The following is a 57,671-nucleotide window of genomic DNA, read 5'->3' on the forward strand; positions in this document are numbered from 1 at the left end:
CAAAACAGTTCAGGCAAGAAGAACAAAAGTAAAAGTAAGGGTAAACCTGCCGTCGGTCAGATCTTCAAACAAATGGCCCAGGGCTTGCTGAACAGCAAATACATTGGCTGGGGTGCGTTTGCCAGGCGGCTAAGGGGACGTAAAGGGCCGGCAGTCGCCATAAAGGCTACTGCAAGAAAACTTGCCGCTCAATATTGGCGCCTGATCGTCAAGGGAAACGAGTTCGTTGAAAGAGGTATGGAGGCCTATCAAACGATCCTTATCCAGCAGAAAAAGAAGCGCTTAGAAAAGTTAGCCCTCGAATTAGATATGAAACTTGTACCTGCTTAATTAAGTATGTCATGGGTAGCCTGTCGAAGGGCGCGCGCAGAGGCCTGCACACCATGCTTCGACGGGGCTGCATGACATCCTTGTTTTGTCGTCAATTCATAAGCTATTACTTAAAAAGAGCATCAGGCATCTCTTTTATTTCGCAGGTTTTCAGAATTTTACCTTACTTGTTTTAATGCTATATTTACGATAATCTAATCCTATTACATCTCATGAAAAGCCTGTTATTTATACACTTGTTATTTTTAACGCTTACCTTAAGCGCACAAACGAAAAAGAAACCTGTTAACAAAGACCTAATCTTTAAACCCTTAGTTGCTGCCCCTGCACCTAAAGCCACCGCAGTAATTAAAGGGAACGTTAAAAACTTTAGCGATAAATATTGGGAGTTAGCCGTAACTGGCGATTTGACCAATTATTCTATAACAGTACCTGTTGATCAAGATGGTAATTTTAGCAGAACAATTAGTATTGACGATGAAACGGAGGATATTTACCTGTATCTTAACGATGACGCGATTACGATATGCGCCCAAAAAAACGATACCATACTGGTAAACTGGGACAATAAGGATTTTAAAAATACTTTTCGTATTTCGTCTCCACAACCACGCGCCAATGCCAGGTTACAGGCCAAAATTTCTGTTTATAACCTTTGCCGGAAAGAATTGATGGATCTGACGGCATCTATGTATACCGATAAATTTTCTGATTCGGTGAAGTATGAAAAGATAAACAATTTGTATAACAAGGAAATGATGATAGCGGCCGTAAATCTTAATGAGACTGGGAATCAGAAATTGATCACTGATGTATATTATGAATATGTTAGCTTGCTAAATAATCAACGATTATTGCCTAAGTATGATCTGCATATTAAAGATACCAGCGCTATGGGTAAAAAACTCAACAAGGAATTTGGCCCAGGTACTTACCGCACAGAATCGCAATATGCTTATCAAAACAGCAATGCCTATAAAGAATTTATTTTTAATTACATCCGCTTTAGCAATGCTTTAATCAACGTTAGAGGTAACAAATTGCTGGCTTGGATGCCTACATGGAATGAGTATTACCTTGGGATGGCCAATCTTCGTATACCAGAGATCCGCGATTGGTTTGTAACCAAAGAAATAGAGCTGGCATTTGGACATTACCCATTTAATGATGCAAATGGTGTTTATAACGACTTTATAACCAAAGTTACAACCCCACGATATGCTGATAGCCTTAAACAATTCTATGCGGCTATAAAGCAGTTAAAGCCCGGCAGTCCCGCGCCTGATTTTAGTTTAAAGAATGATAAAGGCGAAATGGTATCCTTGAAAAGTTTGCGGGGAAAGGTAGTTTACATTGACTTTTGGGGTGTAGGATGCGGTCCCTGCGTATATGAAATAAAAAACACCACCGAACCCCTGCATGGAAAGTATAAAGATAAGAATGTGGTTTTTTTAAATATCTGTGTCGATTCTGATGAGAAAACCTGGAAAAATAGTCTGGATTCGTTAAAGGTAAGTGGCACAAACCTTATTGCCGAAGGCTGGACACGAAACCCTGTTTGTCAAAAATATAATATAACGGGTATTCCGCATTATGTCACTATTGGTACAGATGGTAAGATAGTGAATAATAATAGCGCAAGGCCATCAGATGGCAGGTTGCTTACTGAAGAGTTGGATAAGGCTTTGAAGTAACAATTAATCAGTGCCAAAACAGAAAAGGGGATTAATCATCCCCTTTTCTGTTTTAAATGCTTGTGGTATTATTATACTGCTGAACCAGGTTTCTGATCCGTTTAAAGCTGAACTTGTTTTCTGAGGTGTATTGGGCATAAACAGCATTATTATCGCTGATTAGTGTGGTAAACTCCCCCTCACGCTGTTTTCTTGATTTGGACATAAACACGTCGTCGGTTTTTAAGGGACGAGCTATATCCGAGCCTTTACTAACATACCATTTGGTAATTTGGGTAACGGTATTATTTACATAAATTTCAGTAACTTCTTCGTACAGGTTTATTTTCCCGGTTTCCAGAACAAGCAGGAATTCGGGCTTGCTTTTACCTTCTTTGATAACGGACCGGTACAAAGTATTCTTTTTGCTGATATAGTATTCTTTTATAGTTTCATGTTTGATTTTTACAAGTGGGCTATTCTCAGTTGTTTTATAATTGCCATCGCCACAGGTTATTAACGGGATCTTGATGGTACAGGGTATTGAATCGCCTTGGGTTGTAATAACATAATCCTGGCCTTGAGCCTTTACGCCTAATGTAAATAAGGCAGCAACTATGCAGATAGCGGCTTTTTTCAATAGGGATTTCATAGTGCTGTGTGGTTAATGTAAAAGCAAAGTTATTACATGTTTAACCGCATAGTGTTATATGAATGCCATAATTTAATCAAACGATTAACATTTTTTGACGGTGGAATTAGAAGAGGATTTTAGAAGAAAGTTGTTGAAAAGAAATGAAAAAAGAACCTGGGCACGTGCGATTCCCTCCCCACGGGCTACTGTGTGGACACATCTTTTAATTGTATTCCTGAAACAGTAGCCAACCTTCGTAAACGTTGTAGAATTTAGCCAGGCCTTTTTTGTAAAACGATCGGGCCTGGTTTTCTTTGCGAAGTATACCCTTTCCACCCGCCTATTCTGGCAATTATCCAGGTTGCCCATTTCAGGGTATTTGTTTTTTCCGGATTTTTTAACTTTTCGGTATCCCCTTCCAGTTTTTTACCAATCATTTGTAAACACTTTTGTTCCTGATGATCAAATACTTGATCTATACTTTGCTCATTATCATCTAAGTAAGCGAGCATCATTTGCAATATCCGAAGACTGGCCATCATGGCCAGCAAAGTGAGTTTATGAATGGCCCATCCTTGCTCCAGTTGCGATCTTTCGATTCTGAAACCATCTGTTTTAAGTAAACGGTGTATCTGTTCAATATGCCACCGTTCTTTATACCAACAGATGATCTGTAAGGCTTGTTCCGGGTTTGTTACTTCGTGGGTAGTTAATATCCGCCAGCAGATGCCTTTATCCTTATTCTGCTCCGTAGCCTCCACTATATATACTTGCTGAGCGCCTGGCAATTGTTCATCCCTGCATGAAACGGGCTTTAAAAGTTCTACCTTAGTCCACTTTAGCCCCATTTGAACAATACGTTTGCGATTGCCCTTTCTGATATCACCAGCTATGGCAAGTTCATAATCATACAGCACAGGTAGTGCATTAAGATGCGTGCTTAACTTTAACTTTCCGGCGATCTGACGGTCGTGGTTAGAACGTATCACCAGGTGCACTTTATCTTTTTCAGCTACCCCAAACAGATCGTAAATATCGCTTTCCCGGTCTGCAACAATAGTTATCGCAGCCGCCTGTTTTAATAAAGCTTTACTCTGTTGGGCCGCTGCTATCCATTTATAAGACTCCTTTTTTTCAATAGCAAGATGTTGATAATCCCGTTCAAGTTTTCCGGGTGCGTTCACCGCCCTTTCCCACGCTTTTATATAGGAATATCCCAGTGCATGACTACTAACGGCGTCAACTACTAAACTGGTATGCAACATAAAACCAAGGATATCATTCCTGGAAGTTGTGCCTAATCCGCTTTCGGGTTTTATTCGCCCTTGTTTAGATGAAAAGTTAAACTCTGAGGTATCTTGTATACATAATAAATGTCGGCCCGGGCTTAATACCCGGCAGCGCTCAACTATACTTTTTTCTATAGCCGTTTCGCTGAAACTCTCGTTGTTAAACAATCGATAGAAGCTTTTTTGTTCAGCTTCGCTTTCTGTGATCTGACGCAAGCTACTATTGCGCCCTGTAGTTAGCTTTCTTAATGCATCTGCAGCGCGCCGTTCTATTCGCTTGTCGCCAAATGCCCCTTTAAAATCAGGATTCGAATTGATGGGCTCTTCCATCTTGCTAAAGTCGCACTTTTATAACTTACTTGTGTCCACACAGTAGCCCCACGGGAGGGGTTTATTGGTGATGCATATCGTATAAACCCCTCCCTGCATTTGTGCGCAAGCCGGCCGCACCCCTCCCGTGGGGCTACTGTGTGTACACATCTTTTTGATGCACTAATAATTAGAAAAAGCCGCTCCAGAGGAGCAAAATGTCGGTAGAAACAATAAAATTCTACCTCTTTTTAGTGCCGTAGGTACTAAACTAACCTAATTCAGGTCTATTGATGTGTCATTATTTGACCTGCAAAGATCAATAGTGACGTACCTACGGCACGTAAACCTCTTTTGATCCTATTTCTACCGACATGAAACCCCTTCGGGGTTTTATCAAAAAGATGTGTACACACAGTAGCCCGTGGGGAGGGAACTTATAGCTTCTGAATAATTGGGGAATATAGGGCTATCGATCTTTATTGATCAAATTTCAATTTCAACAGATCTTCCGGTACATCCACCGCATAGGTTTCCAGTTCGGTTTCGGCAACTTTAATGCGGTAACCATTCTCAATCCAGCGCAGTTGCTCCAGGCTTTCGGCTTTTTCTAAGGATGATACGGGCAATTTGGTGATCTGCTTTAATACGTCGGCCCGGTAGCCATATATGCCAATGTGTTTAAAGAAAGTGTAAAATTCCAGCCAGTTCTCAAGTTCTTGTCCGCGGATATGTGGTAGGGCTGAACGGGAAAAATAAACCGCCTCAGATAGTTTGTTGACCACTACCTTGGGTGAGTTGTTATTAAATAGCTCTTCTTCGGTTTTAATTCTTTTGATGAGGGTAGCCAGTTGGGTATCCTTATCAGTAAAACAGGCGGTGAGCTTGGTGATCTGTTCCGGATCGATAAAAGGCTCATCGCCCTGAATGTTGATGATCACTTCATACTCCGGGTGCAGCAAAGCAACCTCGGCACAACGGTCGGTGCCGCTTTGGTGTGTATCTGCTGTCATTACGGCAACGCCGCCAAAAGCCTTTACGTGGTTAAATATGCGGTCGTCATCGGTAGCTACCACCACTTCACTCAGGTTGCTGCACTTTTTGGCCTGCTCATATACCCGCTGTATCATGCTTTTGCCGGCAATATCAACTAATGGTTTACCCGGGAAACGGGAAGAAGCGTAGCGGGCGGGGATAATACCTAATACTTTCATTTGTTAGGTTATAGGTTTTACGTAATACGTTGTACGTTTTGCCTGATGATTATTTTAATATTTGAACTTCTAAGAACGTATTACGTATAACTTTAAACGTACAACGTCTCTAAAACAGCCCGTTAATTTCGCGTTCGATCAATTGCACAATGGTAGCCATATCTTCGGTGTTATTGGCAAAGTCAAGGTTATCTTTATCCAATATCAATAGCTTGCCCAGCTTGTAGTTTTTTATCCACTTGTCGTACTTCTCGTTCAGCTTGGACAGATAATCCAAACGAATGCCTATTTCATATTCGCGTCCGCGACGTTGTATGTTACTGACCAGGGTAGGCACCGAAGCTTTGAGGTAAACCAGCAGGTCGGGTGGCTTTATGTATTCGGTAATATTGTCAAAAATGGATTGGTAGTTTTCGTAATCGCGACTGGTCATGAGGCCCATATCATGCAGGTTTTCGGCAAAAATATAAGCATCCTCATAAATGGTACGATCCTGCAAAATGTTGCGACCACTTTTTTGTATGTCAACAATCTGACGGTAACGGCTGTTCAGGAAATAGATCTGGAGGTTAAAGCTCCAGCGTTTCATATCGCTGTAAAAATCTTCCAGATAAGGGTTGTTATCAACGGCTTCAAACAGCGGTTCCCATCCATAGTTCCGGGCCAGCATTTCGGTGAGGGTAGTTTTGCCCGCTCCTATGTTTCCTACAATAGCTATGTGCATACAATGTTAATTTGTTCGAATCAGAATTTCCCTAATTTACAGAATTTGTCTGAATCAGGATTTCCCTAATTTACAGAATCATCAGGATTTTTTACCAGTCAATTCTGTAAATCCTAAAATTCTGTCAATTCTGATTCTGACAATGAACCAATTAAAATTTCCTGAAACCTATAATTTCCCTTACCTCACGTATAGTTTTTGAAGCGCTTTCGCGGGCTTTGTCGGCACCGTGCTGGGCTACTTTACTCAGGTAGGCTGCATCGTTGGCAATAGCGTTAATACGATCGCGGATAGGGGCTGTAGCAATGATCATATCTTCGGCCAGTTGCTTTTTCAGGTCGCCGTAACGGATGATGCAGGTATTGTACAGGTTATCAAAATGAGCCAGGGTATCTGCCGATGAAACTACTTTCATTAGGTCGAACAAATTCTGGATCTCCTGTGGTTTGGCCTGATTTTCTGTGGTCGGGCCACCATCGGTCACCGCGCGCATTACTTTTTTGCGGATGGCTTCCGGCGTATCGCTTAGAAAAATGGCATTGCCTTCCCCCTCTGATTTTCCCATTTTTCCCTTGCCGTCGAGTCCTGGGATTTTCACCAGGTTGTTGCTGTAACTAAAGGCATATGGCTCGGGGAAGTAATCGTGATTATAGAGTCTGTTAAAACGGTTACCAAAAGTGCGGGCCATTTCCAGGTGTTGCTCCTGGTCTTTACCAACAGGTACTTTGGTCGCTTTATGAATAATAATATCGGCAGCCATTAACACCGGGTAAGTAAGCAGACCGGCGTTTACGTTATCTGGATTGGCACGCACCTTATCTTTAAAGGAGGTGGCGCGTTCCAGCTCGCCAAGGTAGGCGTTCATATTGAGATATAAGTATAATTCGGCAATCTCGGGCACGTCTGATTGTACGTAGATAGTTGCTTTATCCGGATCGATGCCAGCAGCCAGGTACTCCACCAAAACCTGTTTTACGTTGGTATGCAGATCGGCAGGGGTTGGGTGCGTAGTTAATGAGTGAAGATCGGCGATGAAAAAAAAGCAGTTATATTCCGACTGCATTTTTATAAAATTTTGCAGCGCTCCGTAGTAATTTCCTAAGTGCAGATTTCCGGTTGAACGGATGCCACTAACAACAGTTTCCATAGGTTGCGAAAGTAAGGAATTTTTCTATTTTTGATGATGATGAAAATGATATTGAAAAAAGTGCATATCTACCTATATGTGCTCAGTGTGGCATTATCTTATTTTATATTCTGGCCGTTTTTTTATTATTGTTCGCGAAAACCAGAGCGTTACAGGAACATGAACCGGCTGCGAAGGTTCTGGGGCTTAATCAGTTCGGCTGCGGTTGGCTTCTTTTATCGCTTTGAATTTGAAGAGCCTGTTGACTGGAGTAAAACCTATATTGTGTGTGCCAATCATACCTCCAATTTGGATATTGCGGCCATGTGTGTACTGGTCAATAATAATTGCTGCTTCATGGGTAAACAGGAGCTGGAAGACGGACTGGTAACTGGCTTGTTCTTCCGTTCGGTTGATATTGCGGTGAACAGGGATAGTAAAATGTCATCATTCCGGGCATTTAAAAAGGCCGCCGAAAAATTGCAGAGCGGCATAACCATGATCATTTTTCCCGAAGGCAAAATAGCCGACGATTACCCACCGCAGTTACAGGAGTTTAAAAATGGGCCTTTCAGGCTGGCTATCGAGTTGAAAATACCAATTATCGCGGTAACCTCACCCAATACCTGGCAAATGCTTTGGGATACCGGACTTCAACATGGCAGTAAGCCAGGTGTTTGTGATTTTTATGTGCATAAACCTATTGATACAACTAAGCTGACGGTTGACGATGCCGACATGTTACGCGACAGGGTTTATGACTTGATGAAACAGAAACTTAACGAGCTACAACAGTTAGTAATGGTTTAGTCTGTGTCGATTGAGTATTTTTTCTAATTTTGGTCGCCATGAAATTAATAATAAAAAGAATACATACACAGTTTTACAAGACCAGTGTTACATTCTTTTTTATCCTTTGTTTCCCAATTCTGTACCTGCTTAGTAAAAGCCCAAAGCTTTATAAATACATCAATAAATTCAGGCAGATAATTGCTCTGATAAGCTCGGCATGCTCAGGTATATTTTATCGGGCCACCTATGAGGCGCCTATTGACTGGAACAAAACTTATGTCATATGTCCTAACCATACTTCAAACCTTGACGTGTTGGCTATCAGCACCAATTTACATAATAATCATTGTTTTATGGCCAAAGAAGAACTGAAAGCTTATTTTGTGCTAAACTTTTTTTTTAAAACAATAGATATTACGGTTAACCGCGAAAGCAAAATATCATCATTCAGAGCATTTAAAGTGGCAGCCGAAAGGTTAAAGAATGGTGTAAGTGTAGTGATCTTTCCCGAAGGTACTATTCCTGATAATCATCCGCCTGCCTTGCACCCATTTAAGAATGGCCCTTTCAGATTGGCTATTGAAATGAAGGTGCCAATTATCCCCATTACATCGCTAGATACCTGGAAAGTACTGTGGGATACGGGTAAAGAATTTGGCAGCAGACCCGGAATTTGTGATATATTTGTACATAAACCCATTGAAACGGCCCATTTAACTTTAGATGATGCCGATGCGCTGCGCGATGAGGTTTACGCTATTATTAAACAAAAATTGCTACAGGCATGACCATTGATAAAGAAACAGTTGAAAAAGTTGCCCACCTGGCCCGTTTAGAACTTAACGAAACAGAAAAACAGGAGATGATTAAGGATATGAGCAAGATTCTTGACTTTATGGCAAAACTGAATGAACTGGATACAACCGGTGTTGAGCCCCTGGTTTACATGACCGGCGATGCCAATGTTTTGCGCGATGATGTGGTAAAACAACAAATAACCCACCGGGAAGCGCTGGAAAACGCTCCAAAACATGATGAGAACTACTTCCTGGTTGCCAAAGTGATTGAGAAGTAATTCAAAATTCAAAATTAAAAAGTCAAAATCCCTGTATTGCATTTTTGAATTTTGACCTTTTAATTTTGAATTATCTGTAACTTCACAGGCATATCTTAGTCCAAACCAAAAATATTATATGGAGCCATTGAATACAGACAAACCATTAATAACCATTAAAGATATCGGGCGTAAGTACGTGATCGGCTCCGAAGTGATCCACGCGCTTAAATCAGTTACCCTCAATATCAATAAAGGTGAGTTTGTAGCATTGATGGGGCCATCCGGTTCTGGAAAATCAACCTTGATGAATATCCTGGGATGCCTGGATACACCGTCAAAAGGCGAGTATATCCTGAATGGAATTAATGTAAGCCATATGACCGATAATGAACTGGCCGAAGTGCGTAACTCCGAGATCGGTTTCGTTTTCCAGACATTTAACCTGCTGCCCCGTAATACAGCACTTGATAATGTGGCATTGCCCTTAATTTATGCCGGCATTAACAAAGAAACCCGTACAGAACGGGCTACCAACGCGCTTAAAAACGTTGGTTTAGGTAACCGTGTTGATCATAAGCCTAACGAATTATCTGGTGGTCAGCGTCAGCGTGTAGCCGTGGCGCGTGCCTTGATTAATAACCCATCCATTATTCTGGCCGATGAGCCTACCGGTAACCTCGATACCAAAACATCTATTGAAATCATGGGTCTGATAGAAGATATCCACGCCAAAGGCAATACCATTATACTGGTAACGCACGAAGAGGATATAGCCCTGCACGCTCACCGCATTGTACGTATGCGCGATGGTTTAATAGAGAAAGATTACGCCAATACCGAAATCCAAACCGTAAGCCGCAAGGTAGAGGAAGTGTAGAAAGAGACAAGACTGTTAGAGTCAGGAATCAAGAAAAAGTAATGAAACATTATATTCTTTTTATTCTGGCTATAACAATTGCCAGCTGTTCGTTTGCCCAAACCAGTAATATTACCCAACCTGAGTCCATTTCGCTACCTGTTTATAAAGCAAACGTAGGTAGAGTGGTCTTTTTGGCGGATACCATAGCTTTTGAAAGGCTAAAACAAACTGATTTGCTGAGCCGGTTTGAAGCCAAAGCTCAAAATAATTTGTATATGAGGCTTTTTATAGCCAATTCTCTCACTAATTATCAGCATCAGCTTAATCCTTCTTTAAGTGTGGAGGATTTAAATAAAGGAAATTTCCAATTCACCTTTTATGTTGATGGCAGGCAGATATATCAGGAAAATTTGAACAAAGGCGCTAATTTACCTGCTACCAAAAATACCAAAACAACGATTAGTGCTCCCTTGATTAGTAACCGGGATGAAGCTTCCTGGGGGAAGGGGCTTTGGTCCCGCTTCACGGCCAGGGGCGGCGATGATGCGCTGATAACCGGTGCACATTTATTAAAAATAGAGGTTCGGCCCTATATCAGCAGTCCTGATTTAAAGGTTGGCGAAATAATTGCCAGCGGAGAACTACAGTTTATTGTACCACACGCCGATGTGAAAGCCGTCCCGATACAGTCTATAAAACCTAATAGTGGCTGGCAGGTTTCTGGCGAGCCCTTTGATCAGAACAAGATCATGGAACTGAATGGCTTAATAGCCCAAAACAAGTTGAAAGATATTACCAGTATTGTAGTCATCAAAAATGGAAAACTCCTAATCGAAGAATATTTTAATGGAAGCAGTCGCAATTCGCTGCATGATCCACGTTCGGCAGGTAAAACTTTCGCATCGGCTATGATGGGAATAGCGATTCATGATGGATTTATTAAGAGTGAAAACCAAACGTTAAAAGATTTTTACGATCTTAAGAAGTTTAATAACTATTCGCCGCGAAAAGAAGCTATTACTTTGAAAAGCCTGCTAACTATGAGCTCGGTATTTGACGGTGATGATAACGACAGCGATTCGCCGGGGAACGAAGAAAATATGTACCCAACACCCGACTGGGCAAAATTTACGCTTGACCTTAGTGTGGATAGCTCCAAAACCGGAGGCAAACAATGGAATTATTTTACAGCCGGAGCCATGCTTTTGGGTGATATCATCAATAAGTCTGTCCCGGGAGGTTTAGAAAAATATGCTGATGAAAAGCTGTTTAAGCCTTTGAGCATAACAAAATATCAGTGGCCCTATTCTCCACAGCACGTTCCAAGTACTGCCGGTGGCTTGCAGATGCGTTCGCTGGATTATGCCAAATTCGGGCAACTATACAAAAACAACGGAGTATGGAACGATAAACAGATTATCCCTGCAAGCTGGGTAAAGCAATCGTTTACCAAATATCTTAGCCTTCCAAAAGATGTGGTAGGCGAGGGCTATTATGGTTATTTGTTCTGGAACAAAACCTATACCGTTAATAACAAATCATATGAAACCTTTTATTGCTCAGGTAATGGCGGCAACAAAATATTTGTTTTTACCGATGAGCCATTGGTGGTGATTGTTACCGCTACCGCCTATAACAGGCCCTATGCCCACCCGCAGGTTGATAAAATGATGCAGGAGTATATTTTACCGGCGGTGTTAAAGTAGTTGATGGGAAGGGAAAAAATTGCGCCCATTCAAGCGTCCACGCTTGAATGTTATTTTAAGTAAGCGTCCACGCTTACTTTTTTGATACGATAGTCGTAATAAGCGTGAACGCTTACCCAAATTTTAGTTCAAGCGAAGGACGCTTGAACCGGCTGAAGCGGCGAGACTTCAAATAACCATAAGCGCTGACGCTTAAATGAGCAAATAAGTCGGTTTACATAAATTTACTGAATTTTATCTTATTTAATTGATAATCAATTAAATAAGTCAATGTTAACCATGAAATGTGTAAACCATGTAAACCCACTTTTACACTGCTCATTCAAGCGTAGACGTATGTTTGAATGGACTGAGAAATCTTCTGTTCAATTCATCACATTTGATAAAGTTTATTGATGCTGTAACCTTAAGGATATTTTTATGTGTCTGACTATTTATATATTAGAAACATGAAAATATCTAATCGGCAAGCTTTTTTTTTGATGTGGTTGCTTTTTGTAATGGTTCAATCGCAACAATTGATGGCGCAGGCTTTATCTTCCGGACAACCAAATACTGCGGTAAAACCGTTTTCCTTTCCACTACAATTAGAGATGCGCGTGCCTTTTGATCCAACGGATTTCCCCAGCGGTTCAAAGTCTTATCTAATCTATGAGTTATATCTAACAAACTTCAGCTCATCTCCTATAAACTTGCGGCGCATAGAGTTAATGGATGCCGGCAAGGAAAATACCCGCCCTTTTGCGACCTTTGAGGCCGCGCAATTGCAAACCATGTTACAACCCTTAGGCGGAATGGAACTTGGCCCGAATGAAAAATTAACGATTACCGGAGGAAAAACTGTAATTGTATTCATGGAAGTAGTATCAGATAAGAAAAAGCCTTTTCCTATCAAATTAATGCACCGTGTGATAACAGAAACCGATTCGCTGGATGGAGTTAGAATTTCGACGCACAATACTAATTTAAAGGTGCTTGGGCCTCCGGTGCAAGGTGCTAGCTGGATTGCAGCTGATGGCCCCAGCAATGATGTAGATAATCATCACCGGCGTGGAGTAGTTATTCTTGACGGATGTAGTGTAGATTCACGGCGATATGCTATCGACTGGAAAAAGGTTAAGGACAGTGTGTCTTTTTCAGGCGATCCACGCAATGTTAATTCCTACTTCTGTTATGGCGAAAGGGTATTCGCCGTTGCCGACGGTCGTGTGATCAGGGCAAAAGATGGCTTGCCCAACAATGTTCCGGGCCACGGCAAAGCATTTCATCCGGCCGTGCCGCTAACATTTGAAACACTTGCCGGTAACAGTATTACCATTGACCTTGGCAATGGTCAATTTGCTTACTATATGCATTTGCAGCCCGGGAGTTTACGGGTCAAACCAGGCGATCGCGTACGTAAGGGCCAGTTATTAGCATGTATCGGTGCTTCGGGCGATGCACGTGAGCCACACCTCCACTTTGAGCTTACCACATCTCCAAAACTTCTTTTCGGAGAAGGGATCCCTTATTTGATAGATCGCTATAGCTTAAATTTTCAAAAAGATGATTCTATCGGTATTCGGATACATGAATTACCTACTGACAAAGAAATTGTTGACTTCGGTGAGTAGAACGTCAAGTAACGATCAAGCACATAAAGTAAAAGACGTTTGAATGGGCGGAGGGGGATTATTTTACCTCCTGCCGTTTTAATTTACCAGCTTCTACCCACCACCAGAGCCATTTACCTCCCGATGCCTGTACCTCGTTAAAGTTTGCTACATCAAAACTTCCATTGCCTGTTGCCGTTCCTTGTACTTCATAAACCCGGATAGCTTGTTGGTTGTTATTCCAGGTTAAAGGTTTGCCCGGATCGCATACCTCAGGCGGTTTTTGGCTGTTGGTAATTAAAAAGTAGGCTTTGCTGGTTCCTATCACTGTGGCATGGCCGTTTTCGTCAACACAAACCGCCGTATGCTCATCGGCAGCTATTCCGTTGGCAAACAGGTTCCAGTCTTTTATAATGCGACTTAAAAAGGCCACGTGCCTGCCCTGCCTGTCGCGGGTGATATAATGCTGGTCGGTAATAACGGATTGGAGAAAGGGGGCATGCAACAAATCATCATGATACAATTTTACCAGTGGATTGTAGGGATTAGCCAGGGCCTGATCGGCGGTAACGCTGGCATTTTCGCCGCTATAATAAATACCGCCCATAATGGCGCAACCCGCGCTGGTACCGCCAACCGGCACATGTTTTACATTGAGCAGGTAATTGATGGCATCCATGGTTTTAGTACCCCGCCAGTAGTTCATGTAGTTGGATTGATCGCCACCGGCAATAAAAAGCATTTCGGCATTGCGAATGATGTAGGCAACCGTATCATTATTAGCTAACTCCCTGGAATCAATTTTAAGGGTTTCTACTGAATTTACCTTACCCAGCCCATAGATATAAGGATTGTAGCCATTTTTACCCGATGCTCTAATGATCACCACATCGCCGCCGCCGCTACGGTCAATCATCCACTTAAATGCTTCGTCAACATCCCTACCACCACCTATCATCACCAGGCCGGCCTTAACCGGGGTGTTTACATTAGCCGTATCACCAATAATGCCTATAGACGCCGGGCGGCCAGGAATATGCTTGCCTGCCTTAATGGTATCTGCAAAAGGGCAGGCCCATGATATCAGGTAGCCCCCTAAAAGTATAACGGTTATGATGAGATGGCGCATAATTGTGAATGTAAATATTGTGTTTTCATTCAAATTTAAAAAACTAAAATTCGCCATACATCGTATTTAACCCATTGCCGGTTATGTACGATAAGATGTTTGTTGGTAAACATTTTACTATATTACATGTTCTCCCTCTGTTTTAATTAAAGTTAATGATCAAACCTCCTATCCCTGAAAACGAGAACGAACGTCTGGCCGCGCTATATGCCTATAATATTCTGGATACTTTACCCGAAAAAGGATTCGACGAAATAACCCTTATTGCTTCAGAAATTTGCCAAACGCCTATATCGCTGGTTAGCCTTATTGATAACGACAGGCAATGGTTTAAGTCGCACAAAGGTTTAGAGGTTACAGAAACCATAAAAGATTATGCCTTTTGCGCGCATGCTATCCTGGAGCCGGAAGCAGTAATGATAGTGCGGGATGCCAATGATGATGAAAGGTTTGTAGGTAATCCGCTGGTAATAGGCGATCCGAAGGTGATATTTTATACAGGCGTACCGCTCATTAATCCGGAAGGCTATGCCTTGGGTACTTTATGTGTGATTGATCATAAAGCCCGGGAACTAAATGATCAGCAGATCATGGCCCTTAAGGCCTTGGCCAGCCAGGTTGTCGCGCAGCTGGAATTGAAAAGAAAAATTGTTGAACTTGATGCAACGAGGCGCGAATTAGAACAATCGAACCAATACCTGGAAAGATTTGCCGTAATGGCCGCTCATGATATTCGTAACCCGCTAACCAGTATTTTGTTGACCAGCCAGATACTCAAAGATCGTTTTAAAAATAAGCTTGATGAAAAAGGAAACAAGTTTTTGGATATTATCACCACATCTTCGCATAAATTGATTGGTATGCTGGAGAAAATGCTCGACTACTCCAAATCGAACAAGATATTATTGCAAAATAAAGAAGAAGCGGATATTGTGCTTTTATTGAACGATGTAGTAAGACTTATTAACGTTCCCGACGCTTTTACCATCCAACTTCCGGAAGCGCCAGTTAAAATTGTAACCTCGGTAGTAGCTTTTGAGCAGATCATGATCAACCTGCTCAACAACGCCATCCGTTATAATAATAAAGCATGGGGCCACATCAAAATCAGCTATACCGAAGATGCGGAGTTTTACTGCTTTGATATTACCGATAATGGTATAGGGATAGCCCCTGAATATTTCGAGAAGGTATTTGAATCCATGTTTACACTGGGTCATAAAGACCGTTTTGATAAGAAGGGCACCGGCGTGGGGTTGTGTACCGTAAAAAGCCTGGTAGAGGCATTAGACGGAACAATAACCGTAAGTTCTGTACTGGATGAGTTTACAACATTTACTTTTAAGCTTAAAAAGTAAAACTATTTCCACCAAAGAGCCTGTTCTTCTTCATTGGCTTGTTTGGCTTTGGCATCATTGCCAAACGAATCGCGTTTGTTTTGCCAGCCAAAAAGAAGATATTTATCAACCGGCGAAAACTCGCCTGCCCCGCCATCCAGGCTGCCTCCGTTAGGTATGCGATAATCGCCCCAGTTGCAGCGTTTGCTTAAGTCTTTGTTATATGGGTTCCAGGTGCCAACAAATTCGTTGTTTGTAAAGCTGTCTGATTGCTGGTCAATATCGTCATAGTGAATTTCATCATTTTTATCTAAATAGAAGCTCGATTTAAAGCTTCCTTTAAATATACCTGCATGGCTTTGGTCGTTGGGTTCAGTAAAAATATAATTGCCCAAAATGACAAACTGCCCTTTAATGCCTTCGTTTTTATGCTCATCATTCAGTCCTTTGGAAACGTATTTAAGTTTGAGGATATCAGTAATTTCAATAGTTCCCTTAAAATCGCTGATGTTTGCTTTGACCATCGATTTGCCATACACCGCGTAGGAGTTTGATGAAGGACCTTTGGTGACTGTTATAAATTTAATCCGGATGCGCTGGTAATCGGGGCCAATAAAGCCATAAATAAATTCATTCGGAGTCTTATCCCATAACTTTGAAAAATCGTAACTGGCAAATTGCTGTTTAACATCTTCTTTGCTAAAATTGCCTTTGTTTAGCTCCCTCTTTTTAAATAAAACAGCTTCTGACTGAGCCCTGCAAACTACATTCAGGCATATTAGTGCAATGGTAAAGCAAATGATTCTTTTCACCTTATTAATATTTATAAGGTTCCATTTTACCGCATGAACAGGCGCAATTGGCATCGGTGATACCTAGTTTCTTTAAAAAGAACTGGTAAAAGCCAATACGGTCATTCATGCTGTACATGTTTTCGCCTTTATTACATTCTACTTCACCGTTCACGATATTGATGGTCATGCCGAAACCAGGCGTGCGGCCTTTCGCTTTATCGATAGCATTGGGTTGCCATTTGCCGGTCATTACATCATGTGCCGATGGTTTATGTGTTTCAGGCGTCATCCAGAAATAAATGGCCGCTTTAAAGGCTACCACCGGATCGTTCTCCACCAGATCGGGGTTGTTCAGTAAAATTTTGGCATCGCCAAATATACAGGTAGATGCCAGGCCATAATTGCCGTTATAGCTTAACTGCATGGGGCCTCGGCCATAATATTTTTTACCCGTAACCGGCGGGTATTCATCGCTCTCGGCAATATAACTTAAAGATGTATTGCTTTCATGTATCAGCATTAATCCGTCAGTATAGGTGGCATTTACTCCATGACGGGTTTCGTGGGCTATATGCGCAAAAAAGGCCGCCAGCTCTTTTTTATTGGCTTCGGCGCTAAATTGGGTGCAGAAGTTACCATAATCTACCGTAAAGGTACTATCGGGCTTCTTTTTGGCCCAGTCCTCGTTCCAGTCACCGTCCTGTCTTACAGTACTAACCTTACCTGTTTTTTTATCAGTACGGATATATTGATAAACAGATGTTGCCCTTCGGGTAACTTGTATTTTTATTTGACCTAGTTCGTCGGCTGCTTTTATAAAAGCGGTATAACTATAAAATTTATCGCGCTGCGGAAAAAGCTCATTGAATTGTTGTTCGCTGATGAGTGTTGATATAGATGCCGTTTTTTGCGAAGTAGCTGTTGCTGCCGGAGCTTTGGAGCCATTGCTGTTGCCGCAGCTAAAAGCCGATATTGCTAATGCGGTGAAAGGTATAATGACGAGTTTTGATGATAATACAATCGATCTCATGATTTTTATAGATAACATGGTTAAGAAAAAAACAAGATGTGAGAGTCAAGAATCAAGAAAATAATTAATAGTAAAAATTAATTTCTCTATCCTCTTGGTTTTTGACTCTCATATCTTGACTCTCAGTTTATGCAAGTTTAATTCTAACATTTAAAAATTTACACTTTATTAGCAAAAATTATACTACAAGTGTTAACAATCTGCAATATATAAACGTATATTCAACTTAAAGGATAAATGCTGCGGATATAAAATATGAAGATATATACTAAAACAGGTGATAAAGGGTTTACATCATTAATAGGAGGAACCCGGGTAGCCAAGCATCATATACGGATTGAGAGTTATGGAACCGTAGATGAACTAAATTCCTATATCGGCCTCATTCGCGATCAGGATATTACTGACCATGATAAGGACATATTGAAGCAGATACAGGACAGGTTGTTTACTATAGGCTCCTCATTGGCTGCCGATCCGGAAAGATCAAAAATGGTAATTCCCGACTTGCATATGACTGATGTGGAGCTGTTGGAACAGGAAATGGATGCCATGAACGAAAAATTGCCTGAATTGCGTCATTTTATTTTGCCGGGCGGAAATAATACCATTTCGTTTTGCCATATTGCAAGATGTATTTGCCGCCGGGCCGAAAGGATAACCGTTCATTTGGCCGAAGAAAGCCCGGTTGATGAAAAAGTGAACATTTATCTGAACAGGCTGAGTGATTACTTATTCACGTTAGCACGTAAAATTGCAAATGAGCATAAAATACCTGAAAATCAATGGATACCCCGCATGTGAAAAATGTGAAAAAAAATGTTGATTTTTCAATTGAAAATATTATACTTTTGCGAAAAAGTTAATTTACTGAAATTAAATATAAATAGAGAAACATGTATTGGACACTTGAACTGGCATCTCACCTTGAAGATGCGCCCTGGCCCGCAACAAAGGATGAATTAATTGATTATGCTATCCGTTCAGGAGCTCCTGTTGAGGTTATTGAAAACCTGCAGGCGCTGGAAGACGATGGTGAACCGTATGAAAATATCGAAGAGATATGGCCGGATTACCCGACAAAAGACGATTTCTTTTTTAACGAAGACGAATATTAGCAACATGAAAAACCCTCTTACGGAGGGTTTTTTTGTAGATACTACTTTTTGGAATGATTTTAGTAATAAGCCTTTCATATTTATCACTTAAAACTAAAACATATCAAAATGAGAGGTCTATTGTACATTATCGCCGTTATCCTGGTAATAGGATGGATATTTGGGTTTTTCTTTGGTCACGCCACCGGACTGATCCATATTTTATTAGTTATAGCTATTATAGCTGTACTTTTAGGAGTTATCCGCAGGGCATAGCAATTGCCTGCTCATGCAATTGAAATTTAAAACCAATGGCTTTAGTCCATTGGTTTTTTGCTTAAAAGCAATTCGGCTATGGCTATGTCTTCTGGAAAAGTGAGCTTGATGTTTTGGTGACTGCCTTCGGTCAGATGTATTTCAACGCCGTATTGTTCAACTACACTGGCATCATCGGTGAAATGCTCACTGTAAGGCTGCTCATAAGCTTTTTTTAACAAGTCGGCTTTAAACGTTTGCGGGGTTTGTATCATATAGATTTGATCCCTTAGCAAACTTACAGACCTGTCATTGATCAACTGTCTTATCGAATCACGGCTTTTAACGGCTGTTACAGCATTGCTATGTTCTTGGGCGTATTGGTAGGAGGTTTCGATAATATGGCTGCTGGTAAGTGGGCGTACGGCATCATGAACGGCTACTAACGTATTGTCATCAGCTAATAGTTGATCAAGCCCATTCTTCACAGAATGAAAGCGGGTTTCGCCACCGGTAACCAGAGCGTGTGGAGTATCAAATTGATGAGTGTGGCAAAGTTCTTCCCAATAATCGTGATAGGCCACCGGTAAAACTAAAATGATATCTGGTTTTACAGTTGATTGCGTGAAGGCCAATATGGTGTGCATTAAAACAGGCAAGCCATTAAGCAATAGAAATTGCTTAGGAACAACAGATTGCATCCTGGTGCCTGTTCCACCGGCTACAATAATGGCGTAGTTCTTTCGAGATATAAGATGCGAGATATGAGATGTGGGATTTTGCTCGTTCATAAAATGTTCCCAAATCTAAAGCAAAAAAAATGAGATACAAGAAAACTCTCATATCTCAAATCTTATGTCTTAAGCCTAAGCTTAGATGATCAGCATGGCATCGCCATAGCTGTAAAAACGATATTTTTCTTTAACGGCAACTTCGTAAGCGTTCATCACATACTCATAACCACCAAATGCCGATACCATCATTAATAAGGTTGACTCTGGCGTGTGGAAGTTGGTGATCATGCTGTTAGCGATGCTGAAATCATACGGCGGGAAAATGAATTTGCTTGTCCAGTCGTTAGCGGCTTTCAATGTTTTACCTGCAGATACTGCCGATTCAATGGCACGCATAGAAGTAGTACCAACTGCGCAGATGCGTTTTTTACGCTCGATACCACGGTTTACGATATCAGCCTGTTTTTGCTCAATGATGAATTGTTCAGAATCCATTTTGTGCTTGGTCAGATCCTCCACCTCAACCGGACGGAAAGTTCCTAAACCCACATGCAGGGTAACTTCGGCAAAATCAACACCTTTTAACTCCAGGCGTTTCATGAGTTCGCGGCTAAAGTGTAAACCGGCGGTAGGAGCAGCAACAGCACCTTCGTGCTTAGCGAAAATGGTTTGGTAACGCTCTTTATCTTCTGCGGTAGCTTTACGTTTGATGTATTTTGGCAGTGGTGTTTCGCCCAAAATTTCCACATTTCTGCGGAATTCCTCGTCGGTACCGTCAAATAAGAAACGGATGGTACGGCCACGTGAAGTGGTGTTGTCCACAACTTCGGCAATCAGCAAATCATCGTCGCCAAAATATAATTTATTACCTACGCGTATTTTACGGGCCGGATCAACTAATACATCCCATAAACGCAGTTCTTTATTGAGTTCGCGTAATAAAAATACTTCAATTGTAGCGCCTGTTTTTTCTTTATTACCATACAAACGTGCAGGAAATACTTTGGTGTTATTCAGGATCATTACATCCTGGTCATCAAAATAATCCAGTACATCTTTAAATATTTTATGCTCAATTTTTCCTGAATCTTTGTGTAAAACCATTAAACGGGCTTCGTCGCGGGTGGCAGATGGATTATGTGCTACTAATGATTCGGGTAAATTGAATTTGAATTGAGATAATTTCATGCTTGTATTTATGAATTTTCAGGGCGCAAATGTATTAATTTTTTTTGTTAATCTCACCGATTTTTTTATGAACAACATGGTTTGGATATTATTCAGTTTATATACAAAAAGAATGTAACTTAACAGCTGTAATATCGTCTAAAAAACGAAATATTCCATAACGGTATATTTTTACAAAAATATTCTGTCAATATAGCTTGTAAACTTGTGTTACAGAATGATTAACCATCGAGATCAAAATAAGTTGTATGCTATTTTTAAAACTTTTCAGAGAAAGCTTTTTGTTCGCTTATGATGCGCTAAGACAAAATAAATTGCGCACCATGCTTTCCTTGCTGGGAGTAACCATAGGCATATTTACTATAATCGCGGTTTTTTCGGCTGTGGATACCTTGCGTAATAACCTGCAAAAAAGTGTCGACAAACTAGGTAACAATAGTGTTTATATCCAAAAATGGCCCTGGGTTGGCGGCAGCGACTTTCCATGGTGGAAATATTTGCAGCGCCCCGTACCGAAATTGCGCAATTTTGAGGAGTTGCAGCGCCGAAGCCAAACCGCAGAAGCGTTATCATATGAGATATCTATAGATAATCGCACTATTAAATATAAGAGTAACACCGTTGAAGGCGCCCAGATAGACGCTGCTTCCAAAGATCATGATAAAACCTGGAATTTTGATTTTGCCAGCGGCAGGTACTTTACCGAAATGGAATCAAAAACAGGTGCGCCTGTAGTCAATATAGGTTTTGATATTGCCGAAAATCTGTTTCCTGCTGGTGATGCGGTGGGTAAGCAGATCAAAGTACTCAATCGTTATGTTACGGTGGTAGGCGTGTTTTCGAAACAAGGAAAAGACATGCTGGGCATCTCTACGGATAAAGAGGTTTTGCTGCCGCTTAATTTTGCGCATAACCTGATTGATATACAAGCCGAAAAATATCAGCCGCAAATTATTGTACGTGGTAAAAAAGGTATCCCGGTTGATGATGTGGAAAGTGAACTAAGGGGATTGATGCGTTCGATCATGAGTTTAAGGCCTGGGCAGGAAGATAACTTTTCACTGAACCGCACCACCATGTTGACCAATGCCTTGGACGATCTTTTCAGCATTGTTAATAAAGGGGGCTTTATTATTGGTTTGTTCTCGATGCTGGTAGGTGGTTTTGGCATAGCTAACATTATGTTTGTATCGGTAAAAGAACGTACCAATATTATAGGTATCCAGAAATCACTGGGGGCTAAAAACTATTTCATACTGCTTCAGTTTTTGATCGAATCCATTGTGCTTTGCTTATTGGGAGGTTTGGTAGGGCTTTTACTAGTGTATTTTTCAACGTTTGGGGCCAAAGCTCTATTTGATGTACAGGTAGTGCTGGATATCAACAATATTTTAAAAGGCTTAGGTTTTTCTTTAGGAATAGGTGTAATTTCGGGTATTATTCCAGCGTATTCGGCTTCAAGGCTCGATCCTGTTGAGGCTATACGTACAAATTAATACCGATATGAAGATCAATCTTTTTAACAGCACTTTATTGGCAGGACTTGTTATATCAGTAGCCGCATGTAAACAAACTAGCAAACCAGTACAGGAAAAAACGACTAAACCAGATAGTGCTAAAACTATCGTAGCTAAAGTTGCCTATACATCCAATACCGCCGATGTATTTAATAATTACATCGGTCTCAAAAATCAGTTCCTGAAATCGAATATGAAGGGCATCAAAAGTACCGCCGCTATGCTGGAGAATAAACTGGCTGGCATTAAAGGTTGTACAGAAACGGCCACACTGGCTCACCAAATAGCTACAGGCGATGATATCAAAGCACAGCGCGACGCATTTTTGATATTGAGTAAAGATGTCATCGGTCTTATAAAAGGTGCTAAATTCAAATCCGCTCACATATATGTCGATTTTTGCCCTATGGCCGATAATGGCAAAGGGGGCTATTGGCTATCTGTCAATAAGGCTATCGAAAATCCGTACTTTCCAGAACACATGAAAACTTGCGGACAGGTTAAAGAACAGATCAATTAAACAGATCGGTTTTTTGTCTATTTCTTTTGTCCCGGCTTTGTAATTAATGTTTTTTTAATAAATAATTGATGCTTTGTAATTAGCAAAACTGGGTTTAATTAATAGATTTGCACATAAAATTTACAAACAGTAAATGATCTGGAGGGTTATAATACACAGATTTAATTACATTTGTTACAACAATTATTTTCTATGTCGGACACAGCACAACTAAAGATTGGTGATAAAACATTTGACCTCCCGGTAATTGAGGGTACAGAAGGTGAAAAAGCTATTGATATTTCAAAACTCCGGGATCAAAGCGGTTACGTAACGCTGGATATTGGCTATAAAAATACAGGTGCTACCAAAAGTGCCATCACTTTTTTAGATGGTGAAAAAGGCATATTAAAATATCGTGGTTACCCGATTGAGCAGCTGGCCGAGAATGCCAGTTTCATTGAAGTAGCTTACTTGCTTATTTACGGGAGCTTGCCAAGCGGGCAGCAGCTTACCGATTTTCAATACCAGATAAGCCGCCATACACTGGTGCATGAGGATATGAAAAAGTTTTTTGATGGTTTTCCGTCAAAATCACATCCAATGGGCCAGTTATCATCGTTGATAGGCGCTTTGGCTGCTTTTAACCCAGAGTCATTAAAACAGGGTTTAACCACTGAGGAAGTTAATCTGGAGATTATAAAACTGCTGGCTAAAATGAGCACGGTAGTATCATGGATCTATAAAAAATCATTGGGTCACCCGGTTGTTTATCCTCAGAATAAATTTGACTATGTAACCAACTTCCTGTATATGACCTTTGCCGAGCGTACAGAAGATTATAAGGTGGACAGGGTAGTAGTTGATGTAATGAACAAATTACTGATACTGCATGCCGATCATGAACAAAATTGTTCAACATCAACCGTGCGTATAGTTGGTTCGTCTGATGCTAACCTGTATGCTTCTATTTCTGCTGGTATCTCCGCCCTTTGGGGCCCGCTGCATGGCGGTGCTAATCAAGCGGTTATTGAAATGCTGGAGAAGATCAAGAATGATGGCGGCGATACCGATAAATGGATAGCCAAAGCAAAAGATAAAAATGACCCTTTCCGTTTGATGGGATTTGGTCACCGTGTGTACAAGAATTTTGACCCACGCGCCAAGATCATCAAAAAGGCCTGCGACGATATATTAGAGAAATTAGGTATTAATGACGAGGTATTGGAAATAGCCAAAAAGCTGGAAGAGGTGGCCTTAAAAGATCCATATTTTGTAGAACGTAAATTATATCCTAACGTTGATTTTTACTCCGGTATTATTTACCGTGCTTTAGGTTTCCCAACCGAAATGTTCACCGTATTATTTGCCCTGGGCCGTTTACCAGGATGGATAGCGCAATGGAAAGAAATGAAAGAAAACAAAGAACCAATCGGTCGCCCCCGTCAGATCTATATCGGTGACACCGACAGGGAGTATGTTGACGTGAAAAAGAGATAATATTTGGTTCATGGATCATAGTTGATGGTTCATGGTCAGAAATAAAAAAATAGCGGTGATTTTGTCACCGCTATTTTTATTACAAGCCATTCGAAGTCTCTGACTTTGAATGAATATGTTTGTAGTTTGCAAGTGAGGATAACAGATTTGTTTATGGTTGCCCTCAAACAATTATCTATGAACCATCAACTATGATCCATGAACTATCAACCATGAACAACCAATGACCATAGAGGAAATATTAAAACAGTATTGGAATCACGATAATTTCCGGCCTATGCAGGCCGAGATTATCAAGTCTGTTTTATTGGGGCGGGACACCCTGGCCCTGTTGCCTACAGGTGGTGGTAAATCTGTTTGTTTCCAGGTGCCAGCACTGGCTAAAGAGGGGATATGTATTGTGGTATCGCCACTGATAGCCCTGATGAAAGACCAGGTAGAGAACCTAAAGGCGAAAGGCATCAACGCGGTATCTATCGTATCGGGCATGGGTTTACGGGAGATAGACCTGGCGCTGGATAATTGCATTTACGGTTCGGTTAAGTTTCTGTATTTATCGCCCGAACGTTTATTGTCCGAACTGGTGCGTGAGCGTATCCGTTATATGAAAGTGAACCTGATAGCTATTGATGAGGCGCATTGTATATCGCAATGGGGATATGATTTCCGGCCACCATATCTGCACATCGCCAATCTGCGGGAATTACACCCCACAGTGCCCGTATTAGCCCTTACAGCCACTGCTACGGCTGAGGTGAAAGAAGATATCCAGCAGAAATTATTGTTCAAAGACGCGGTTGTTTACCAGCAAAGCTTCGAACGCCGTAATATCAGCTATGTAGTGCAAAATGCCGAAAACAAGCTGCAAAAAATGCTGGATATTGCCCGTGGTGTGAAAGGCTGCGGTATTGTCTATGTACGCAGTCGCCGGGATGCCGCCGATATTGCCAAATTTTACAACGAGAACAGTATTAAAGCCGATTATTACCATGCCGGCTTATCCATGGATCAGCGAGCCGAAAAGCAGGAAAGCTGGAAAAATAACCGAACCCGCATTATTGTAGCCACCAACGCTTTTGGGATGGGCATCGATAAATCCGATGTGCGTTTTGTGATCCATAAAGATATGCCCGAAAGCCTGGAAGCTTATTATCAGGAAGGTGGTCGCGGTGGCCGTGATGAACAAAAGGCCTATGCTGTTTTACTATATACCCATTCCGATAGGCTAAGACAGGAAAAAATGTTTGTGCTGAACTTTCCGTCGGTTGAAGAGATCAAGCATGTTTACCATTGTTTGGCCAATTATTATCAGTTGGCTTATGGCGCCGGCGAAGGCCTGAGCTTTGATCTTGATCTGGGCGATTTTTGCAGCCGCTTTAAGCTGGATGCTGTTAAAACACTCAATGCGCTTAAGTTTCTGGAAAAGGATGAATATTTGTCGTTCAACGAAAGCGTGTTTTTACCGTCGCGTTTCCGGTTTGAGGTGGTGAATGAAGTGTTGTATAATTTCCAGATACAGAACACTGGCTGGGATCCATTTATTAAAACCTTGTTACGCTCCTACGGTGGTTCATTTGAAAATTACGTACGCTTAAAAGAATACGACCTGTCGCGACGCACTAACCTGAACGTTCAACAGGTGATTGATGGGTTGATGCAATTACAAGAGTTTGGGCTTATTAGCTATTTGCAGCAAACTGATCAGCCGCAGGTTACTTATTTAAAACCCCGCCAGCAGGCCGACCGTCTCTTCATCAACAAAAAATACATTGAAGAGCGTAAAGAAACCTATAGCCACAAAATGGAAGCGGTTTTTGCCTACGCTACTGCCCAAAAGTGCCGCAGCCAAATGTTGCTGGCGTATTTTGATGAGACCAATGCCCGTAAATGCGGTGTTTGCGATATTTGCCTCGATGAAAAGCGTCAAAAAAATGCCGACGAGATATTTGACAATATTACCCATGAAATTGTACAATTTTTAGGCATATCCACCCCAGATATAGGCACCCTGGTCAATACCATTAACGTGGGCACCGAGAAGGAAAAGATGGAAACCATTCGCCTGTTGCTGGATGCCGGCAAAATAAAAACCGACGGTGAAAAGTATTACCTTGCTTAATTAACGTGAGTTCGGGATAAGAAATGCAAACCTGATCCCGATGTCTGTTATGTTAAAAAGTGGGTTTACATGGTTTACACTTTTCATGGTTTACATTATTCAAATTATTGATAATCAATTAATTAACTTATTTTATATCAAAAAAAACGATTTACAGTGTAAACCATAAATAATGGGGTTTACATTGATCAGCTTTAAGCAAAGTATTCAGGGAGCCTTTAAATAACCTGAACTGCTTATCCAGGGCTCGCGTTAACTAAATAGTAGTGAGTTTTAAGTCTGGAATTTTATGTATCACCTGATGCGTTTTATCTTCAGTTAAAGAAAATTTAACTCGTCGATCTGCATACTTCCAAAAACGGCTCTTTTTGTTCCCTCTTTTCACCGACAACATTCTTTCATTTACCGACAAAATCCCGGCGTATAACTATTACAGGCCATATTGCTGTAACGTTTTTTTAGTGTGATCGTCATATTGGTGTATTTAAAATAACAATATTAATTCACTGACAATCAAAATATTAAAATCATGAAAACTTTAGCAATCACCCTTTTTACTGTAGCAGCTATAGTATTTGGAATTGGAAATCAAGCACAAGCCACTGTTAACACAAACAACAACAAAGGCATCGTTTTAACCGACATCACCAGGATCAACAGGATCGAAGTTTATGGTAATGTTCAGGTATATGTATCAAACGGCACAGCCGATGAAGTAAAGGTTTACAACCGCTATTATGCCGAAAACGCATTGATACAATCAAGGAACGGTGTGTTACGCATCACCTCCTATAACAAAGCCGAAAAATTAGTGGTTTGGGTTACCGCTAAAGAACTTTCAGGCATCACTGCTTATGATAATGCAAACATCAGCTCATTCGGTAACCTTTCAGCCATTGAACTGGATGTGAAACTATACAACAACGCCTCAGCCACTTTAAAATTAGATGCTTACAGCGCTCGTGTTACCATAAACGATAGAGCCTGTGCCAACCTGAGTGGTACTGTTAATGAATATAGCTTAAACCGCAGCCAGGGCTCAAGTGTAAACGGATCAAGTCTGATAGCCGAACACACCACTGAAATATTGAATGGTGCAAAAGTTAAAGCAGACGAGTATGCAGGTTTATAATCACCATTACAACAGGTTCATAACCGAACAGAGCCACCTGAAGCCAGGTGGCTTTGTCTTTTTGTACTATTTCCCTTCCATTAGTTTTTCAACTACATAAGGCGCTATGATCTTGCGGGCGCCGTCAGGATCGGGATGCAGGCCATCCGGTACATATTTCAAATATTCTTCTTTTCCCTTATCCAGTATGGCTTTCCAATGCGGGTAATGATCAATCAATAAAAGTTTACGTTTCTTAGCAACCTGGCGGTAGAGATCGTAATAAGTAGTTAGTTCCGGCCGGTCAGCTGCATGTTTGTCGAGCGCTATGTCCATCGTTTGCAGGATGATCTCACAATCAGGGTTAAACAGTTTGATTCGATCGATCATATAGTTCAAATTTAATTCGGCCAGTTCCCTGCTGGTTTTATAGTTCAGGAAGGCATCGTTCATGCTAAACTCGATTAAAACCGCGTCTGGCTTTTTGCTGATCACACTGTCTTCTAAATGCTGTACGCCCCAGGTTGACCACATGGCACTTTTAGCCGCATTATATACGGTTAAGTTGTTGTTGTACTTATTGTTTAGATTGGTAGACACCGAATCTACCCAGGCATGCCCACCCGCACCAGCCGTTAAACTGGTACCATAAACAACCAGTGTTTGGGCTTTGCCCGCCTGCAGGTTTTTGACCAGCTGTGTTTGGGCCTGAGAAACGATCGTAAGTAACGTGAGTGAAATAATTAACAGGTTTATTTTCATAAGGTTGTAATGTGATGCTAAATATATAAATTCTTTATTTTCAGGATGTGGTATATTAAAGCTGATTTGAACCGGCCACCCATTTCTTTTTAAATTCTGATGGATTTTGACCAACCAATTTGTTAAACAGTTTGTTAAAATAGCTCAAGCTCTCAAAGCCAACGGCGTAGCACGTTTCGGTGATGTTTTTATCCTGCATCAACAGGTTTTTGGCGCGCTCAATGCGGTACTGGTTTACAAACTCGGTAAAGGTGATGTGGGTTTGTCGTTTAAAATACCTGCAAAAGGCTGATGTGGTGAGGCTTACCTTTGCGGCCACTACGTTTACATCGGGTTTTTGAGCATAGTGGGCGTCAATATACTCGTAAATAGCACCCATCCTGATCTTATCTTTCAGGATGAAATCTTTGCTGCTCTCATCGTTGTTGAGTAGGGTATATTCTTTAGAATCAGCTAGGATGCGGAAAATATTCATTAGCTCCAGCAGCTGGTCAAAATTGTTGAGGCTACCTATGGCCTTTAATTTTTGTGCCACCAACATCCGCGTATCACCATGAAAGGCAATACCGTATGCCGCATTTTTGAATAGCTTACTAACCAATTGAAATTCGGGTGCGTAGCTGATGGCATCGCCCATAAAATCGGTTCGTAACTGTACCACTATCTGATGATAATCGTTGCGCAGACGATAGTCAAAATTAAGGTGGGGGAGGTTGGGTCCGATGAATACGAGGTCGCTTTGGGTATAGCCCGAAATATGGGTACCCACATGGCGGATGCCCGCATCTGCTTCTACATAAACCAGCTCAACCTCCGGGTGATAATGCCACAGGAAAGTGTTGCGTAACCGGGGCGAAAACAGTTTGAATGATTTTCCTGATTCAAATTCTACACGTTCCAATTGTATCTGATTCATCTTGTATTGTATTATTTTGAATAATAAATGTAATAAATAAGTCAATGTAGAGCAAATATTGATCATTGTGGCGGATACACAGCTTGTTGTATCTCTGTAATTTTGAATTATTAACCAATACAGAGATCATGGAAGCAACAAATCAAACAATGACCCCTACAATGAACCCGAACGAGACGCATAAAGATATCCCGGGCAATCCCTCGGCGGCCAAATCGAGCCAGGTAAAACTGAACGACCGCAGCAACGGGCAACCTTTACGAGTGCTGAGCGAAGATGACTGGGCCTTTTGGATCACCAACGGTTACGTAGTTGTAAAGAACGCCATACCCAAAGAAATGGCAAAAAAAACCGCCGACTACCTGTGGCAATATGAAGACAAAGACCCTAATGATATAGAAAGCTGGTATAAAAGGCCCAATGCCCAAATGCAAATGAAAGAACTAAACAATACCGGAATGGTAGAAATATATAACCACCAGTACTTGTGGGATAACCGCCAGTATCCGCGTGTGCATCAGGCTTTTGCTGATATATGGGGTACCGAAAAACTATGGGCCAATATCGACCGGGCCAATCTGAATTTCCCGCTACGGCCTGGTTTTGAGTACAAAGGTTTTATCCACTGGGACTATGATCCCGAAACCAAGCCCCAGAATGTGCAGGGCGTACTGGCCCTGGCCGACCAAACCGACGAAAACATGGGCGGTTTTCAATGTATCCCAGAGCTTTACCGCAGCTATGATACCTGGAAACTAACCCAGCCCGCCGATCGCGACCATTATAAGCCTGATATCACCGGTTTCAACATAGTTAAGGTAAAGCTGGAAGCCGGCGACCTTTTGATTTTCAATAGCTTACAACCGCACGGCATCAGACCCAATACCAGTGGTAATAAGGTGCGTATTGCCCAGTATGTAGCCATGATGCCCGCCCAGGAGCACAATGAAGAGCTGCGACAATGGCGTATCAACAGCTGGCAAAACAGGGAAGCCATGCAAGGCTACGCTTTCCCAGGCGACCCGCTGGAACGGGAGAAGAAAAATCCTGTCGCGGAACTTTCAGCCCTGGGTAAAAAGTTGCTGGGTTTGGATAAATGGTGATGCCATTTTATAACATTAAAACTTTTTAAACCTCACATTTTAACACTTTTTTAGTCAAAATGAGGTGGAAATGCTTTAAAAACTGTCGAAAACTTACTCAAAACCATCGATTTTAACACTTTTTAACAAATTTTTGATGGGTTTTGAAAGGTTTAAAAAGTATTAGAATATTGATAGTCAATTTATTGCATGCCAAACGGCCGGTTTTTGACCTCTTTTCTTCTTAACCAAACAGCCCGCTTATCTTTTCAGGAGATAAGCGGGCTGCTGTTGATATAAATATACGAAAAATTAAGGAGATTTTTGGAGTAAGGAGTAAGGATTTCTTACCCATTATATACCGCGCTAGCTCAAGCGTCATCCGTTTGAACTGATACTTTGGTGAACGTCTGCACTCATCTTTATCAAATTGGTTAGTACACATGAGCGTGGACGCTCATTCAGCTCTACATTCAAGCGGAGGGGCGCTTGAATGGGCGGAGCAAAGCCTGTCCTAAAGGATTCTGAAACAAGTTCAGGACTATTTTTAGGATTAAAGTACTTGTTAGTTATTGCGTTTGATAAAATTGATCAAACCCGGAAAATATTGATCGGGATTATCAATAAAACAGATATGACCTGCATTGGGCACCACATAATATTGTGCTTTAGCAAACAATTGACTTAGCTTTTTAAGCTGTTCGGTGCTTATAATAAAATCGTATTCGCCTCTTATTAGCAAAACGGGGATGGTTATTTTAGGTATCATCCCTGCATAATTCAAGGAAAAGGTTGATGGTCCTATTTTCCGGGCAACCTCCATATTCTTATGGATTTTTGTTCTTAAAATAGCATCGGGCAATTTATCCAGTCTGAGCACAAAATTTCGGGTAAATGTGCTGTCGAATGCTTCCTGATATACTTTTTGATCATAAGATAATCCTTGCAGTTTGTTTTGCATCAGGGCATTGAATTTTGGGATTGTATTTAATATGCTATCGGTTTGATTACCGGTAAAAGAAATCCGCTGATCAAAATCTTTAGGAAAGGGGTTCATGTCCGAAAATATAATCCCTTTTACATGAGTTTGATACTTATAGGTATAGGCAAGGGCAAGCAGCGAGCCAAAGGAGTGTCCGTATATAAAAAACCGATCCAGATTTAGCCCTTTTCGCACCTGTTCTATTTCTTTTACATAGCGGGATACTTTCCAAAGGCTTGTATCGCTTAATTGCTGTGGGGTGGGTTGTTCAGAAAAGTATGATCCAAACTGGTCATAATAATAAATGGTTATGCCTTTATTAGGAAGGTGCTTTGAAAATATTTCAAAATATTCGTGTGACTGGGCCGGACCGCCGTGGAGTAACAGGACATTAATTTCCCCGTCTCCGATCTTTTGGGTCCAAACCCAAAACTTTCCGTTTATCAGTATCTTTTTTACACCCGGTTCCTGTTGTTTTTTATAATACGTATTGTCTTTTTCCTGGGCATTGTTAACCAATGAAGTTAAAAGCAAAATAGACACTATGAAACAAGCCCGAAAATTTCGGACTACAAACTGTATAGCCATTTTTTTAATTTAAGAGTACGACTATATTATATATGATAAGGTTACAGGTGTTTACGTATTATAAAGTTTTATTAGAAGGATATTTTTCAATTCTTTCCCCACTGGGGGGCGGCCAATGTCATTAAGTTAAGCACATGGATCCCCACCTAAATCCTCCCCGGTAGGGAGGACTTTAAAAAATTGAAGCTAAGTCTCCCCTTCCGGGAGAGATTATTACATGAGGGCTTCGCCGTTTAGAGGGGGCTTTTGCGGAATTGCTTTTGCGTTTCCCCTTAACTTAATGACATTGGGGGGCGGCAGGTGAGATGTATTAATAAAACCGGACATTAGACATTTGCCTAAAAAGGGTGTCATGCTGAGCACCGTCGAAGCATGGTGAGCAGGCCTCTACGCTCAACCCTTCGACGTAGCTCAGGGCGAAAGCCCTCTTTTAGTGTTATTCTTTCGTTATGCCTTTTCATAGGTTATTACTCTCAAGAGGGGAATCGCACTGGCCCGGGGCTCTTGAATTACAATTCCGGATCATCAGACTTACGAAACTTTTAAAACTTCATAAGTCTGAAAAGAATCACAGCTCATTCATCTTCTCCAAAATCAAGTCTATCCGCTGTTGTACGGTGGTATCGCCACGTATTTCTAAAACAGGGGCGTTTACCTGGCTCAGCCAGTTTTCGTGTACCTGCAGGGTTCGGCCCTTGGTAGTATTATCATCGTAGCCTGTTGCCCACTTCATAAATGCCTGGTAATTGGCGGCGCGTACGGGGTCGGTAAAAATGGCATCGCCGTAACGTTCCAGCTCGCGGTTATGCAAACGTTGCATTCTGATGTGGTGGGGAATATACAGAAACACTACCAGGTTAAACATGTTCAGCCATGCTGGTCCCCAGCTTACCATCGATCCGGTGAGTATCCAGTTGAGGTTGGTGTTCACATCTTGTAGCATCATGGCGTTCCGCAGTTCCGGGTCGCGCTTTACGGTAAAAGGTTGTTCTGTTGCTTCCCAGAAATATTTGTCGCTGTCAAACAAGGGGTAGTTCAATTGCTGGGCTAAGGCGGTGCCCAAAGTGGTTGAGCCGGCACAGGATGCACCCATGATATGTATTTTCATATTTAAGTCTAAAGCTCTAAGTCCTTAGTCTGAAGTCTTGAGCCTGAAGTCCTAAGTCTTGAGTCGAAAGTCAATAGTTCTATTTTTCCCTCAGGACTAAAGACTTCAGACTAAAGACTTAGGACTTCAGACCCTCCCGTAATGGCTCGCGTTAATGTTGGTTTGCTTTTTAAAATAGTTAGATAGATGGCTCACGTCGGTAAAGCCAAACTCCTCCGCTATCTGGCTCAGGGTAGAAGTTTTATTACTGATACGGATCTCAATCAACTTAACACGGTACCCATTGATGTAATCGCGGTAGCTGATATCAAAATTTCTTTTAAACCAAGCGCTGAAATAGCTGGTAGCAATATTAAAATGTGCGGCTACCTTTTTGATCAGGATGTTTTCGGGTTCGTAAATATGCTGATGAATGTAGGATATCAGCTCCTGTTTACCCGGAGGACAATTAACCAGTTGCGAGTCGATACGCCCCAGCGCCTGTGTTATTAAACCAAAGAGCGACAGTATCTGGTAAAAGATATATGGACAGGTGGCTATATCCGTCGATTCATTATACGCGGTAATATTATCAATGGTGCCTCTTAAAATGGTTTTAAAAGGTTCGTCGAAAGTGAGTTTGATCTCTTTTAATAGTTTGTGCCGCATCAAATCCTGCGGACTGAAAACGATGCCCACATGCGGTATCGACTGATTATTTGAACTGAAAAACTCATCAGTAAATTTGATCAGCGTAACATGGGTGTATTTTTTATAATCTAAACAGTGTTCATCTTCGGGACATATTAAAAACAGATCGCCCGCTTTGTACGGAATACAGTTCTGATTAAGAATATGTGTACCTGAACCTTTTTGTACGTAAATAATTTCGTAGTAAGTGTGGCTATGCCTTGATTGTGTGATATCGGTACCTTCTACATCGCAAATAAGCAGGGGCGCAAATTGCTTTTTTTTCATGTCGTAAATTTACAATTATATCGCCCCTATGTACAACAATTGTACGTGTATATATTTTTTTCTTTGAGATAATTAAACGGTATTTTAATTGAATCACAGTTATGACACACTTTAACCTATCGGCAACAGCCCTTCCCGATGAATTTGTACAATATTGTCATTTGCACCAATATAACCTGTCGGTTAAAAAAAAGCACATTATAGCTCATGTTTTAAAACTGGCCCAGGATGCCGATGTAGATACCCTGTCAAGACATATCCGCTTTAATGGCGTTAAGGTGAGCACCAGCAGTATTTACCTGGTACTGCAATGGCTCATTGAGCATGGTTTTGTAGTTAAAACAGTAAATGGCCGCAGCGAGGTTTATTACCGGCCGGTGAACCAGATGGTTAACTGAATATTTACTAATATAATAGGTGTTATACTGGGACAAATTTCGTTCGACCTTTTTTGTTACAGATGATACTAAATTCGCCATGTCATTGCGCAGCGTGGCAATTTCTTCGTATCCTGAATAGAATAGCTAGGAGATTGCTTCGTTGTTCCTCCTCGCAATGACATGATGGGCTATTTTTGCTTCACCTGCGACCGCTGAGTCTCTCATTCTTCTTGCTTCATACTATAAAAAGCATTTCCCCTTTTTTTTCTTAAAAATAATTTCGCCGTTCACCGATATAAATCCACCGTTTACCGACAAAAAAAGGCCGTACATCTAATTGACCCCAAATAGCTGTAACGTTTTAAAAATGGAGGCGTCATATAGATGTATTTAAAAAATAAGACAATACAATTAATTGACAATCAAAATATTAATATCATGAAAACAAAATTATTCACCATCGCAACTATGTTAGTTTTAGTAGGTGGTATAGCAGGCACAACTTATGCAACTACCAATAATAACGCAATCGGCAACGCTGCAACTGTAGTAAAAGAAGTAAGCAAGATCAGCAAGATCGAGATCCGCGGTAATGTAGAACTGTTTGTTTCTGACGGCTCTGCCGACCAGGTAAAAGTATACAACCGTTACTATGGCGAAAGCGCCCTGGTTCAAAGTGAAAACGGTGTATTGCGTATCACTTCATACAAAGCAGAAAAACTGGTTGTTTGGGTAACTGCTAATGACTTACGCGCTATTAATGCTTATGATAATGCCCAGGTAAAATCATTCGGTAAGTTATCAGCCCTTGAATTGGAAGTGAACTTACACAACAATGCTACCGCTACTTTAAATGTAGATACTTATGCAGCCAACGTTAACTTAGATGATTCCGCTAAAATTGACCTGAGTGGCAGCGCTACTGTTTATACCTTAAACCACAGCAACACCACCAGCGTAAATAACAACAATTTTGCCGCCGAAAGCTTCAACGACAAACTGAATGGTTTACCACAAAAAGAAATAGCAAACGAATTTGCCGGTCTTTAATCCAACTTTTGCAAAAGTTCATCATATATTCTGAGAAGCTGCCACAAAATGTGGCAGCTTTTTTTATTTTTGATGTAACTTCAATCCTACAAACAACGTCACAAAATAGAAATACAATGCTATTATCATGAGCCATAGCTTATGATACCTTATAACCATAAAAAATCTGTTACTATGAAAAAAGCGAGTTTAGCCATTGCCATCATCGCATGCGCATCATTTAGTATAATATCATCATGTAAACTTGTATGTGTACATGGCTCGGGAAAAATAACTACCGAACAACGCAAAGCAAATGATTTTACCCGGATTGATATATCGGGCGCGTATAAAATTCATTTAAAGCAGGATAGTTCACTTAGTATTTCGGTTACAGGAGATGACAATCTGCTCAAATATGTTTCTACTTCTGTTAATGGCGATAAATTAACTATCAAAACTACCAAAACAATATGCCTTGATGATAGCCTGGTAGTAAATATTGGCATCCGCAAACTGGAAGAACTTAGGGCATCAGGAGCGGTAGAGGTTTCATCAACTGGTAAAATCAATGCCGGCGATCTGAAAATTCACTTATCAGGCGCTACTAAAGTTAACCTTGACTTGAACGCAGCCAATGTAGACAGTCACGGCAGTGGTGTAAGCGAATTGAATTTAACCGGACAGGCAGCAACGCACCATGTTGAATTTAGCGGCGTAGGTAAAATTAACGCTTTTGATTTTGTGGTTGGCGAATACACCATTTCCACATCAGGTGCGAGCCATTGTAAGATCAACGTATTAAAAACGCTGAATGTACACTCTTCCGGCGCTTCGGAGATCAAGTATAAAGGTTCACCTTCAACCGTTAATAACGATAAGTCGGGCGCATCAAGCATTGAAAAGGTTGATTAATAAATATTTTACTAGCTGATAAAAGCGGGGACGAAGGTTCCTGCTTTTTTTGTTGGGGGAGGTTTTTTACGTAAATCTACGTACGGTTTTCCCGTGGTAATACGGTGGATAAGACCAGGCATATATTTAGTTTTGCCGCATCTCTATTACTTATTATGAAGAAGATTTTAAAGTTTGCAGGCTACATCGTAATAGCCATTGTTTTAATTGTTGTAGTCGGTATAAGCTATATTACCCTGGCCTTGCCTAATGTTGGCGAGCCGGAAAATATTAAAGTAGAAGCTACTCCACAACGTATTGAGCGTGGTAAGTACCTGGCCAATCATGTAACGGCTTGTGTTGATTGCCACTCTACCCGCGACTGGACTATATTTGCCGGCCCCGTGAAAGAGGAAGCATTAGGAGCAGGCGGCGAAAAGTTTAATGCCAATGTTAATTTCCCGGGTAGCGTTTATGTACCCAATATTACCCCGTATCATTTAAAAAACTGGACCGATGGCGAACTGTTCAGGGCTATTACTACCGGAGTTAAAAAAGATGGATCGGCCATATTTCCGATTATGCCCTGGGAGTCGTACTCTAAAATGAGCCGGGAGGATGTTTATTCCATCATTGCCTATCTGCGTACGCTGAAACCGCAAAGAGCCGATTACCCCGAGCGTGAACTTGATTTTCCGTTAAATATATTGGTGCACACCATGCCGGCAAAGGCTACTTTGGGCACGGTACCCGATGAACATGATACCTTACAGTATGGCGCTTACCTGGTACGCATAGCGGCCTGTAAAGATTGCCACAGCCAAGCCAACAAGGGTGAAATAATTGAAGGACTGGAATTTGCCGGTGGGCACGAATACTCGTCTCCTAATGGAGGCAAAATACGGTCGGCCAATATTACGCCCGATAAGGAAACTGGTATAGGCAATTGGACAAAGGCGCAGTTTTTAAGCAGCTTTACCCAATATGCCGATAGCACCCATAAGCACCAGAGGATAATACCGGGTGAATTTCAAACCATTATGCCCTGGTACAAATACGGTAAAATGAAAGTAAGCGATCTGGAGGCGATATACGCTTATATGAAAACAATTAAACCGGTAAAAAACAAGGTAGATAAATTCAGTCCGGCAGAATTACGTGATTAAATTTAAAATAAAATTCATACTTTTGCGCCTCGAAATTTGTATAGCCTGAATTGGTTTTACGGCTACGTTTTGAACCATTAAATTAAAATACCCGGTAAAAAGATGAATATTACACAGGAAAAAGTAGATGCCCTGAACGCAGTTGTTAAGATCAACATTAACCCTGAAGATTACCAGCCACGTGTTGACAAAGCCATAAAAGAAAACGCTAAAAAGGCTAAACTGCCAGGCTTTCGTCCCGGAATGGTGCCAGCGGCACATATCAAAAAAATGTACGGTAAAAGTATTTTGGTTGATGAGATCAATAACTTATTATCAGATACTTTAAATAAATACCTTGAAGAGCAAAAACTGGAAGTATTGGGTCAGCCATTACCAAAGGTTGATAACGAGAAAGAATACAACTGGGATTTTAACGATAATTTTGAATTCAATTACGAGTTGGGTTTAGCGCCGCAGTTCAATATTGATTTCTCATCAAAAGATAAAACAACCCAGTACGTGATTAAAGTTGATGACGAAACGTTGGCTTCACGTATTAAAAATATTCGCCGCAGCTATGGCAAAATGACAAATCCTGACGTATCGGCAGACGATGACGTGCTTTACGCAGATTTGGCTCAGCTTTCTCCGGATGGTTCTGTTTTTGAGGGAGGCATAAGCAATACCGCATCAGTTAGATTAGATCAGATTAAAGATGAAAAGATAAAAAAATCATTGATCGGTCTTAAAAAAGGTGATGTAGTAACGCTTGATATTCAGAAAGCTTTTGATAACGAAGCGCCAAAGGTTGCTGCTTTATTAAAAATTGAAGAAGATGAAGCGGCTGAGTTAAAATCAAAATTTCAATTAACGGTTAAAAATGTAAACCGTTTAGAAGAAAGCGATTTGAACCAGGAGTTCTTTGACAAATTATTTGGTGAAGGTACAGTAACTACCGAAGCGGAATTTACAGCTAAAATTACTGAAGAGATTGAAACCATGATGGTTCAGGATTCAGAGCGTAAATTACAGGACGATATTTACAAACTGAGCGTGGCCAAGGTTGATTTTAACTTGCCGGATGAGTTTTTGAAACGCTGGTTAAAAGCTACTAACGAAAAACTGAGCGACGAGGAACTGAATGGCGGTTATAACGATTTTGCAACCAACCTGAAATGGACCCTGATCGAAAACAAGATCATTAAGGACAACCAGATTGAGATCAAATATGACGAGGTTTTTGCTTTGGCGAAAGTTCGTTTAGATCAGCAGTTTAGAATGTACAGCCCGCAGCCTATCCCTGACGAGCAGTTAGGTCAGTACACTGTACAATATCTTCAAAACAAAGAGAATGCTAACAAGATATTTGAAGAAGTAAAAGCGCTTAAAGTATTTGATTATATCAAAAGCGTAATCACTTTAGAGAAAAAAGATATCCTTTATACAGATTTCAGCGAGCTGGTAAAAGAGTAGCAATAAGCTCATTTTTACTTCTGTACAAAACACCAAAAGCAACTCACAAGGTTGCTTTTGGTGTATAAGCCCCCCTCTAAATCTCCCCTGGGAGGGGAGACTTTTAATAAACTTAGAGTCTATCTTTACTAAAACTGGGCCTTTTAAAAGCCCTCCCTTCCGGGGAGGGTTGGGCTGATATTTTTTTACTTAATACCTACTATCTGTTTAAAATTATATTCAACTAAAAACTATATTTAACGCAAGTAATACTTGCATCCTAAAAATAACATAACAAAAACCATGAGTAGTAACATCGATAAGAACGAATTCAGAAATTATGCTGTTAAGCATCACCGTTTAAACAGCTTACACGTAGATAAATATATTTCTGCTGTTGACAGAAGCAGAATGCCATCCGGAATTTATACACCAACCGGTATGACCCCGTATATCATCGAAGAACGTCAGTTAAATGTAGCCCAGATGGACGTGTTTTCACGTTTGATGATGGACCGTATTATTTTCCTGGGCGATGCCATTTATGAAAATATTGCAAACATTATCCAGGCTCAATTGCTGTTCTTACAGTCGGCCGATAGCAAACGCGATATCCAGATTTACATCAATTCACCGGGTGGTTCTGTTTACGCGGGTTTGGGTATCTATGACACCATGCAATTTATATCAAATGATGTAGCCACTATTTGTACAGGTATGGCAGCATCAATGGCAGCGGTACTATTATGTGCCGGTACCGAAGGCAAAAGGGCAATTTTGCCACATGCCAGGGTAATGATCCACCAGCCATCAGGCGGTGCACAAGGTCAGCAGTCAGACATCGAGATCTCTTACCATGAGATCACCAAGCTGAAAAAAGAACTGTACCAGATTATTGCCGATCATAGCGGTGCACCATTCCAAAAAGTTTGGGACGCATCAGATCGTGATTACTGGATGATTGCCGAAGAAGCCAAAGAATTTGGTATGGTTGACGAGATTTTAAAAGGCAGCGGTAAAGCGAATAAATAAGCCGCCGTTAAGGAGTAATAAGTGCTGAGTTTTGAGTGAAAATGATAGTTTAACGACCGTTCGTTCTAACTCAAAACTCATTACTTATGGCTCAAAACTTTTTTTTCTGCCACTAATTAGTTAATTTTGGACAACAAACGAATCAGATGAATAAGAACAGTAAGGAAATCAGGTGTTCATTTTGCGGTGCAGGTAAACAGGATTCCCTGATGTTAATTGCAGGGCTCGACGCTCACATTTGTGATAAATGCGTTAACCAGGCTAATGAAATATTGGCTGAGGAGTTAAAGGTACGCAAGGTAAAAGCTTCACCTTCGGCACCTTCTTTATTAAAACCTGCCGAAATTAAAGGTCACCTTGATCAGTATGTCATCGGTCAGGATGATGCTAAAAAGATACTTTCTGTAGCCGTATATAACCATTACAAACGCTTAAACCAGCGTATTGATAAGGATGAGGTAGAGATTGAAAAATCAAACATCATTATGGTGGGCGAAACCGGTACTGGTAAAACCTTACTGGCTAAAACCCTGGCCAAGATATTAAACGTTCCGTTTTGTATCTGTGATGCTACCGTATTAACCGAGGCCGGTTATGTAGGGGAGGATGTGGAAAGCATTTTGACCCGTTTGCTGCAATCGGCAGATTATGATGTAACCCTTGCCGAAAAAGGCATTGTTTACATTGATGAGGTTGATAAAATAGCCCGCAAAAGTGATAACGCTTCCATCACCCGCGACGTATCCGGCGAAGGTGTACAGCAGGCTTTGTTAAAGATATTGGAAGGTACCATGGTTAACGTACCGCCACAGGGAGGCCGCAAGCACCCCGATCAAAAAATGATAACTGTAAATACCAGCAACATATTGTTTATATGCGGCGGTGCGTTTGACGGTATCGATCGTAAAATAGCTAACCGTTTGCGTACGCAAACCGTTGGTTACAAACTGAAACGTGACGATAGCGAGGTTGACATGAAAAACCTGTACAAATATATTACGCCGCAGGATTTGAAATCATTTGGGTTGATACCTGAGTTGATTGGTCGCTTGCCGGTATTGACTTATTTGAACCCCCTTGACAGGGATGCCCTGCGCAACATATTAACCGAGCCTAAAAACTCCTTATTGAAACAGTACAAAAAATTGTTTGAATATGAAGGTGTAAAGCTTGATTTTGATAATGAGGTGCTGGAGTTTATTGTAGATAAAGCCATGGAATTTAAGCTTGGAGCAAGGGGCCTGCGCTCTATCTGCGAAGCGATTATGATAGATGCCATGTTTGAGTTTCCATCTAAAAAAGATGTGAAACGCCTGCAGGTTACTTTAGACTATGCCCACGAGAAGTTTGAAAAATCGGATCTGAAAAAATTAAAAGTAGCGTAACAATTTGATATCAATTAAGTAGCTATCTTTATTATAATAATTGCAGACCCTGGTGAAACGCCGGGGTTTGTTGTATAAACAGGTTTTTTGTTAGTATCAAGTAGCGAGTATCAAGTATCAAGACTTGAAGATACATTGTCCCAAATGAAATGTAGTGCTTGTCGTGATACTTGATACTCGCTACTTGATACTATAGAACCACTTAAATAGGAAAAAATATGAATGAACAAATGAATGTAAAAAAGGATCCTACCGATGCCCCGGTAGTAAAAGAAGTGCACTCACCCGTAAAATCGGGATTAAAAACCAAGGATGCTATTGTGGTTAACTGGTTGCCGCGTTATACTGGTAGGCCATTGGAAGCTTTTGGCGAGTATATTATACTGACCAACTTTTCGAAGTATATCCAACTGTTTTCTCAGTGGAATGATAATGCGCCGATCATGGGTCTGGAAAAACCTATGCAAAGCGTTACCGCCAATGGTATCACCATTATTAACTTTGGTATGGGCAGCTCGGTAGCAGCTACAGTGATGGATCTGCTTACCGCTATACACCCTAAAGCCGTTATATTTTTAGGTAAATGCGGTGGTTTGAAAAAGAAAAATGCCGTGGGCGATCTGATACTGCCGATAGCCGCTATTCGTGGTGAAGGTACATCAAATGATTACTTACCACCAGAAGTACCCGCGTTGCCATCATTTGCTTTACAAAAGGCGATATCGACCACCATTCGTGATTTTTCCCGCGATTACTGGACAGGTACCTGTTATACCACTAACCGCCGTGTTTGGGAGCATGATAAAGTATTTAAAAAATACCTGAAAGAGCTGCGTGCCATGGCTGTTGATATGGAAACTGCTACTATTTTTACCACCGGTTTTGCTAACAAAATCCCTACAGGAGCATTGTTGTTAGTATCAGATCAGCCGATGATACCAGAAGGCGTAAAAACTGCCGAAAGCGACTCCTCCGTAACAGAGCAATTTGTAGAAACACATCTTCGCATCGGTATCGAATCGTTAAAACAGTTAATCAATAATGGCTTAACGGTTAAGCATTTGAAATTTTAACTGGTTCATGAGGCTATTGGCCAGTTAATGCTGTCATGCTGAACGAAGTGAAGCATCTATTCAGCAATATACCTGTTGAAGAATAGATCCTTCGCTATGCTCAGGATAACAAACTATGGGTTAATTACCTTGTGACCCTATTACCACCTTCTTCATCCCCTCGCGGCCATAAAATACCGGGAAATACATCATCTCGGCTTTGGCCGGGTTAAGGTTGTACCTGCCGTCGAATCTCGGCATCAGGTTAATGGTGTAAGTATACTTGCCCTGTTTCAGTTTGCGGCAAAATATACTCACCTTCTCTTTAAAATATTCCCGGTGTACTTCGTTATTATCCCATGATTGTTCTTTACTGTTGTAGGAGCATCCCGCTGGTATGGGTATTTCTATCATCACAAAATCAGCATCGCCTTTGGCATTTATTTCAGCTTTTAGTACTATGGATTCGCCACCTTTTAGTTTGGTGGTTTTTTCGCCGTTTTTCTCAAACCAGGTATCTACCGTAAAATCCTTGTTTACCTTTTTGGGTTTGGGATTCCAGAATTGCTGATAACCGGTTATATAAACAGGCAGTGTTCCGGTTTTGCTCACGCTGATATCGTTATCTGTCAGGGTAGCTGTGTAAGGGAACTGGCTGATTGTTTCGGTTTTGGAGCCCTTGAGCATTAATGTAGCTGGTTTCAGCGGTTTGCCTTCTACCAACAGATCGGGTAAAATGGTTTCCAGTATCAGGGCTGCTTCATAAGTGTTGCGCCAGTCGCCATGTCCGCGCTGTTCTAAAAAGTAGCCTCTTACTTTGTTTAATAAGTCGGGGTGCTTGCCATCATTCCGGATGATTTGGTAAGCCAGTATACTTAGCTGTATGGAGTTATCGAAGAAACTATAGTTGTTTTCGCCCCAGTAAACGTTACCAAAAAGGGTACGGTGCTGAATAGCGAGTAAACTATCCAGCTTCACCGGAACGCCGGCTTCCTGTTTTAGCAGCATCAACCTGAATTTGTCATAAGTTGATACACTGATATCGGTTTTGAGTTTGATAGAAGCGTTTTCTTTGGCTATGGTGTCAAAATACTTTTTGTAATCAACCTTAGCGCCCAGTTTATGCAAAAGTTGCAGACAAAGCAGTTTATCCTGCCCGCGGTAACTTTCCAATTGGTAAACCAGATAGTCGCTGATTTTTTGTTTATCCAATTGTGTGGTGTAACCTTCTTTCTGTGCGTCTATCAAAGCTTCAATAGCGTGCAGGCTTATCCAAAGTTCTTCATTGGTATCTTTCCACCAACCCCAGGTGCCTGTACTTTTACGGTTTTCCTGCAGCTTTTTGATCACTTCGGTAATGTTTTTGCCATATTTGAAATCCTCACCCAGAAACTTTTTGATGCGTTTTTCTGTGAGCAGGCCTTTAAGCTTGGATGCCAGTTGCTCGTTACATAAATATTTATAATCGCGCAGCTTTTGGGTTTCTTCCATCAAGGCTGGTAATACCGAGTTTTCTGCATGGAAGGTAATGGGGCCTAGTGTGGGGTCGAATTTTAGGTGGGCTGTGGTGTCGCCATTCAATACTTCAAACATACCCTTGGTTTCTTTTACGCCTTGTTTTATAACTGGTATTTTGCGCCGTTCGCCATCAAAATAGCCGTTGTCGCGTTTAATGGTATATTCAAAACTCAGGCTGTCAATCGCATCGGCAATAATGTTTAAGGTATCTATTTTGGAGTTTTTTACACTGATGTTTTCCTGTTTCAGCAATTTGCCATTATAGGTAAAGCTGCGGTTAACATCGGCGGTTTGAGAATTATAGTTCAATACTTTGCCAATAACGCTCATCTCATCTCCGGCGACCGCAAATTGAGGAGAAGTAAAATTAGCGCTCAAAGGTTTGAATGATTTTACCTGCGCCTGGTTAAAGCCGGTTTGCTTACCGTTAATGCCAATGATAAACGTGCGCCAGCTGGTAATATCATCAGGGTAGGTGGTAGTGAAGCTGGCCTTACCCTGCGCATCAGTTGTAAGTTTGGGTTGCCAGTAAGCATAATCTGAAAAGTTTTTACGTAAAGAGGCTTCATTACCTGGCTGTGATGACTCTGCAGCCTGCGCATCACCGGGTTTCTTTTTGGTGTTGATGATTACTACTCCATGGGCAGCCCGTGAGCCATACAAGGCGGTCGCAGCAGCGTCCTTTAGTACATTAATGTCGGCAATGCTATCCGCGCGTATCTCGCCAGGGTTCTCAACTATCACACCATCCACCACAAAAAGCGGCGCCTGACCTGGCGTAGAGGACGAACCCCTGATGCTAAAATTAGCATAGCCGTTATATCTGGAGGCGTCTTGAGATACCGAAATACCTGCGATCCGGCCATTTAATACTGTTGAAACTGAGCCCGTCAGGTTCGCCTTTCTTTGAATACCATAACCCACTACTACCACTTCCTGTAGCGCTTTGCTCGATGCTTTTAACGCTATTTTTTCATAAGCGCCTGGCACAATGTTGATCTCCTGGGCGTCGTAACCAATAAAAATAACGATTAGCTTACCGTGTGCAGGTACTTTGAGTTTAAAGCGACCATTAATATCAGTTACAGTTCCGTTGTTGGTGCCTTTTACTTTTACCGTTACGCCTGCTAATGGTTGTTTGTCGTTAATGTCTGTAATAGTACCACCCATCTGTCCGGTAAAGTCGCTCATGTCCAGATACTTTTCATTAAAGGCTTCCTTAATCTTTAAAGCGTCGTTTTCTATATCCCTATCTTTATAATCATATAAGCCATTTCGGCTGTTGATGATATTGCTGATGCGCGTACTTACGGAGTCTTTTGTGTGGCTGGGTAAAATAGTCAGCTTATAGAAATTAGTACCATATGGTTTAATACTAACGTTTTCCTTAATGTCATATACATCACCTTTTAACAGGAACAGCAAACGGTAATTTCCGGCTTCGACGCCATACAGATCGGTAGTATTGCCGGGGTATATCCTGATAAATTCCGGATCATTATAGCGGTACATGATCACATTTTTGATCAGGATTCTTTTTTCCCTGGGTTGGTTGATATTCATTACCAGATGTCCCGTGCGCATGCTTTTATTGTCGTCGTTACGGAATAGTCTTTGGGTATTGGCACGCAGATCCAGGTATTGCTGCCACAGGCTATCTGTTTGGGCTTTGGTGAGTACCAATTGTGTATAATCATCCGTTCCGCTAGCCACAGATAGTTTTTTGTTGAAGGGATATTTGTAAGGGATACTTTTTTGTTTGATCAAACCGGGCTCAAACAGGAAGCTGTATCCGGGTTCGGCTATAAAGTAGCGTGGTTTTTCGCCGCGTACCGATAGCTGGGCATAATTATCGGCCAATGGGCCAGTCAATATATCATTGCGATAGCCTCCCGGGATAGGGTTAAGCAGCATGATCTTATCGGGCTGCTCAAGGGTGGCCATCCGCGATTCAAAATTATTCACCACCGTAATCATGTACCTATTGAGCAGGTCGGCTTCGTAAGCAGTTAAAGTGTCTGTAATCTTGGTAGCTTTAACATTATCGGCATTGATGCTCAGGATGAGTTTTTTTGATTTTTTTACCAGTATGCTATCTATGCTAATGAGTTGTTTATTGGTTCTGAACTGAAGCGAATGCAAGCCCGGGCTTACCTGGAAACTGTAGCGTTGTAATTGCTGCGCCTGATCGAAATATACTGGCCGGTTATCAATGTACAGGATATGTACGGGGACTACATCACCATCTTTTACAATGAATGGTGCTATCTGTGCCAGGGTATCGGTAGTGGGTTCTTCTACCCGGTAGGCTTTTGTTGGATGGGTAAACTGGTAGTAGGCAATGCTATCTAATCCCATTTCGCGGCTCCATCGATTCCAATTCAGTTTCAGGAAGCCATCGCCATCAACGCCTTTATTGGTAAAAGGGTTTTTATATTTGCGGTTGGGATAAAGTTTTCCCAAATAAGGCAGATAGGGCACCTGGTAATTGGTGAATTTGCTGGTCATGGCCCAAGCGGTTATATCGGTATTAGGAACAGGCTTGCCGGTTGCATCGGTAACTACAATATCTGTTTTTACCTGTTGACCGGGGTAAACGGATACAGGCTGTTTTACATTTATGGTCAACAACTTATCCTGGTAGGCGATAACGCTTTGATCGGTGCGGCTTTGACCGGCCCAAATATAATTGATAAGGAAAGTGACATTGTTTTGCTCCCGATAGGCACGTTTGTAAAATAACTGAACAGCTTGGCCGGCATCAATCAGCTTATTGCCCGCAAATACGCTGTACCAAAAATACAGGTTACGGGTATTGGTAACCTTAACAAACAGGGAGTCGGCGGTACGATAACCTGATAAGGAAACCCCACTTTGCTCTTGCTTTAGTTCGAGTTCGGTACTGCTGCTATCCGTGGTAATACTATAACTGGTTGCATTAGGATTGATGATGATTTTGGATGGCAGGATAATCTGCTGTTTGGAAATGGTATCTTCTTTGGCGTCCAGTGCGGCTATGAGGGCTTTACCTTTAATATCCTTGCCCAGGTTCTGATAAGTGCTGATCAATGTGTCGGCACTTAAGCTTGCCGCTATATGGAAGCGCTTATACTTAAAGCTAGCCCATTCATCTGCCGATTGACTTTCGTTATTACTGTTTAAAAACTCGGCACTTATGCGGTAATCAATATTAGCTTTGGGGAAGATGGAATCGGGGATCAATATTTTAGTTTCGCCAATTGGGTCAAGGACTTGTTGGTGCTTCCAAAGGGTGTCGGGCACAAAAACATGGGCGCTGTTAAAATCTTTGGAATTGCGGGTCGTTAGCGTTATGGTCACTCTTCCATCAGGCGAGGGTAGGTTATTTTCGTCAACCGCCTTTAGATACAAAGCAAGCGGATTGCCAGGCCAGTGTTCTTTTTTATCCGTACGGGCACTAAAGGTGAGCGACTTTAATTCGTACTCCTCATATCTGAAATTACCTGTAAGATAAACCAAGTGTTTAGCCTCAGTTTTATCCTTTTCCTCATATTTCTCCGGATCTTCCAGGCTGATATTATAATTATTATCCAGACTGAGATCCAAACTATCGTTCAGTACAAAGCTGTACTCAAACCCACCGGCGCGGTAACTGTTCACTTTGCCAATAATTTTGCCGTCGTCATTGTAATTCTCTTTTAGTCGTACCAGTAAGCTGGGCGTGTTGATTGGGTTTTTAGAGTCTTTGTTTAAAATATATGCTTTAAACTTTACGGTGTCATGGGGTTTGTACATGGCTTTGTTAAATACCATAAAACCCTGGTACTTATTGGCTGGCCATGGATTGGTTGGACGTTTTTTGAATATATTTTTAATCGACAGCCAAAACCTTTTGAACCAGCTTTGGCGATTATATTGATTATAACGGTAAGGCTTTTCCTGTTTTACCTTATAGTAATTAGTAACCCCGGCAAATTCAGCTTTCAGTATGGTGTCTTTTTTAGTGGCATTGAGACTGTACAGGCCACTTTTATGATCAAAGGCAACTGTTTTTTGATCAAACTGAACCGTAGCGTTATTGATCAACTGACCTTGCTTATCGGTTAGTATAAAACGCAGATCGTAATTGTTCCGGAACAATTGTAGAAAAGCCGACCTGTTTTCGATCAGTTCGTATACGAGTTTGTTTTTTGAGGCATGTATCCTCAGGTAATTGCCGGCGGGTAATTTATTCTCCCAGTATTTATCCGTTTTAAAAGAATCAATAGGGTTGTGCAATATATTTTCATCAGGATTTTTACCCGGGTGCTTATAAAAATTCAACACATCAGCCGGCGATAGTTTATAGATATAAGTATAGTAACTACTCTGCCGGCTTGGGCTCAGCAGTTTTTGTGAAAACGCCGGACTGATGCAAATACCTATCAGTAATAAAATAAATAGGGCTATTTTTAATGATAAGGAGAGGCTGTTATAGGTTGTAGATACCATGGGTTTAAATATAAGCTTTTGGGTTATACTTAAAAGATGCAGGCTGATGAACTATTCCATAAAAATTATAAGATTTATTATTCTGTGAAGAAATATCATTTAAGAAAGTTAATTTTGAGGCATTGTCCGGCTAAGTATACCGGATTAGTAGATATTTGAATTTATGTGGTATAACAATATATTGGAAACCATTGGTCACACACCGCTGGTTAAATTAAACAAGGTAACAAAAGACATCCCGGCAACGGTTTTGGCTAAGATAGAAACCACCAATCCCGGTAATTCTATCAAAGACCGAATGGCCCTTAAAATGATAGAGGATGCTGAAAAAAGCGGTAAACTGAAACCTGGCGGTACTATTATTGAAGGTACATCGGGCAATACAGGCATGGGTTTGGCTATAGCGGCGGTTATTAAAGGTTACAAATGTATTTTTACCAGTACCGATAAACAATCCAAAGAAAAGTTTGACGCTCTGCGCGCTTTTGGTGCCGAGGTAATTGTTTGCCCTACCAACGTTGAGCCCGAAGATCCACGTTCTTATTACTCGGTATCTTCTCGTTTAGAACGTGAAGTACCTAATTCCTGGAAGCCAAATCAGTATGATAACCTAAGTAATTCGCAGGCGCATTATGAGCAAACCGGTCCGGAGATATGGGAGCAAACCGAAGGTAAGATCACGCACCTGGTAGTAGGGGTTGGTACGGGTGGCACTATATCGGGTACGGCTCGTTACCTGAAAGAAAAGAACCCAAACATCCAGGTGTTGGGTATTGATACTTACGGCTCGGTATTCAAAAAATATAAAGAAACCGGTATTATGGATAAGAACGAGATCTATCCATACATCACCGAAGGTATTGGCGAAGACTTTTTACCACAGAACGTTGACTTCAGCCTCATTGATCATTTTGAAAAAGTGACCGATAAAGATGCCGCCCTCATGACCCGCGAAATTGCCCGTAAGGAAGGTATTTTTGCCGGAAACTCCACAGGATCGGCTGTAGCTGGTGCTATACAAATGAAGGATAAGTTTAAAGCAGGTGATGTAGTGGTGATCATCTTCCCGGATCATGGCACGCGTTACCTGGGCAAAATGTATAATGACGACTGGCTGCGCGACCGCGGATTTTTAAAGGATGGTAAACTAACCGCTGCCGATATCATCGGCAAAAAGGATGTGCAAGAAATTATCACTATCGACTGTGAAAAAAGCGTGCTGGAGGCTATCAATACCATCAAATCGCTCAATATATCACAGATTCCGGTTACACAGCATGGCATGGTGATCGGTAAGATTACAGAAAGTGACATCCTGGATTCATTGATCGAGAACCCATCCATCAAATCGCAGCCGATTAAAAATATCACCACAGCACCGTTCCCTTTTGTTGATCTGAATACTTCTATCGATAAGATATCAGGCATGATCAATAAAGATAACATCGCCGTACTGGTTGAAGATGGACAAGGCAAAATTGAGATCATTACGCAGTACGATATCATCAACGCGATATCGGCTTAGTTACCTAGGCGTAGGGTAGAAGACAAAAGGTGTTGTGCTGTTGCATAGCACCTTTTTTTGTTTTTTTTTGTGATTTATTTATCTATATATTTAGGCACAAACTAACCGATGCACAAGATAAAATTTCTTTTCCTGGCTGTTATAGTAGCGGTCTCTACATCAGCATGTTCGCAAAATAATAAAACTGTACTTCTTAAGTGGAAGTTAGATCCTAAAGAAGTAATTACTTATAAAACCATTATGGTTGGCGTTGATACGGCCGATAAAAAGCTTGACATGAGTGGGCTTACAAAAGCTATGGGGTTGGGTGATGCTGTGAATTGGGATGATTTGCAGAAAATGCTTAAAAAGCTTAACGCGAACCTACAACCCGGCAATATGGTTGCCACACTCGCCGAAAAACGCAAGGGAATCATTGATATTGAGCTAATAACTAAAAATGATGATAAGCAAGATACCGCAAGTTCTACTTTAAGCGAAGCGGAAAAAATGTTCAAACAGATGTCTACAGGGGTACAGTTGCGTGGCACAATACATGAAGACGGAACTATAAAAAGCTTTTACCTCAAAAGTGAGCAAAAGAACATTATAGCGTTGTTATTTAAATTACCCGGGAAAAGTATTAAACAGGGCGATTCATGGCCTCTGAGTGTAAACCTGCTTACAGCCGACCAGAATTTTAAGTGTGACAGTTCCTATAGAAAAAACCTGGTAACAGCTGTGAAAATAGAAAATATAAACGGTGAACAAATTTTTACACTGAAATATGATATTGTAGAATATATTAAAGGTGATTTTACCATTCCTTCACCAATGGGAGCGCAGACACCTGTAAAAACCGTGATGAGCATGAGTTACCAGGGCATAGCTAAATTTTCGGTGGATAAAGGCAGATGGGTAGCTTATGACGGTTTGCTTTCTTACAATTCATCGGGAGTTATGACCGCAAATACGAAAATGAAATACTCACTTGTGGAGGAATAACAAGTTACAAACTTTTATCTCAGTCTTTTTTCACCATTTCTTAAATATCACAAACACGGCCAATACTATCAGCCCAAAACCTACCAGGTGGTTCCAACCCAGTTTCTCGGTTTTAAAGAATATAATGGTAAACGCCATAAAAATGGTAAGCGTAATGGCTTCTTGTATGGTTTTAAGCTGAACAAGCGTAAACGGGCCGCCATCATCTTTAAAGCCTGCACGGTTTGCCGGCACCTGAAACAAGTATTCAAAAAATGCCAGCCCCCAGCTGATGAGTATGACTGATAACAACCCTAAATTTTTGCCCCAGTCGTATTCCTTAAATTTAAGGTGACCATACCAGGCAAAAGTCATAAAGGTATTGGATATAATAAGGAAAATAATAGTTTTTAAACCTCGCATGTTAATAAAATTTACTCCAGTCTTTTCTTCGCCAGTTCTTTTGTATACCGTTCTTGCAAAGGTGCTTTAGGATCAGTTATCAGGAATATACAGGTGCCTTTTTCCCGGGCCAGATAATATTCAATTTCTCCAAGTTTTTTATAGGAACCTATCATTTTGCCGGCTACAAACTGACGGATGTTCTCCCCGCCGTTATCATCCACATAGATGATGTATTTGCAGTGAATACTATCCGGTGCCCAAAGCGTAAAACTGCTATTGAGCGATATGGCCCCAGGAAAGTTAAATTGTTTAGCATATTGATTCAACGCGCCTGCTTCGCCATAATTGTCGGCATAAATAAGGGTTTGTTTTTGCTGTTCGGGAGTTAACTTATTATAAGCTTCGCCTACCTTTTGAGCCAGTTCATCCCAGCCATACATATCGGCATAATCCTGAGTTAAAGGATGTTGTTTTTGATCTTCCCAAGTGATCAAAAAATCTGTAGCTGGTATGTTTTTATGTGCAAATCTGAAAAATGCCAGGGTATGCTCTATCGAAAATATAGGGAGCAGCATGGGCAGCAAGATCATATTAGGTAACACAAATACCACTATAGTAAGAGTACGGAGCACATAGCCTTTGGTTTTTAACCATCGTTCAAAACCAAAACCGCCAGCTGCGAATAGCATAGGGTAAGCGCCAAACAGATAATAGTTTTTGCCGTCCATCTCCAGTAAAAAAATAAATATCAGCACATAAGCGATAGCTAAAAATTGAAAGTTGCGCAGCCTGAAAGAAAATATGAGAAACAGTAAACCGGTGAACCAAACAAAAAGGGCCACACCATGCACCAGCAATTGCTGCTCAATAAATTCGACAGGTTTAATATAGCTTAGCTGTTCTTTGCGCAGGGTGTTCATGTGCGTTATCAGCGGCCAGTGATGCTGAATTTGCCAGATGAGGTTTGGCAGGCAAACTAAAAAAGCTACTAAAACTGCACCCAGTATATGCCTGTTGAATAGTAGTTTACGCTGTTTGCTGATGAGGATGCCGATGATCAGGGCAAATGAGAAAAAGGCCATGGTATACTTGGTTAGCATACCCAGGCCAACGGCCAGGCCTAGCCAGTACAGGTATTTAACATCGGTGGTGTTAAGGTATTTGATCAACAGCCAAACTGTTAATACCCACCAGAACTGATCGAACACAACCGGCTGGAAAAGATAGCCGCTTGCCGCAAATGCAGGCGAAAATATGAGCGCCAGACAGGTGAGGGTAATGGCAAACTTACGCCCGCCAAATTCAACCGTAATGAGGCCGGCAAACCAGACAATGAGTCCGCTGCAAATAGTTGGGAAAATGCGTGCGGCAAAAAGTGAATGTCCAAAAAGGATGTTGGATGCTTTAGCCACGATGGCAATAAAAGGAGGCACTTCTTTATAACCCCAATCCAGGTGATCGGCCAAAACCAGGTGCAGTAATTCGTCGCGCTGAAAACCAAAATGACTTATCGCGAATAAATTAAGAACAACTTTTATAAATACAAAAATCAGTATGAAATATGTATAGGTTGACCTTCGGTTTTTATATGGCATTATTCTGGTAGGTTTTATAAGGCTCAAAGCAGGGGAAAAGCCAATAGCTAAAGTAACATAACAATTCCTAAAAACAAAAAAGTGAAATGTAACGATTTTGGGGAGAAGGTTAAAGGCAAAAGGTCAAAGGCAAAAGGTTTTTATAATCAGTAGGTGCAGCTACCTTTTACCCTTTGCCTTTAACCTTTTTCCTCAAGAAATTATATCCTGGTTATATCAGCGCCAAGAGCTTTCAGACGATCATCTATGTGTTGGTAACCGCGTTCAATTTGCTCAATATTATAAATGGTGGATTGACCTTGTGCCGAAAGTGCGGCAATCAGCAGGGCCACCCCGGCACGGATATCCGGCGAGGTCATAGAGATACCACGCAGTTGTACTTGTTTATCCAACCCGATAACGGTGGCACGGTGCGGATCACAAAGGATAATCTGCGCGCCCATATCCAGCAATTTATCCACGAAGAATAAACGGCTCTCGAACATTTTTTGATGGATCAGCACCGATCCTTTGGCTTGTATAGCCACTACCAGTACAATACTGATCAGATCGGGTGTAAAGCCGGGCCATGGAGCATCAGCAACGGTCATGATAGATCCGTCGATAAAAGTTTCTATTTCGTAATGATCTTGTGCCGGAATATAGATATCATCGCCACGTAGCTCCAGTTTTATACCCAGGCGTTTAAATACGTCTGGTATCATGCCTAGCTCAGGGTATTTTACATCTTTTATAGTGATCTCTGAACCAGTCATGGCCGCAAGACCGATGAATGAGCCTATCTCGATCATATCCGGCAGCAAACGATGCTCGGTACCGCCAAGATAGTCAACACCTTCAATGGTAAGCAGATTGGAGCCTATGCCGCTTATTTTGGCGCCCATGCGGTTCAGCATTTTGCAAAGCTGCTGCAGGTAGGGCTCGCAAGCCGCGTTATAAATGGTAGTAACCCCTTTAGCTAAAACAGCAGCCATTACAATATTGGCCGTCCCGGTTACAGAAGCTTCATCCAGCAGGATATAGGTGCCTTTCAGGTTTGAAGCGTCGACATTAAAAAAGCCATCGGCAGGGTTGTAATTGAATTGTGCGCCCAGTTTTTCGAAACCCAGGAAGTGGGTATCCAAACGCCTGCGGCCAATTTTATCGCCACCCGGTTTGGGGATGGATGCTTTGCCAAAACGGGCCAGCAGGGGGCCTACGATCATGATCGATCCGCGAAGGCCACCCCCTTTAGATTTAAAGGTTTCTGACTGGAAAAAATCCTGATCAATATCCCTGGCTATAAAAGTATAAGTATCTGCTGCGGTTTTCTCCACAATAACGCCCATGTCGCCCAGCAGCTCTATCAGTTTATTTACATCTTTTATATCAGGTATATTGCTGATGGTAACTTTCTGGTCGGTCAGCAATACCGCCGAAATTACCTGTAAAGCCTCATTTTTTGCTCCCTGCGGAGTAATCTCGCCCTTTAGCGGTTTCCCGCCGTTTATCACAAATGCGTTAGTCATAGGAGTTTATAATTGATGGATCATGATTCGTTTTTGCACAAACTTAATTTAGTAAAATAAGTATGCTATTTCAGGGCAAAGATTATAAAATTTCCTGACTGTTCATGGGTTCAATTGTTCATTAGTTCATTGGTTTTATGCGTTTGTTGGATAGGTGTTAATAGGAATGAAATTCATATCAAAAAGCCCGGTTACCTTTTCAAGATAGCCGGGCTTTTTGATATGACATTAGCAGTTTGTATGTACCATTGATGTACTTTAACAGTAAGACACCAATGAACTAATGAACAATTGAACCTATGAACTAATATTTCTTAGCGCCACCGTTGTTACGGTTGCGATTGTTTTGGTTGTTATTATTGTTGCTGCGGTTGTTTTGATTGTTGTTCTGGTTGCTGCGCCCGCGGTTGTTTTGATTGTTGTTCTGATTGCGGCCACGATTATTCTGGTTGTTGTTGCTGTTATTTTGGATAGGGCGAAACTCAACACGGTTAAGGTTGATGTTTTCTTCCAGTTTCAGCGTACCACCCGATAAGGCGTACAAGTCGGCCAGGATACTTTCATCAGAAACAGAATCTTTGTTCCATTGCACGTAGGCCATTTTCATGAAATTGGCTATCGCTTGTACCATATGGCGTTTACGATCGGCATCATCAATGCTTTTAGCTTTTTCGATCATCAGCTCAATGGTTTTGCCATAGTGCTTGTATTTGATGCGCTGGTGCGGATATCTTAAAGGCTGTGGTTTAAGATGTATGGCCTCTGGCGATGGTTTTGGGTATGGGGAGTCTACATCAATCTTATAATCTGATATAATATGCAGGTGATCCCAAAGCTTATGCTTAAAATCGGCCACATCACGCAGGTGCGGGTTTAAAAAACCCATCAGGTCAATTACTACTTGCGCGTAGCGGTTACGTTCTTCTTTAGTGGGCAACGCAACAATGTATTTAACCATGTTTTGTACGTTGCGGCCATATTCAGACAGGATAAGTTTATTCCTGGTTGAGTTATAGTCAAATTCAGGCGTGTTTTGTTGAGCCATGTGTATGCTGTTGTAATGTTATTATTAAGAAGGTTTTAAATTTAGCCAGACAAATGCCCGTGAATTTGGGATATGAGGCTAAAATTGAATTGTTACTAATATTGTAGTAACGCAAATATAATGTAATAGTATCAATGTGCAAATTATTAGGCTAAAATGTTACTTTAGGCAATCATAAATATAAAGTCTACATCGTGAAAAACAAAATAATCATTACCCATATCGATATATACCGCTTCAGCATCCCTATGGAACCCTTTACTATTGCTACGGGGACGCTGGATCATGCCCAGAACGTTTTTATCCGTGTACATACCGATGCCGGTTTTTATGGCGTTGGGGAGTGTTCGGCTTTCCCCATGATTGTAGGCGAAACACAGGATACCTGCCTGGTAATGGCCCGGGAGTTTGCCAAATTGTGGAGAGGTCATGACGCCCTGGATATACCGGCCCGGATGCAGCAACTGCATAATTTTACAGCTGGCAATACTACCATTAAAAGCGCCTTTGATATTGCCTTGTTTGATATTGCAGCCAAAAACGCGGATGTACCCTTATATCGCTTACTAGGCGGAGAACGGTGTGAAGTGGAATCGGACATTACCATTGGTATAGCCGGTCCGCATATGATGGCCCTTAAGGCTCTTGATTTTAAAGCGACCGGAGCCACCATACTGAAAGTGAAGCTGGGAAAAAATGCTGTTGAAGATGTGGAACGTATCAGGCAGATACGTGAAGCCGTGGGCGGTGTTATCAAAATACGCATTGATGCCAACCAGGGCTGGAGTTTTGATGATGCCGTGTTTGCCCTGCAAGCCATAGGGCAATATGATATTGAATTTTGCGAACAGCCGATGCGCACCTGGTACGACGACCGTTTGCCGCAACTGATGCAGCTATCGCCCGTGAAGATCATGGCAGATGAAAGCGTATACAACCATCATGATGCCCGTAAACAGATCAACAGTGGCTCCTGTCATTATATCAATATCAAAATGGCCAAATCGGGTGGAATATTGGAAGCTAAACAGATACATGATGAAGCTGCCTCCAAAGGTATTGCCTGTATGATGGGCGGCATGCTGGAAAGCCGTATCGCTCTAAGCGCTAAACTGCACTTTGTATACGCTAGTCCTAATATTCAGTTTTATGATATGGATACCTGTATGCTGGGGCACCTGGAAGATCCCTGCATTGGCGGTGTAAATTATGAAGGTTATCAGTTAAGTATCGGTGACGAACCCGGGATAGGTGCTGATGCTAATGAGGCTTTTTTGGCCCATTGTGAGCATTTTAAGATTTAGGTAATGGGGGCGCGGCGTTTGCCGACAGCCCCATCGTGTGGTTTTATAACAAAGGCTTGCGCTTAAACCGGTTGGTGCTTTTTGCAGTCGCGGTTTTTTCGGCTTTAGTGTTTTTAACTTCCCTTACGTCCTTTACAGTTTCACCTTTTGATTTTTCCTTAGTTTCCATAATAGTATGTTTTATATATATGAATAATACTCGCTATCAGGTGCTTTTGTTTTACGTAAATATAAGGAAATGTGTCATATTATTGTATTTATTTAATGTGAATAAAATGTTGTCATATCTACGTCAATGTTGTGCCGGTTTCCAGAGCCTTAGTGTATTTTTTCAAATCAAATTTGTATAAAAAAGGCGCCCGGTGAGGCCCGATATTCCGCTTCTCGTTCAATTTTTTAATCAACCCCAAAAACACCAGTTTTTTTGGAAAGTTTCGGATGTCGAGTTTTTTACCCAACAGGGTCTCATAAACCGCGTGTATCTCGGTCAAAGTAAACTTGGCTGGCAGTAGTTTTTCGGCGATAGGATAGTAATACAGCTGCGTGCGCAGGGTGTGAAGGGCATCTTTAACCATCTGGTCGTGATCATATAACAGGGGGGGGATCTCATCTATATTGAACCAATCGCAAGAATCGGAGAGCAAACCGGCCTTTGGTGTAACCAGTGAAAAATCAGTAAGTGCGTAATAACCTACAGAAATGGTTTGGTCTATGAGCCAGCTATCTTTAATATAGGGTAAGCCGATTTCTTTTGAGAATTTTTCGAAATCAAGCTCGCTCCATTTGATGCGGTCGGGATCGCCAAAGGTTTTGTATTGCTTTAGATAAAGATCCGTCAGACTGGTGCTTTCGGCCACAATGCGGTTGGCCGCCTTATCCAGCGTTTCTGTACGTTTAATATATCCCCCCGGCAGGCAATAGCCTCCCAACGCTTTATAGCCAGATAATAATATTTT

Annotated in this window: 50 protein-coding genes and 1 pseudogene (1 of these 51 running past the window's edge); 29 read left to right on the forward strand and 22 right to left on the reverse strand. The window is 41.4% G+C overall.

Going from position 1 to position 57,671, the window contains the following annotated elements; translation table 11 throughout:
• Together BW976_RS29425 and BW976_RS15765 are read left to right on the forward strand one after the other, a co-directional pair.
• A pseudogene (locus tag BW976_RS29425) lies at window positions 1–330 on the forward strand (hypothetical protein); the annotation flags it as partial.
• Between the two features lie 212 nt (window positions 331–542).
• Window positions 543–2,024 (forward strand): TlpA family protein disulfide reductase, encoded by a 1,482-nt coding sequence (locus BW976_RS15765; protein ID WP_076374286.1) that lies wholly within the window; start codon window positions 543–545, stop codon window positions 2,022–2,024.
• Between the two features lie 52 nt (window positions 2,025–2,076).
• On the opposite strand, the gene BW976_RS15770 is transcribed toward BW976_RS15765, so the two are convergent.
• From BW976_RS15770 to trpS, 5 genes are all read right to left on the reverse strand, one after another.
• Window positions 2,077–2,655, reverse strand: a complete 579-nt coding sequence (locus BW976_RS15770; protein ID WP_076374287.1) for an exonuclease/endonuclease/phosphatase family protein — start codon at window positions 2,653–2,655, stop codon at window positions 2,077–2,079.
• A 254-nt stretch (window positions 2,656–2,909) separates the two neighbouring features.
• Window positions 2,910–4,256, reverse strand: a complete 1,347-nt coding sequence (locus tag BW976_RS15775) for an IS4 family transposase (protein ID WP_076374288.1) — start codon at window positions 4,254–4,256, stop codon at window positions 2,910–2,912.
• A 458-nt stretch (window positions 4,257–4,714) separates the two neighbouring features.
• On the reverse strand, window positions 4,715–5,449 hold the full coding sequence (kdsB, locus tag BW976_RS15780; protein ID WP_076374289.1) for a 3-deoxy-manno-octulosonate cytidylyltransferase: 735 nt from the start codon (window positions 5,447–5,449) through the stop codon (window positions 4,715–4,717).
• Between the two features lie 109 nt (window positions 5,450–5,558).
• Window positions 5,559–6,173, reverse strand: a complete 615-nt coding sequence (locus BW976_RS15785) for a deoxynucleoside kinase (RefSeq protein ID WP_076374290.1) — start codon at window positions 6,171–6,173, stop codon at window positions 5,559–5,561.
• A 151-nt stretch (window positions 6,174–6,324) separates the two neighbouring features.
• Window positions 6,325–7,320: a tryptophan--tRNA ligase gene (gene trpS / locus BW976_RS15790; RefSeq protein ID WP_076374291.1), complete on the reverse strand. Its 996-nt coding sequence runs from the start codon at window positions 7,318–7,320 to the stop codon at window positions 6,325–6,327.
• Between the two features lie 45 nt (window positions 7,321–7,365).
• On the opposite strand from trpS, the gene BW976_RS15795 reads away from it, so the two are divergent.
• The 6 genes from BW976_RS15795 (at window position 7,366) to BW976_RS15820 (ending at window position 13,326) form a co-directional block, all read left to right on the forward strand.
• Window positions 7,366–8,109, forward strand: a complete 744-nt coding sequence (locus tag BW976_RS15795; protein WP_084192236.1) for a lysophospholipid acyltransferase family protein — start codon at window positions 7,366–7,368, stop codon at window positions 8,107–8,109.
• A 38-nt stretch (window positions 8,110–8,147) separates the two neighbouring features.
• Window positions 8,148–8,879, forward strand: coding sequence for a lysophospholipid acyltransferase family protein (locus BW976_RS15800; RefSeq protein ID WP_076374293.1), 732 nt, complete (start codon window positions 8,148–8,150; stop codon window positions 8,877–8,879).
• Window positions 8,876–9,166: an Asp-tRNA(Asn)/Glu-tRNA(Gln) amidotransferase subunit GatC gene (gatC, locus tag BW976_RS15805; protein ID WP_076374294.1), complete on the forward strand. Its 291-nt coding sequence runs from the start codon at window positions 8,876–8,878 to the stop codon at window positions 9,164–9,166. The genes BW976_RS15800 and gatC overlap by 4 nt, the downstream gene beginning before the upstream one ends.
• A gap of 118 nt (window positions 9,167–9,284) precedes the next feature.
• Window positions 9,285–10,025, forward strand: a complete 741-nt coding sequence (locus BW976_RS15810) for an ABC transporter ATP-binding protein (protein WP_076374295.1) — start codon at window positions 9,285–9,287, stop codon at window positions 10,023–10,025.
• Between the two features lie 41 nt (window positions 10,026–10,066).
• Entirely contained in the window at window positions 10,067–11,713 is a 1,647-nt protein-coding gene (locus BW976_RS15815; protein ID WP_076374296.1) for a serine hydrolase domain-containing protein, read from the forward strand.
• Window positions 11,714–12,162: 449 nt separating this feature from the next.
• Window positions 12,163–13,326 (forward strand): M23 family metallopeptidase, encoded by a 1,164-nt coding sequence (locus BW976_RS15820; protein ID WP_076374297.1) that lies wholly within the window; start codon window positions 12,163–12,165, stop codon window positions 13,324–13,326.
• A 58-nt stretch (window positions 13,327–13,384) separates the two neighbouring features.
• On the opposite strand, the gene BW976_RS15825 is transcribed toward BW976_RS15820, so the two are convergent.
• Window positions 13,385–14,434 (reverse strand): cyanophycinase, encoded by a 1,050-nt coding sequence (locus BW976_RS15825; RefSeq protein WP_076374298.1) that lies wholly within the window; start codon window positions 14,432–14,434, stop codon window positions 13,385–13,387.
• 155 nt (window positions 14,435–14,589) lie between these two features.
• On the opposite strand from BW976_RS15825, the gene BW976_RS15830 reads away from it, so the two are divergent.
• A complete protein-coding gene (locus BW976_RS15830; protein WP_076374299.1) occupies window positions 14,590–15,792 on the forward strand; it encodes a sensor histidine kinase in 1,203 nt (400 codons plus the stop codon).
• Between the two features lie 2 nt (window positions 15,793–15,794).
• On the opposite strand, the gene BW976_RS15835 is transcribed toward BW976_RS15830, so the two are convergent.
• Both BW976_RS15835 and BW976_RS15840 read right to left on the reverse strand, forming a co-directional pair.
• Window positions 15,795–16,583 (reverse strand): hypothetical protein, encoded by a 789-nt coding sequence (locus BW976_RS15835; protein WP_139332316.1) that lies wholly within the window; start codon window positions 16,581–16,583, stop codon window positions 15,795–15,797.
• 4 nt (window positions 16,584–16,587) lie between these two features.
• The gene (locus BW976_RS15840; RefSeq protein ID WP_175614117.1) at window positions 16,588–17,595 is read right to left on the reverse strand and encodes a chitinase; all 1,008 of its coding nucleotides are present in this window, start codon (window positions 17,593–17,595) and stop codon (window positions 16,588–16,590) included.
• A 255-nt stretch (window positions 17,596–17,850) separates the two neighbouring features.
• On the opposite strand from BW976_RS15840, the gene BW976_RS15845 reads away from it, so the two are divergent.
• The 3 genes from BW976_RS15845 to BW976_RS29080 all read left to right on the forward strand — a co-directional run bounded on the left by BW976_RS15845 (window position 17,851) and on the right by BW976_RS29080 (window position 18,968).
• Complete coding sequence (locus BW976_RS15845) at window positions 17,851–18,399, forward strand: cob(I)yrinic acid a,c-diamide adenosyltransferase (RefSeq protein WP_076374301.1); 549 nt, start codon at window positions 17,851–17,853, stop codon at window positions 18,397–18,399.
• 92 nt (window positions 18,400–18,491) lie between these two features.
• Window positions 18,492–18,713, forward strand: a complete 222-nt coding sequence (locus BW976_RS15850; protein ID WP_002996718.1) for a DUF2795 domain-containing protein — start codon at window positions 18,492–18,494, stop codon at window positions 18,711–18,713.
• Between the two features lie 108 nt (window positions 18,714–18,821).
• Entirely contained in the window at window positions 18,822–18,968 is a 147-nt protein-coding gene (locus BW976_RS29080; protein ID WP_139332317.1) for a lmo0937 family membrane protein, read from the forward strand.
• A gap of 41 nt (window positions 18,969–19,009) precedes the next feature.
• On the opposite strand, the gene BW976_RS15855 is transcribed toward BW976_RS29080, so the two are convergent.
• Window positions 19,010–19,738: a 2-C-methyl-D-erythritol 4-phosphate cytidylyltransferase gene (locus BW976_RS15855; protein ID WP_076374302.1), complete on the reverse strand. Its 729-nt coding sequence runs from the start codon at window positions 19,736–19,738 to the stop codon at window positions 19,010–19,012.
• A gap of 81 nt (window positions 19,739–19,819) precedes the next feature.
• Window positions 19,820–20,869: a tRNA preQ1(34) S-adenosylmethionine ribosyltransferase-isomerase QueA gene (gene queA / locus BW976_RS15860; RefSeq protein WP_076374303.1), complete on the reverse strand. Its 1,050-nt coding sequence runs from the start codon at window positions 20,867–20,869 to the stop codon at window positions 19,820–19,822.
• A 248-nt stretch (window positions 20,870–21,117) separates the two neighbouring features.
• On the opposite strand from queA, the gene BW976_RS15865 reads away from it, so the two are divergent.
• The 5 genes from BW976_RS15865 to BW976_RS15885 all read left to right on the forward strand — a co-directional run bounded on the left by BW976_RS15865 (window position 21,118) and on the right by BW976_RS15885 (window position 27,636).
• The gene (locus BW976_RS15865; RefSeq protein ID WP_076374304.1) at window positions 21,118–22,365 is read left to right on the forward strand and encodes an ABC transporter permease; all 1,248 of its coding nucleotides are present in this window, start codon (window positions 21,118–21,120) and stop codon (window positions 22,363–22,365) included.
• Window positions 22,366–22,372: 7 nt separating this feature from the next.
• Window positions 22,373–22,906 (forward strand): DUF3347 domain-containing protein, encoded by a 534-nt coding sequence (locus tag BW976_RS15870; protein ID WP_076374305.1) that lies wholly within the window; start codon window positions 22,373–22,375, stop codon window positions 22,904–22,906.
• A 192-nt stretch (window positions 22,907–23,098) separates the two neighbouring features.
• Window positions 23,099–24,385 (forward strand): citrate synthase, encoded by a 1,287-nt coding sequence (locus BW976_RS15875; protein WP_076374306.1) that lies wholly within the window; start codon window positions 23,099–23,101, stop codon window positions 24,383–24,385.
• A gap of 223 nt (window positions 24,386–24,608) precedes the next feature.
• Complete coding sequence (locus BW976_RS15880; protein ID WP_076374307.1) at window positions 24,609–26,504, forward strand: RecQ family ATP-dependent DNA helicase; 1,896 nt, start codon at window positions 24,609–24,611, stop codon at window positions 26,502–26,504.
• Window positions 26,505–27,033: 529 nt separating this feature from the next.
• Window positions 27,034–27,636 (forward strand): GIN domain-containing protein, encoded by a 603-nt coding sequence (locus BW976_RS15885; protein WP_076374308.1) that lies wholly within the window; start codon window positions 27,034–27,036, stop codon window positions 27,634–27,636.
• Window positions 27,637–27,702: 66 nt separating this feature from the next.
• On the opposite strand, the gene BW976_RS15890 is transcribed toward BW976_RS15885, so the two are convergent.
• Both BW976_RS15890 and BW976_RS15895 read right to left on the reverse strand, forming a co-directional pair.
• Window positions 27,703–28,377 carry an SGNH/GDSL hydrolase family protein gene (locus BW976_RS15890; protein WP_076374309.1) on the reverse strand — a complete coding sequence of 225 codons (675 nt, stop codon included), beginning with the start codon at window positions 28,375–28,377 and terminating at the stop codon, window positions 27,703–27,705.
• A 55-nt stretch (window positions 28,378–28,432) separates the two neighbouring features.
• The gene (locus BW976_RS15895) at window positions 28,433–29,293 is read right to left on the reverse strand and encodes an AraC family transcriptional regulator (protein ID WP_076374310.1); all 861 of its coding nucleotides are present in this window, start codon (window positions 29,291–29,293) and stop codon (window positions 28,433–28,435) included.
• A gap of 128 nt (window positions 29,294–29,421) precedes the next feature.
• Between BW976_RS15895 and BW976_RS15900 the strand changes: the two genes are divergently transcribed.
• Window positions 29,422–30,396: a phytanoyl-CoA dioxygenase family protein gene (locus tag BW976_RS15900; RefSeq protein ID WP_076374311.1), complete on the forward strand. Its 975-nt coding sequence runs from the start codon at window positions 29,422–29,424 to the stop codon at window positions 30,394–30,396.
• A 544-nt stretch (window positions 30,397–30,940) separates the two neighbouring features.
• On the opposite strand, the gene BW976_RS15905 is transcribed toward BW976_RS15900, so the two are convergent.
• The 3 genes from BW976_RS15905 to BW976_RS15915 all read right to left on the reverse strand — a co-directional run bounded on the left by BW976_RS15905 (window position 30,941) and on the right by BW976_RS15915 (window position 34,010).
• Window positions 30,941–31,945, reverse strand: coding sequence for a proline iminopeptidase-family hydrolase (locus tag BW976_RS15905; RefSeq protein WP_084192215.1), 1,005 nt, complete (start codon window positions 31,943–31,945; stop codon window positions 30,941–30,943).
• A gap of 568 nt (window positions 31,946–32,513) precedes the next feature.
• On the reverse strand, window positions 32,514–33,053 hold the full coding sequence (locus BW976_RS15910; protein WP_076374313.1) for a shikimate kinase: 540 nt from the start codon (window positions 33,051–33,053) through the stop codon (window positions 32,514–32,516).
• A gap of 126 nt (window positions 33,054–33,179) precedes the next feature.
• Window positions 33,180–34,010, reverse strand: coding sequence for a helix-turn-helix domain-containing protein (locus BW976_RS15915; RefSeq protein ID WP_076374314.1), 831 nt, complete (start codon window positions 34,008–34,010; stop codon window positions 33,180–33,182).
• Window positions 34,011–34,111: 101 nt separating this feature from the next.
• On the opposite strand from BW976_RS15915, the gene BW976_RS15920 reads away from it, so the two are divergent.
• The 8 genes from BW976_RS15920 to BW976_RS15955 all read left to right on the forward strand — a co-directional run bounded on the left by BW976_RS15920 (window position 34,112) and on the right by BW976_RS15955 (window position 42,403).
• A complete protein-coding gene (locus BW976_RS15920) occupies window positions 34,112–34,408 on the forward strand; it encodes a hypothetical protein (protein ID WP_076374315.1) in 297 nt (98 codons plus the stop codon).
• Window positions 34,409–34,828: 420 nt separating this feature from the next.
• Window positions 34,829–35,440 (forward strand): GIN domain-containing protein, encoded by a 612-nt coding sequence (locus tag BW976_RS15925; RefSeq protein ID WP_139332318.1) that lies wholly within the window; start codon window positions 34,829–34,831, stop codon window positions 35,438–35,440.
• 174 nt (window positions 35,441–35,614) lie between these two features.
• Window positions 35,615–36,334: a head GIN domain-containing protein gene (locus tag BW976_RS15930; protein WP_175614118.1), complete on the forward strand. Its 720-nt coding sequence runs from the start codon at window positions 35,615–35,617 to the stop codon at window positions 36,332–36,334.
• A gap of 155 nt (window positions 36,335–36,489) precedes the next feature.
• Entirely contained in the window at window positions 36,490–37,479 is a 990-nt protein-coding gene (locus BW976_RS15935) for a c-type cytochrome (RefSeq protein ID WP_076374318.1), read from the forward strand.
• Window positions 37,480–37,581: 102 nt separating this feature from the next.
• A complete protein-coding gene (gene tig, locus BW976_RS15940; protein ID WP_076374319.1) occupies window positions 37,582–38,934 on the forward strand; it encodes a trigger factor in 1,353 nt (450 codons plus the stop codon).
• Between the two features lie 282 nt (window positions 38,935–39,216).
• Window positions 39,217–39,945 carry an ATP-dependent Clp protease proteolytic subunit gene (locus tag BW976_RS15945; protein ID WP_076374519.1) on the forward strand — a complete coding sequence of 243 codons (729 nt, stop codon included), beginning with the start codon at window positions 39,217–39,219 and terminating at the stop codon, window positions 39,943–39,945.
• A gap of 146 nt (window positions 39,946–40,091) precedes the next feature.
• Complete coding sequence (clpX, locus tag BW976_RS15950; protein ID WP_076374320.1) at window positions 40,092–41,330, forward strand: ATP-dependent Clp protease ATP-binding subunit ClpX; 1,239 nt, start codon at window positions 40,092–40,094, stop codon at window positions 41,328–41,330.
• Between the two features lie 218 nt (window positions 41,331–41,548).
• Window positions 41,549–42,403, forward strand: a complete 855-nt coding sequence (locus tag BW976_RS15955) for an AMP nucleosidase (RefSeq protein WP_076374321.1) — start codon at window positions 41,549–41,551, stop codon at window positions 42,401–42,403.
• Between the two features lie 120 nt (window positions 42,404–42,523).
• Here the strand turns inward: BW976_RS15955 and BW976_RS15960 are convergent, their stop codons facing one another.
• Window positions 42,524–48,370: a carboxypeptidase-like regulatory domain-containing protein gene (locus BW976_RS15960; protein WP_076374322.1), complete on the reverse strand. Its 5,847-nt coding sequence runs from the start codon at window positions 48,368–48,370 to the stop codon at window positions 42,524–42,526.
• A 163-nt stretch (window positions 48,371–48,533) separates the two neighbouring features.
• On the opposite strand from BW976_RS15960, the gene BW976_RS15965 reads away from it, so the two are divergent.
• Window positions 48,534–49,895, forward strand: a complete 1,362-nt coding sequence (locus BW976_RS15965; RefSeq protein ID WP_076374323.1) for a pyridoxal-phosphate dependent enzyme — start codon at window positions 48,534–48,536, stop codon at window positions 49,893–49,895.
• Between the two features lie 108 nt (window positions 49,896–50,003).
• A complete protein-coding gene (locus tag BW976_RS15970; RefSeq protein WP_076374324.1) occupies window positions 50,004–50,879 on the forward strand; it encodes a hypothetical protein in 876 nt (291 codons plus the stop codon).
• Between the two features lie 30 nt (window positions 50,880–50,909).
• Here the strand turns inward: BW976_RS15970 and BW976_RS15975 are convergent, their stop codons facing one another.
• The 4 genes from BW976_RS15975 to BW976_RS15990 form a co-directional block, all read right to left on the reverse strand.
• A complete protein-coding gene (locus tag BW976_RS15975) occupies window positions 50,910–51,281 on the reverse strand; it encodes a DMT family protein (RefSeq protein ID WP_076374325.1) in 372 nt (123 codons plus the stop codon).
• Between the two features lie 11 nt (window positions 51,282–51,292).
• Window positions 51,293–52,858 carry an ArnT family glycosyltransferase gene (locus BW976_RS15980; protein ID WP_076374326.1) on the reverse strand — a complete coding sequence of 522 codons (1,566 nt, stop codon included), beginning with the start codon at window positions 52,856–52,858 and terminating at the stop codon, window positions 51,293–51,295.
• Between the two features lie 200 nt (window positions 52,859–53,058).
• Window positions 53,059–54,366, reverse strand: coding sequence for a UDP-N-acetylglucosamine 1-carboxyvinyltransferase (murA, locus tag BW976_RS15985; RefSeq protein WP_076374327.1), 1,308 nt, complete (start codon window positions 54,364–54,366; stop codon window positions 53,059–53,061).
• 304 nt (window positions 54,367–54,670) lie between these two features.
• The gene (locus BW976_RS15990) at window positions 54,671–55,411 is read right to left on the reverse strand and encodes a DUF4290 domain-containing protein (protein ID WP_076374328.1); all 741 of its coding nucleotides are present in this window, start codon (window positions 55,409–55,411) and stop codon (window positions 54,671–54,673) included.
• A gap of 206 nt (window positions 55,412–55,617) precedes the next feature.
• Between BW976_RS15990 and BW976_RS15995 the strand changes: the two genes are divergently transcribed.
• Complete coding sequence (locus BW976_RS15995) at window positions 55,618–56,715, forward strand: mandelate racemase/muconate lactonizing enzyme family protein (protein ID WP_076374521.1); 1,098 nt, start codon at window positions 55,618–55,620, stop codon at window positions 56,713–56,715.
• A 43-nt stretch (window positions 56,716–56,758) separates the two neighbouring features.
• On the opposite strand, the gene BW976_RS29895 is transcribed toward BW976_RS15995, so the two are convergent.
• Both BW976_RS29895 and BW976_RS16000 read right to left on the reverse strand, forming a co-directional pair.
• Entirely contained in the window at window positions 56,759–56,884 is a 126-nt protein-coding gene (locus BW976_RS29895) for a hypothetical protein (protein WP_260180796.1), read from the reverse strand.
• 118 nt (window positions 56,885–57,002) lie between these two features.
• Window positions 57,003–57,671: the 3' portion of an NUDIX hydrolase gene (locus BW976_RS16000; protein WP_076374329.1), read on the reverse strand. 108 nt of this gene lie beyond the right edge of the window; only the last 669 of its 777 coding nucleotides appear in the window; its start codon lies beyond the right edge, outside the window; the stop codon is at window positions 57,003–57,005.

This window comes from Mucilaginibacter lappiensis, assembly GCF_900155965.1.
GTDB lineage: Bacteria > Bacteroidota > Bacteroidia > Sphingobacteriales > Sphingobacteriaceae > Mucilaginibacter > Mucilaginibacter lappiensis.

Bases quoted from the DNA above. Each gene is read 5' to 3' on its own strand.
- BW976_RS15960 (WP_076374322.1), bottom strand. From the start codon at position 48,370: ATGGTATCTACAACCTATAACAGCCTCTCCTTATCATTAAAAATAGCC.
- queA (WP_076374303.1), bottom strand. From the start codon at position 20,869: ATGAAATTATCTCAATTCAAATTCAATTTACCCGAATCATTAGTAGCA.
- trpS (WP_076374291.1), bottom strand. From the start codon at position 7,320: ATGGAAACTGTTGTTAGTGGCATCCGTTCAACCGGAAATCTGCACTTA.
- BW976_RS15990 (WP_076374328.1), bottom strand. From the start codon at position 55,411: ATGGCTCAACAAAACACGCCTGAATTTGACTATAACTCAACCAGGAAT.
- BW976_RS15885 (WP_076374308.1), top strand. From the start codon at position 27,034: ATGAAAACTTTAGCAATCACCCTTTTTACTGTAGCAGCTATAGTATTT.
- BW976_RS15900 (WP_076374311.1), top strand. From the start codon at position 29,422: ATGGAAGCAACAAATCAAACAATGACCCCTACAATGAACCCGAACGAG.
- BW976_RS15895 (WP_076374310.1), bottom strand. From the start codon at position 29,293: ATGAATCAGATACAATTGGAACGTGTAGAATTTGAATCAGGAAAATCA.
- BW976_RS15910 (WP_076374313.1), bottom strand. From the start codon at position 33,053: ATGAAAATACATATCATGGGTGCATCCTGTGCCGGCTCAACCACTTTG.
- BW976_RS15840 (WP_175614117.1), bottom strand. From the start codon at position 17,595: ATGAGATCGATTGTATTATCATCAAAACTCGTCATTATACCTTTCACC.
- BW976_RS15775 (WP_076374288.1), bottom strand. From the start codon at position 4,256: ATGGAAGAGCCCATCAATTCGAATCCTGATTTTAAAGGGGCATTTGGC.
- BW976_RS15915 (WP_076374314.1), bottom strand. From the start codon at position 34,010: ATGAAAAAAAAGCAATTTGCGCCCCTGCTTATTTGCGATGTAGAAGGT.
- BW976_RS15980 (WP_076374326.1), bottom strand. From the start codon at position 52,858: ATGCCATATAAAAACCGAAGGTCAACCTATACATATTTCATACTGATT.
- BW976_RS15770 (WP_076374287.1), bottom strand. From the start codon at position 2,655: ATGAAATCCCTATTGAAAAAAGCCGCTATCTGCATAGTTGCTGCCTTA.
- BW976_RS15945 (WP_076374519.1), top strand. From the start codon at position 39,217: ATGAGTAGTAACATCGATAAGAACGAATTCAGAAATTATGCTGTTAAG.
- gatC (WP_076374294.1), top strand. From the start codon at position 8,876: ATGACCATTGATAAAGAAACAGTTGAAAAAGTTGCCCACCTGGCCCGT.
- BW976_RS15825 (WP_076374298.1), bottom strand. From the start codon at position 14,434: ATGCGCCATCTCATCATAACCGTTATACTTTTAGGGGGCTACCTGATA.
- BW976_RS15810 (WP_076374295.1), top strand. From the start codon at position 9,285: ATGGAGCCATTGAATACAGACAAACCATTAATAACCATTAAAGATATC.
- BW976_RS15875 (WP_076374306.1), top strand. From the start codon at position 23,099: ATGTCGGACACAGCACAACTAAAGATTGGTGATAAAACATTTGACCTC.
- BW976_RS15925 (WP_139332318.1), top strand. From the start codon at position 34,829: ATGAAAACAAAATTATTCACCATCGCAACTATGTTAGTTTTAGTAGGT.
- BW976_RS29080 (WP_139332317.1), top strand. From the start codon at position 18,822: ATGAGAGGTCTATTGTACATTATCGCCGTTATCCTGGTAATAGGATGG.
- BW976_RS15855 (WP_076374302.1), bottom strand. From the start codon at position 19,738: ATGAACGAGCAAAATCCCACATCTCATATCTCGCATCTTATATCTCGA.
- BW976_RS15785 (WP_076374290.1), bottom strand. From the start codon at position 6,173: ATGCACATAGCTATTGTAGGAAACATAGGAGCGGGCAAAACTACCCTC.
- BW976_RS15870 (WP_076374305.1), top strand. From the start codon at position 22,373: ATGAAGATCAATCTTTTTAACAGCACTTTATTGGCAGGACTTGTTATA.
- murA (WP_076374327.1), bottom strand. From the start codon at position 54,366: ATGACTAACGCATTTGTGATAAACGGCGGGAAACCGCTAAAGGGCGAG.
- BW976_RS15905 (WP_084192215.1), bottom strand. From the start codon at position 31,945: ATGGCTATACAGTTTGTAGTCCGAAATTTTCGGGCTTGTTTCATAGTG.
- BW976_RS15800 (WP_076374293.1), top strand. From the start codon at position 8,148: ATGAAATTAATAATAAAAAGAATACATACACAGTTTTACAAGACCAGT.
- BW976_RS15830 (WP_076374299.1), top strand. From the start codon at position 14,590: ATGATCAAACCTCCTATCCCTGAAAACGAGAACGAACGTCTGGCCGCG.
- BW976_RS15965 (WP_076374323.1), top strand. From the start codon at position 48,534: ATGTGGTATAACAATATATTGGAAACCATTGGTCACACACCGCTGGTT.
- BW976_RS15935 (WP_076374318.1), top strand. From the start codon at position 36,490: ATGAAGAAGATTTTAAAGTTTGCAGGCTACATCGTAATAGCCATTGTT.
- BW976_RS15975 (WP_076374325.1), bottom strand. From the start codon at position 51,281: ATGCGAGGTTTAAAAACTATTATTTTCCTTATTATATCCAATACCTTT.
- BW976_RS15815 (WP_076374296.1), top strand. From the start codon at position 10,067: ATGAAACATTATATTCTTTTTATTCTGGCTATAACAATTGCCAGCTGT.
- BW976_RS15890 (WP_076374309.1), bottom strand. From the start codon at position 28,377: ATGAAAATAAACCTGTTAATTATTTCACTCACGTTACTTACGATCGTT.
- BW976_RS15955 (WP_076374321.1), top strand. From the start codon at position 41,549: ATGAATGAACAAATGAATGTAAAAAAGGATCCTACCGATGCCCCGGTA.
- BW976_RS15795 (WP_084192236.1), top strand. From the start codon at position 7,366: ATGATATTGAAAAAAGTGCATATCTACCTATATGTGCTCAGTGTGGCA.
- BW976_RS15850 (WP_002996718.1), top strand. From the start codon at position 18,492: ATGTATTGGACACTTGAACTGGCATCTCACCTTGAAGATGCGCCCTGG.
- BW976_RS15820 (WP_076374297.1), top strand. From the start codon at position 12,163: ATGAAAATATCTAATCGGCAAGCTTTTTTTTTGATGTGGTTGCTTTTT.
- BW976_RS15880 (WP_076374307.1), top strand. From the start codon at position 24,609: ATGACCATAGAGGAAATATTAAAACAGTATTGGAATCACGATAATTTC.
- BW976_RS15970 (WP_076374324.1), top strand. From the start codon at position 50,004: ATGCACAAGATAAAATTTCTTTTCCTGGCTGTTATAGTAGCGGTCTCT.
- kdsB (WP_076374289.1), bottom strand. From the start codon at position 5,449: ATGAAAGTATTAGGTATTATCCCCGCCCGCTACGCTTCTTCCCGTTTC.
- BW976_RS15930 (WP_175614118.1), top strand. From the start codon at position 35,615: ATGAAAAAAGCGAGTTTAGCCATTGCCATCATCGCATGCGCATCATTT.
- BW976_RS15845 (WP_076374301.1), top strand. From the start codon at position 17,851: ATGAAGATATATACTAAAACAGGTGATAAAGGGTTTACATCATTAATA.
- BW976_RS29895 (WP_260180796.1), bottom strand. From the start codon at position 56,884: ATGGAAACTAAGGAAAAATCAAAAGGTGAAACTGTAAAGGACGTAAGG.
- BW976_RS15765 (WP_076374286.1), top strand. From the start codon at position 543: ATGAAAAGCCTGTTATTTATACACTTGTTATTTTTAACGCTTACCTTA.
- clpX (WP_076374320.1), top strand. From the start codon at position 40,092: ATGAATAAGAACAGTAAGGAAATCAGGTGTTCATTTTGCGGTGCAGGT.
- BW976_RS15920 (WP_076374315.1), top strand. From the start codon at position 34,112: ATGACACACTTTAACCTATCGGCAACAGCCCTTCCCGATGAATTTGTA.
- BW976_RS15865 (WP_076374304.1), top strand. From the start codon at position 21,118: ATGCTATTTTTAAAACTTTTCAGAGAAAGCTTTTTGTTCGCTTATGAT.
- tig (WP_076374319.1), top strand. From the start codon at position 37,582: ATGAATATTACACAGGAAAAAGTAGATGCCCTGAACGCAGTTGTTAAG.